The following is a 57,671-nucleotide window of genomic DNA, read 5'->3' as shown; positions in this document are numbered from 1 at the left end:
CCGGCGATCTTGGCGGTGGTGCCGTTGGGGGTGCTGAGGGTCGTGCCCGGCTTGAGATCGGCGGCGTTGACCCAGGCGTTTTCCTTGGGCACCCAGAAGGGGTGCTCTGCTGTGGCAGTTATTTTCTCCTTTCCGTCGGCGGTGGTGATGGTGAGCTCGTTGAGCTCTTTGTCGCCTTCGGACGGGAGCAGTTGGGTGACGGGCTGGGCGCTTGTCTCGCCGGTCGTCGGGTTGGTGGCGAGGACCTCGTCGCCGACTTCGATGTCCTCGATGTTCTTCGAGGTGCCGTCGGCGAGTAGGACCGGGGTGCCGGCCAGGAAGCACCTTGGCCCCTGTTTGGCTCCACCAATTTTGCTGAGGATCTTGGAGCCGACGGCCTTGACACCCTTGGCGGCGACCTTGGCCACGGCCCCGCCGACGACCGAGGCCACCGCTCCTACGGCGGCTCCCTTGCCGGCGGCGGAGGCGTAGCCGCCGAGGCTGTGGTCGGCTTTCGGGTTGAGAGCGTTGCCGACCGCTCCGGCGGCCGCGCCGGCGATGGCTCCGCAGGCCGCTCCGACGGCCACGGCGCCTACTCCCGCAGTGGCCGCGCCTGCCCCAACAGCCACGGCGCCGCAGGTCACACCGACGACGACCTCGGTGACGATGGTGATGACCTCGGAGTGTTTCTGCATCCAGCCCTTGGCTTTGCACCACCAGTCGCAGGGGGCGGGCTTGGTCACCGTGACGGTCTTGGTGATGGTGTAGGTGACCGTGGCCGTAGTGCCTTGGGAGGGTGGCGCAGGCGAGGACGCCCCGCCTCCGCCGTAGTGCTGGGAAGGGTTTGCGGACCCGGTGCCGCAGATTTCCCCCGGGCAGAGCCCCGTCGGGTCGCTCGTGCTGATAGGGCTGTTGCCCGCGTAGGCGTAGCCGTTCATCTGGAGCGGTTGGGTGATGTCGATGATCGGGTCGGCGGAGAGGAACCGGCCGGACGCCTGGTCGTATTCGCGGGCTCCGATATGGGTGAGGCCGGTGGCGGCGTCGTCTATGCCGACGCCGAGATAGCTGCGCTTGTTCGGCCAGGTCGACGGCTTGGGGCCGCGGGCCTCGCCGTACGGCTTGAAGGCGCGTCGAGTGACGGTCTGGGTGCCGCCGAGTTCGACGGTCGTGTTGGCGGTGCCGAGCTGGTCGGTGATGAGGACGTTGAGTTTGTGGCCCGTGCTCGCGCCGTTGGTGGCGGTGCGGACGACGGGCGGGGCACCGTCCTGGGCGTACGCGCGGGAGGCGCGGGTGATCTTGCCGGTGGAGTCGGTGGTCAGTTCGGTCTCGCCCAGGTACAGCGTGGAACCTGTGGGTGAGTTCTCCAGGATGCGATTGCCGTCGGCGTCGTAGATGTAGTGCGTCTTGACGCCGTCGTCGGTGATCGTGTCGAGCTTGTTCTCCGCGCTCCAGTCCAGTTTCTGGGTGGTGTTGGCGAGGTCTCTGACGGTGGTGTTGCCGACCGCGTCGTTCGTGTAGACGCTGCCTTGCCCGGCGGGGGTGGAGCTGATCGCGGAAAGCGTGTGCGGCTGGGTGAGGCCCTTGCCGGCCACCTGGCGGCCATATCCGTACGTGTAGGTGACGTTCTTGGCGGCGTCAGCGGTGTTGTGTTCGGTGAGGGTGGCGCGGTTGCCGATCCAGTCGAAGGTGAAGGACTGGCGGTAGGCGGTGGCGCCGGTGGAGACCGTCCCGGTGCTCGGAGCGGCGGCGGCCAGCGAGGCGGTCAGTCCCGCATCGGGGCTGGTGGTGTCAGCAGCCGCGTCGGTGGCGTCGGCGACCGGGCCGCTGGAGGGCTCGCCGTCGGTGCGGTAGCCCCAGGCGCTGCCGCTCGACGAGCGGCAGCCGGTTCCCGAGTTGTTGGGGGTGATGTTCGAGGTCCAGGCGTGGACCAGTTCGCCCAACGCGTCATAGGTGTAGCACTGGTTGTCCCAGGTGGAGCCGGTGGCGTCGGTGAGCTTGCGGGCGTTGGAGGTGACGGTGCCCGCGGTGTTGTAGGAGTAGTAGCTGTCGGAGATCCGGTGACTGGCCGCTGTCTCACCGTCGGTCACGGTGCGCTGAAGGCTTCCGGAGTGCTGGTCTACGAAGTTGGTCGTCCACACCCGGGAGGGCTGCGATCCGCTGACGGTGCGCAGTGCTTCGCCGTAGGGGGAGTAGGTGACGTCGGAGGTGTACCAGCTGAGGCCGGAGGTGGATTCCGCCAGGCCGTCGGCGTCATAGCGGGTGACGACCTTTTCGCGCGCCAAGCCGCCCTTGGCCGGGAGTGTCACCGACAGCGGCTTCCCCGTGGGGGTGTAGGCATAGGAATAGGCATAGGTACCGGATAGGCCAGCGGTCATCGCGTGGGCGGGGATGACCGATTCACGGCCGGTGGGCCGGTAGTCGCTGTCGTAGCCGGTGATCCGGTTGATGTAGTCGCCCGATGCGTCGTGACGGATCGAGGCGACGGGCAGGCCGACCGCGCCGGGCAGGCTGTCGTAGGTGAATTCCTTGACCGGCGCGGCGGTGGCGGAGCCCTCGCGGACCGCGGCGGGGCGGCTCAGCTGGTCATAGTCGGTGTAGACGGCCTTGCCGAGCGCGTCGGTGGTTCTGATCGCGCGGTCGGCGTCGTCGTAACCGATCGTGGATGTACCGGTGTCGGGGTCGGTCGAATCCGTCAGGCGGCCGCGGACGTCGTACGCGTAGGTCCAGATGTTGCCGGCCGGGTCTGTGACCTTGCTGCGGTTGCCCCGCGCGTCGTAGGCGTAATCCGTCGTCCGCCAGGTCCCGGTGCCTTCGGGGGTGGTGTAGTGCCGGACCGAGGTGACCCGGCCCAGCGCGTCGGTGTAGCTCTTGGTGGCCGGGGCGGTGGAGCCGGGCGGGTCGACGTATACGGAGGTGTCGCTGTAAGAGGTGTACGTGGCGTACTTGTAGTCGCCCCCGTAGTAGACCGATGCGCGGACGGTACGTTCCAGACCGTCGTACCGTGTCCTGGTCTTGTTCGGTACCAGAGAGTCGGATACACGGGCGAACAGCTTGGTTTCCGGATCGCCCTTGGCGAGGTAGCCGCTGGTCTGCTCCCAGACCAGGCCGTGGTCGTCGTACTTGGTGTCGGTAATGATCCGGCCCGCCCCATGGGCTTCGCTCTGGGTCTGCACCTCGCGCATCAGGCCGTCGTAGAGCGTGATCTGGCGGTCGTAGCCGCCGTCGTCCTTGAGGGTTTTCACCGTGATGGCGGCCGGCGTGGTCTCGTCGTCCGTCGCGATGGCCGTCCGGTAGGAGATCTCGGTGTCCGGGGACTTCCCGCCCGATGAGCGGGACGGAGACCAGCCCTTGATCAGGCGGCCGAGCGCGTCGTATTCGGTACGGGTGACCCGGCCGTTGGTGTCGGTGACGGTCAGGGGCAGGGCACGGCCTGGATCGTAGACGGTGAGGGAAGTATGGCCCTTGGGATTGATGGTCTTGACCGAGGTGACCGGTCCGCCGGTGTCATCGGGGGTATAGACCGTTTCGGACGTACCGGTCAGTGGCGCGGTGACCTTCCTGACCCGGCCCAGAGGGTCGTAGGTGGTGGTGGTCACCACGGAGTGGGATGTGCCCTCACCGTTGATGTCCGCCACCGAGGTCTCGAGTCCCTTGGTCGGGGCGGCGCCCCATGCCTGGCCGTCGTAGGAGGTACGCACCGAGCTGAGCAACTGCGTGCGCGCGTCCGCGGTGTCAAAGCCGGCACAGGGCGTAGCGGTGGAGCGGGCTTCCTTGGTCTTCCCGATGATCCAGTCGGCGGTGTTGTGGAGGTACGACGACCGCATGCAGACCTGGTTGCTGAGGGTCTCGCCGGTGCCATTGGGTTTGACGACCGACATCTCCAGCTGGGTGGGCAGCCCGTACGTGTCGTCCACCGTGGTCTCGGTGCGGACCGCCTGCCAGCTGGTGTCGACCGTCTGGATGGCGTCGGAGCGTGCCACCCAGGTGCGGTGGGCGAGCAGAGCGTCGAGATCGGTGCCGTCCTCGGCCTCACGGGCACGGGAGGCAGTCTGCTTGGACTTGGGGAAGGTCAGAGCACGCTTGAGCAGACGGCCCTCGGAGTGCTCGTAGGTGAGTGTCTCCGCGGCCATGCCGGCGAACTGCAACGCGTCATCCGCGACGAGTTCCACCGCCCCTTTGGAGTCCTTCACCGCGCCGCCCGTGCCCTGAAAGAAGCGGGTGACGGAGTAGGACTGGGATTCGGGGTCGCCCTGCTGGGAGCTGGACTTGCTGCCCTTGGTGGTGGCGACCTGCCGGTAACCGCGCCACACGCTGTAGGTGCGCAGCGAGGGGCGGCCGAACTCGTCGTCGGTCTTGTCCCAGGCCGGGGAGGAGTACGTGTACGAGGTCACGACCGGCTTGCTGTGCGTGGTGACCCTGTCCGTCTCGATGACCGAAGCGACGACGTACTTGTTGAACCACGCCTTCGCCGGGGTCTTCTCCTCGCCGTCGGGGGACCAGCGCACCGGGTAGCAGGTGGTGTTGTCCTTGCCCCTGTCTGTGGAGGGCTCGGCGGAGCAGCCGCCGGTGTACTCCACCTCGATGTCGCCCCCGTTCTCGGTGGCGACCGTGCCGATGCGGGGGCGGGTGAAGCCGGGACGCTTGTCGTCGGCGCCGGACGGCACGAGGTTGGGCAGCTGGCGGTCCTTCAGCCTTGCTCTCAGCGGCGAAGAGGAACCGACCGTGTAGTGGGCGAAGCTGACCCCGTCCTTGGACTGGAGGGTTCCTGTCGTGTCGCCGGGGGCGAAGCCCCGACGCGTCAGGGAGTTGAGCCACAGGCCGGGTGATGTGTCGTACCAGTCGGCGGGGAAGGACTGGTGAAGGGTGTAGGTATCAACCTTGCCCAGCCCGGTCTGGCCGGCGCGGGCGGCCTTCGTCGTCACCGTGTCCAGGCGCAGCTGGGTCCAGAACGACGGGAAGGTGGGGCACAGTTTGGAGGTGGACTTGCAGTTGAGGTTGCCGGGGGTGTCCCACCAGGGGCGGTAGGCGCCGGGGTCGTCGGTCTTGGCGAAGTTCGCCGCGTCGCAGGCGGATTCATCCTTCAGGCAGCGCTGCTTGACCCCGAAGTCGACGGTGGCCGACGGCTTGGTCAGATCGGCACGCATGCCGTACTCGATGGAGAGGGGGTAGGCGGCCCGGTCGTAGCTCTCCGGCGACTTGAACTTTTCGTTGACCGAGTAGTAGTTGGTCTCCTGCTTCCAGTTGACGACCATCGCGTTGCCATGGACGTCAACAACTTTGTCCATGCCCCACTGCCACGCCTGCTGCTCACCCGCGCCGCAGCGGGAGCCGGCGAAATCGGCTGTGTGGCAGGGCTCACCGGTGTGGTTGCCGTACACGGGAACGGTGGAGACCGAACCGGTGTTCGCATGGCCGCCGCCGACGGCGTTCAGGCCGTAGAAGTACGTCGTGCCGTCGGCGGTGGTGACTATCCAGTGCTCGCCGTTGTTGTCGTCATTGGAGGCGCCGGTCTTCAGTTCGACGCGGGTGCCGTCGTCATTCTGCGGACGGTATACATCGGTCGTGCCCACCCGGACCAGCTCGGTGGTCCTGCCGTTCAGTGACATCACCGCGTTGTACGAGACCCAGCACAGATCTGACGTCTTGTCCTTCTTGGCGGTGTTGTTCGGCGTCCCTGCCTTGAGGGTCTTGGTGTCGTCCTTGCAGGAGCGGTAGCGCCGCTCGATGTGGCCGGGCTCGTAGTTCCACCCCTCGCCGATCCACGACGCCTGCGGCGACGAGACAGCCGTCCTGCCGTCCACCTCCTGCGAGTCGTACTCGAAAGAAATGTTGGGGGACGGGCCGGCGGGGGCCGGGGGAACAGTCAGTGGGTAGGACCAGGAGAAGGAGCCGGAGGAGCCACCGGCCGCCCATTTTCCGCTGGATGCCAGTGGGGTCGCCTTGAATGAACCACCACTGCCCGCCCCGGAGTCGGTAACGCCGAGGACCGCGGTGTCGCCACCAGCCGCTGCCGCCGCCCGGCTGCCGTATCCGGCCCGCAGGACGGCCGGGCCGCTGCCGTCCTGAGTCGACGGTGCGGAGGCGGGGGTGACCGTGCCGTCCGCGGCCGGATCCACCGTCGCGGTGACCGTCGCGGAGCTGGTGTCGTTGGCTGTCTCCAGCTCCTCGTACGCCTGGCATTCCTCAACATCGGGCGTGGTCAGATAGCACTCGGGAAATTGCACAAAGCGCAGACGCGAGGCCCAGTCCGCGCCGTAGAGATTCTTGAACTTCTCGTAGTCGAACCGCACCGACACCGGCACCGCTCCGGTGGGCGGAGCCTGCACTGTGACCACCGCACCGTCCACGCCCTGTGCCACCGTCTCCGGCCGCCCGGCGACCGTGACCTGCCAGGTACCGGTCGGCGCCGCCTGTCCCTGAGCCTGCCCCAGACTCACCGGCAGGTTCTCGACCGGAGTGGTGGCCGCCTGTACCGCACCGCCCGTACGCGCGGACGCCGGCGTCATGCCCGAATCGAAGTTGATCACGCCGGTCTCGGCGCGCGGGACGGTGGTCGTGCCCGCCGGAGCCTGGCCGAGATCCTCCGGCGTTTCGGTCTTCAGACTGTCGAGGTTCTTGTTGACGGTCCTGCCCGACACGGGCTGGTCCTGGGCGAGTTTCTCCAGGACGAGTTCTTCGCGACCGGCCTTGCCTGGGTCAGGCGGGATGGCCAGCGCCTGCGTGGGCAGCAGCGTCACCAGCAGGGCGAGGCCCAGGGCGGGCACCACGGTGTGGCGGACACGGCGTCGGCGACGGCGAGTTTCAGACAGACGAGACACGCCAGGATCCCCCCGGACCAGTGAGCGCGGAACCAGGGTGGGCCGCACGGGACGTCATACAAGAACGCGCTGATTCTGTGGGGGACTTGTGAGGGAAGGCTAGAGAAATCATGACCAAGTGATCATGGTCACGTCACAGAAAGCACTAATTGATCACTAGAGTTGAGGAAGCGTCGCTTACGCAATGAGATAGGGCCAACGCGGCATGTCGGGAAGCAAAAGGATCTAGCGCCCGCACAGATCCTTTGACCCCCAATTCGCCCCAGCGGATGGGCGAATTCGGCCGTTTACCGCCGCTCCGTCAGAGACTGAAGGGTCGCTGCGAGGGCGTCGGGAGTGAGGAGGTCCCCCCGGACGTCGTCCCACGCCGGAGCTCCTGGGGGCTCTCACAGGGTGACGACCGGCTACTCATGGGTCATGATCTGCTCGCTCGTCCCGTGTGCTGAGGCCCGCGCGGCGGGCTTCGTATCTCCGGTTGGCGATTCGCCGTGTGCCGGGGCCGAAGGGGAGGGGTCTCACTCATGTCACCACGCCGGAACCGCCTGCCGGGCCAGCGCACCATCGCCATGGCCTGCGCGGCTGCCATCGCCGCGACCGGACTGACCTACGCCGGGCTACGGCTCACCGATACCGCGCCGGATGCCAAGTCCTCGGCGCCGTCAGCTGCTTCGGCGGTGAGCGAGGCCGATGCCATTGCCCGGGCGGCGAAGACCGGCAAACCCGTGGAAGCGACCTCCCTGCGTACGCCCGAGTCCACCACCTGGGCACGCCCCGACGGCCTGATGTCCCGCCAGATCCACGTCTCACCGATCCGCGCCAAGGTCGACGGCGCATGGAAACCCATCGACCGGTCGCTGCACCGCACCGACCGGGGCTGGGAGCCCAGAGCGACCAACACCGGCATGGTGTTCTCCGCCGGGTCGACGGACGACGGGCACCGCGGCAAACGCGCGTCGCGCTCCACGCCGCGCCGTGTCTCGCTTCTCAAGGGCGTGGCCGCGGAAGCGGGCGAGGCCGCGAGCGCGCTGGTCACTCTGCACTCCGACGGTCACGACATCCAGCTCACCTGGCCCGGTCCCATCCCGCAGCCGGTCATCGACACCAACCGGGCGCTGTACCCCGAGATCATCCCTGGTGCGGATCTCGTGCTCACCGCGGACGACGACGGCTTCGCCCAGCTCCTCGTGGTGAAGAACCGCGCGGCCGCCGCCGACCCCCGCGTCGCCCAGCTCTCCTACGGTCTGACCTCGCCCACCCTCACGTTCCGGCTCGACCCGGCGTCCGACATCGTCAGCGCCGAGAACGCCTACGGCGACGAAGTAGCGATGTCACCCTCTCCGGTGATGTGGGACAACGCCGGCGCTCCGGCCGTCACGGACGGTGGGGTCGGAGCCAGCTCACAGCCCACCGCACCCGAGGACCTCCCGTCGGAGAGCGCGAGTCCTGACGAGACGCCCTCGACCGCGCCAAGTTCCGACGCCGATGCCGAGTCCGACGAGCAGAGCGACCCGTACGCCGAGGTGCTGCCGTCCGCCAGCGACGAATCCGTCCCGCCTGCTCCCGAATCGCCGCTGCCTTCGGCACCCGCCGAGCCGGCCCCCGCGCCCTCACAGTCAGGTGCGGCCGCCACCCTCTCCCTGCCCGCGCTCGACGGCCCGTCCCCCGACTCCCACGGGGCACTGGTCGACGCCGATCTCTCGGGCACCAACTGGATCATCACCCCGGACGCGGACCTGCTGTCCGACCCCTCAACCGTCTTCCCGGTCTTCATCGACCCCTCGGTCAAGAAGCACATCCAGAACTGGACCACCGTCTACAACCGCTACCCCAAGGCCACTTTCTACAACGGCAAAGGCTTCAACAAGGGCGGAACCCACGAGGCGCGGGTCGGCTTCGAATCCGATACCTGGGGTACCTCACGCTCCTTCTTCAACATCGACTTCGACAAGTCCCTGAAGGGCGCGGTCATCACCAACGCCAAGCTGCACGTGCTGGAGACCTACTCCTGGTCATGCAGCGACCGGGCCATGAGCGTGCACCTTACGGACAGCATCGACTCCAAGACCAACTGGAAGAACGCCCCCCAGCTCCATAACGGCAACAAGATCACCACGAGGAGCTTCGCGCACGGCTACAAATCCGGCTGCCGCGACGCGTACGAGGTGTTCGATGTCAAGAAGGCAGCCCAGAAGGCCGCGGACAAGGGCGTCGACACCATCACCTTCGGCATGCGCGCCGTGAACGAGGATTCCCAGTACTCCTGGAAAAAGTTCACCGCCAACGGCGACAACGCACCCGTCCTCGAACTCGTTTACAACCGCCGCCCCGACGCCCCCACCTCCCTCGACCTCGGGCCCGAGGCCAAATGCACCACCACCGAGCCGTACGTCCGGATGGGCGCGGGAGAAATCACCTTCACGGCCTCGGCCGCCGACAAGGACAAGAACCTCGACTACCTCGACTTCGACCTGTGGCCCACCGGTAAGTGGGACACCATCGGGGATCTGCTCAAAACCACCGGCAAGAAGTCCGTGGGCGGAAACCGCAGCAGTGCCCGCGTCACTACCGACGCCTTCTCCACCAGCAAACTGACCAACAACACGCTGTACTCATGGCGCGTGAGGTCCTTCGACGACGCGGGCTCCAGCTCCGGCTACTCCCCGAAGACAACACCCTGCCGGTTCATCCTGGACACCGCCGCACCCAAGCCCCCCAAGGTCTCCTCCACCGACTTCCCCAACGCCGACGGCAGCGAGAACGGCTTCAGTACCCAGCCCGAGGACGCCATCTGGAGCACCCTCAAATTCGGCACCGCCGGCTCCTTCACCGTCCGCGCCCTGAACACCGACGTCGTGCGCTACGAGTACGGCTTCAACTCCCCCTCCTACTCGTTCTCCCTGCCCCGCACCTCCGGCACCGCGACCACGACCAGCGCCACGATCGCCAACGCCAAACCGCCAACCGGCGGCCCCAACGTGCTGTACGTACGGACCGTCGACGGTGCCGGCAACGCCTCTGACCCGACCAAATACTTCTTCTACGTCACTCCGCGCGACCAGGCCGACGCCCCTGGCGACTTCACCGGTGACGGAATGCCCGATCTTCTGACCGTCACCGAGGGCGGCAACCTCTCGCTCTATCCCTCGCAGGCGACGACCAACGACCTCACCAAGGGCAGTGGTGACCTGGACTTCGCCATGTCCGGCGCCTACCGCGACAACCCCGACAAGGATCCCAACGGAGACGACCTCCCCGCCTACACCGCCGCCCCTTCCGGACACTTCGACGGCGCGCTGATCACCCACAATGGAGACATCTACGGCGGCGACGGGCTTCAGGACCTCGTTGCCCGCGTCGACGGCAAACTGTGGGTCTACCCCGGCGACGGCTACGGCGCCGTGAACATCGACAAGCGCCGCGAGATCCTGCTCCCGGCCGAAGCACCCGACCCCAGCACCTTCAGCCAGATCGTTTCCGCAGGTGACGCGACTGGCGACAGCAAAGCCGACTTCTTCGTCACCGTCGGCGACGCGCTGTGGGTCCTCACCGGCTACAACGGCGCGACCATCGAACAGGCCACGCGACTCTCCTCCAGCTCATGGACCGAACGGGACATCGTCACCGCCCAGGACATCACCGGCGACGGCGTCACCGATCTGCTCTACCGAACCGACGTGACCGGACGGCTGCTGCTCCGAACCGGCATCAAGGCAGCATCCGGCGGTGTCGACTTCAACACACTGGCTGCGGCGGCGAATTCAGCGGGAGGACTCGACACCCCGTACGGAGCTTCCGGATGGTCGAGTACCGCCGTCCCGCACATCCTGGGCACCCCCGACACCAACGGCGACTCCATCCCCGACATCTGGACCGTCCCGTCCAACGGATCCGTACGCCTCTATCTCGGCAGCAGGACCGCGCTCTCCGGCAACGGCAGCGAAATCATCGGAACCTACAGCTGGTGGAAGACTCGGCAGACCATCGGCTGACCTCCACCTCAGCCTGCCGGACGAGAAGAGGAACGGGTGCGGTTCCATCTGGGGGAACCGCACCCCTCGATGAAGGTCGCAGAGCCCCTGCCCTGGCGGAACACCAGGGCAGGGGCTCTTCTCTCGTGAGCGGCAGACGAGTCGGGCTGTACGCCGGGGAGAGTCACCACAACGCTATGACCTGCACAAACGTGCAGGTCGGGCGTTTCCGTGGCTACCTTGATGGCTACGTAAGGAGGCGCTCCGCGCCGGAACGATCCGGACGGGGGCTTAGTCGTTCTCGGAGAGGCCGGTTCTGGTATCCACCGAGGCGGACGACATCACCGCCGACATGGTGATCACCAAACTCAACCGGCGCGATGTGCTGGTGGTCCGGTTCAACCCCGCCAGCATCGGCGAGGACCTCGCGGTCTCGGCTCGGTTCGTTTCGGCACCTGCCCGGCCCCTTGGCCGGCTCCGCTTCCAGCACGGCGGATTGTGCCTCGCTCAGCTGTGGCGGCAAGGCTGAACCCGCCGACCGGATGCTGACCCGTGACTCCTTCACGATCACCGAGCTCGGCTCACCCGGGGCGACCCCTTACCTCCAGGGCCGCCCCGGGCGGGACACTCACCAGAATCCGTACTAGAATCTGTACAGAATCAAGCCTCTGTATGGGTACGGTGACAGCATGGAGATCCCTGAGGTCGTGACCGTCAGCGACGCGCGCGCGAGACTGTCGCGGATCCTGACCGACCTGTCGGAGTCGGGCGCGGATGCCGACCCGGTCCTGATCGGCGCCCACCGCAAGCCCCAGGGCGTCCTCCTGTCCGTCGAGGCCTTCGAGGCGCTGAGCGGCCGAGCGGCACGACGTGCGGCCGTCGCCTCGGCCACCGGCTCCATCGAGGCCGAGGGGCTCCAGGCTTCCAAGGCCTCCGACCGCGACACCGAGGCGTACGTGAAGGGCGACCTCGACGCGGACACCCTTGTCGCCCGCGCGATCGCCCGCCACCGACAGACTTCGGAGCGGCGGGCAGGGTGAACGATCCGTACGCCATGCCCAACGGCGTGCTGCGCAACAAGCTCGGCATCACCGACAATCAGCTGCTCGCGGCAGCAGAGGCGGACATCACCCGGGCTCGCCTCGTCATGCTCGCCGAACGCCCCCTACCCGGCGCATACGACCTCGGCCATCTCCAAGCGTTCCATGCCGCGATTTTCGGTGACATCTATCCGTGGGCAGGCGAGTTACGCACCGTGAACATCGCCAAGCGCACACCGTTCTGCCCGGCGAGAAACCTGGTGGCCTACGCCGGAGAGGTCTTCGGTCGTCTCGCCTCCTCCGGTCATCTGCGGAATCTCCCCCGGCAGGAATTCGTCATCCAACTGGCCACGTTCTACGGCGACCTGAACATCCTCCACCCGTTCCGCGAGGGCAACGGCCGTGCCCAGCGGGCGTTCCTTGCCCAACTCAGCGCCGACGCGGGATACGCCCTGAACTGGTCGGGCATGGACCCTCAACGCAACGAGGACGCCTCGGTGAAGAGCTTCCTCGGTGACAACAATCTGTTGGAGCAGCTGCTCGACGAGCTCGTCACCACGAACTGACGCCCGTCACTCCGGCTGGCAAGGATCCTCGGAACAGGGCATCGCCCCTCGGCAACTGAACCGCCCCGGGTTCGGTAGAGACAGGCCGATCGTCGATTCCATCAGGGCGTTGTCGTAGGCGTCGCCGATCGATCCGATCGATGCGGCAATCCCCGCCCGGTCCAGATGCTCCGGGCCTCGTGTGCCCCTCCGCTTCAGGGACCTCTCAGGGACTTTCAGCCCTGTCCGAGGGACTTCCGAGAGACGTTTCGCCGCCTGACGCGGCAAGCCCCTGAAAGATCGGAAGGGGCCTCCGACACAGGTCAGAGGCCCTTTCCAAGGCAAAGCCGCAGGTGGCGGCAGACGAGTCGGGCTGTACGCCGGGTTCTGTCGCCCGGGCGCCTCGCGGCGGCCGGGGAGACGGCCATCCATCTAGGACCGGCGTTGCCGCCGGTCTCGTGCGGTCTACCCGCGGACTCGGGCGGGCAGCCCTCGGTCGTCCGCGCAGGGCCATCAGCCGATGGCCCCTCTTGACCTTGCTCCGGGTGGGGTTTACCTAGCCGTCCGAGTCACCTCGGACGCTGGTGGTCTCTTACACCACCGTTTCACCCTTACCGGGGACCGAGGTCCCCGGCGGTCTGTTTTCTGTGGCACTGTCCCGCGGGTCACCCCGGGTGGGCGTTACCCACCACCCTGCCCTGTGGAGCCCGGACGTTCCTCGGCAAGATCGAAGATCTTGACGCGGCCGTCCGCCCGGCTCGTCTGCCGTGTCGGTCATTCTACCCGCGCGGGCCGGGTTCCTGGCCACGCCCCAAGATCGGCCGGCGGCTCGGCCGGGGATCGGGGCTTGACCTTGCCGCTGCGTCAGGGTCTGTACTGGGTCCATGCGGATCGGAGAGATCGCCGCGCTCGTCGGGCTCACCTCGCGAGCGGTACGGCACTACCACCACCGGGGCCTGCTGCCCGAGCCCACGCGGCGGGCCAACGGCTATCGCCACTACTCGGTACGGGACGCCGTCCTGCTCGCCAGGATCAGGCGGCTGACCGAGCTGGGGCTCGGTCTCGACGAGGTGCGGGACGTGCTCGCCGACGACGCGGGACGCGAACTCGGCGAGGTGCTCGACGAGCTGGACGCCGATCTGGCCCGGCAGGAGGCGGAGATCGGCGCCCGGCGTCGCAGGCTCGCCGAGCTGAGGGAGAGCCCGCCGTCCGCCGAGGCGCCGGTCTCCCCCGCGCTGGCCCGGCTGCTGGGTTCCCTCCCCGCCACCGACTCGCCGACGGCCGCCAAGGACCGCGAGCTGCTGACCTTGATCGACACCACCGGCGACGGCGACCGGATCTACGCCGCGCTGCGCCCGCTGACGCGGGACATGGACATACTCGCCCTCTACCGGCGGCTGGACGAACTCGCCGACGCGGCACCCGGCGACCCCCGGATCGCACCCCTCGCCCAGGAGCTGGCGGCGGCCGTGCCGGCCGAGGTGCTGGCCGCGTTCCCGACGGAAGGACGGCCGGTGACGGCGGGGCTCGGTGCGGCGCTGCTCGCCGACTTCCCCCCGGCGCAGGCCGAGGTCGTACGACAGATGCTGGAAGCACTGACAGAGCGGGGACCGGCATGAAGCGCGCCGTACGCGGACTGATCGCCCACGAGATGCGGGCCCCCGGCAGCCTCGGGCGGTGGGTGGCCGGCCGCCGGCACGGGGTACGGGAGGGCGATCACGCGGCTCCGTACACCGGCCCGCAGACGGCGATGATGTACGGGCTGCTCTTCGTCGCCGTCATCGAGACGGTGGCGCTGGCCGTGCTGATCCCGTGGCCGCTGGTGCACCGGATCGTGCTGGTGCTGGACGCGTACGCGGTGCTGATGGTGCTGGCCCTGCACGCGGGCTGTGTGACCAGGCCCCATGTGGTGGGCGTGGACGGGTCGTTGAGGATCCGTTACGGCGCGCTCTTCGACCTGCGTATCGCCGGGGCGACGATCGCCGCCGTACGGGTCGAACGCCGCTACCCGGACGGCGGGCTGATCCGGTTCGACCCGGCCGACGACGGGATCCTGGATCTTGTGGTGGGCAGTCAGACGACCGTACGGGTGGAGCTGACCGCGCCCGTCACGTTCGTACGACCCCTGGGGCGGCGCGGGCGGGCCCGGGTGATCCGGTTCCACGCGGACGAGCCGGAGGCGCTGGTGCAGGCGTTCGCGCGGGCGCGCGGTCACCTACCCTGGCGCGGGGACCGCACCCCCGCCCCGCCGCTTCCCTGAGGAGAACCACCGTGCTCGTGCTGTTGCCGCCGTCGGAAGGAAAGGCCGCTTCCGGGCGCGGCACTCCCCTGAAGCCGGAGTCCCTCTCCCTGCCGGGGCTGGCCGAGGCCAGGGCCGCCGTGCTGGACGAGCTCGTCGAGCTGTGCGCGGCCGACGAGGAGAAGGCCCGCGAGGTACTGGGCCTGAGCGAGGGGCTGCGCGGCGAGGTCGCGAAGAACGTGGACCTGCGGACGGCAGGCACGCGTCCGGCCGGGGAGATCTACACCGGTGTGCTGTACGACGCGCTGGACCTGGCCACCCTGGACACCGCCGCGAAGCGCCGCGCCGGAAAGTCGCTGCTGGTCTTCTCCGGGCTGTGGGGCGCGGTACGGGTGGGCGACCGGATCCCCTCGTACCGCTGCTCGATGGGGGTCAGGCTGCCGGGGCTCGGCGCGCTGGGCGCGTACTGGCGTACGCCGATGGAGTCGGCCCTGCCAGAGGCGGCGAGCACGGGGCTTGTGCTGGACCTGCGCTCGTCCGCGTACGCGGCGGCGTGGAAGCCGAAGAGTGAGCTCGCGGGGCGTACGGCGACGGTACGGGTACTGCACGCGCGGATCGACCCCGCGACCGGAGCCGAGAAGCGCTCGGTGGTGAGTCACTTCAACAAGGCGACGAAGGGCCGGCTGGTACGGGATCTGCTGACGGCGGGCGTCAAGCCGAAGAACCCGGCGGAGCTGGTGGAGGCGCTGCGGGCGCTGGGGTACGTGGTGGAGGCGGCGGCGCCGGCCAAGGACAGCCGGCCATGGGCGCTGGATGTGGTGGTCACGGAGATCCACTGAGCGCCGTCGCACGCCCCCTCGCACGCCCCCTCACGCCCGATCGCACGCTTCCGTGCACGCTCTATCACACGCCTCATTGCACCCTGCGCAACGCTCATTGCGCAGAGTGGCGCACGCACGGCAAGATGAGCCCATGACCTCCGTGCTCGACCTCGCTCCCGTCATCCCTGTCGTCGTCCTCGACGATGCCGCCGACGCCGTGCCTCTCGCCCGCGCCCTGGTCGCGGGCGGGCTGCCCGCGATCGAGGTGACGCTGCGGACGGCGGCCGCCCTCCACGCGATCCGCGCCATCGCGGCGGAGGTGCCGGACGCGATGATCGGCGCGGGCACGGTGCTGACGGCCGGTGCGGTCATCGACTCGGTGGAGGCGGGCGCGCGCTTCCTGGTCAGCCCGGGGTGGACGGACGCGCTGCTGCGCGCGATGCAGGTCTCGGGCGTCCCGTTCCTGCCGGGGGTGTCGACTGCGTCGGAGGTCGTGGCGCTGCTGGAGCGCGGGGTGACAGAGATGAAGTTCTTCCCGGCGGAGGCGGCGGGTGGCACGGCCTACCTGAAGTCCCTGGCGGGCCCGCTCCCCCGGGCGCGCTTCTGCCCCACGGGCGGGATCACGGCGGAATCCGCCGCGTCGTACCTGTCCCTGCCGAACGTCGGCTGCGTCGGCGGTACGTGGATGCTGCCGCCGGACGCGCTGGCGGCGAAGGACTGGGACCGGGTGGAGTCCCTGGCCCGCGAGGCGTCGACGCTGAGCCTGTCGCGCCGGTCCTGACCTCCGTACGGGCCTGCTGGTCCTGACCTCCGTACGGACGGCCGGTCCTGACCTCCGTACCGGCCCGGTCCCTCCCCGGCCGCCCGGCTCCCTCACCGACCGCCGAAGTCCAGGGAGTCCAGGAAGTCCAGGAAGTCCAGCGAGACGTACTCCGCCACCGGCCGGTAACCCAGGCGCGGATAGAGCGCGTTGGTCGTCGGGTTCGCCGTGTCCGTGAAGAGCAGCACCTCGTCCGCGCCCGCCTCCCGCGCGGCCCCGCTCACCGCCGCCGTCACCGCCGCCGCGTACCCACGCCCGCGCAGCCGTGGCGGGGTGTAGACCGGCGCGACCCGGATCTGCCCCGCCACCAGCGGTGTACGGCCGGCCATCGACACCGGCACGCCGGGGGCGGACTCCCAGAACAGCAGCCGCCCGTCCTCGATCCTGCGGACCGTCGCGGCCGTGTAGTCCGTCCCGGCCGGCTCCCCGATGTCCGCGGCGAACGCGTCCATCCACTCCACGGCCAGCGCTACGTCCCCGGCGCCCGCGAGCCGCGCCCGGCCAGCGGGCGGGGGCAGTTGAGGAGTCAGGTCGCCCAGGCGGAAGAGCCGCATCCCCTGGGAGTCCCAGCGCCTGTCCACTCCCCCGGTCAGCTCCTGGGCGAAGGCCGTCGCGCTCTCCTTCTCGCCCCGTACACCTGACACCGGAGGCCCGCTCTCCCGCAGCACGCGAGCCAGCTCCCGCGCCGCCCGGGTGTCCATCGGCCCGAGGGACGGCGGCCGCGGCGGGGTCTGGACGAACGCTCCGGTCACCGGGGCGCCCTCACTCTCCCGCCACCAGCCGAACCGCGCGGAAGCGGCCGTACCAGCGACACCGACCGCGCCGTCACGGCGTACCGCCTCGCTGACGGTCAGCAGCACCGTGTTGCGCGCCGGATCCGCCGCCAGATACGGATCCGCCACCCGGCGGAACTCCGCCACGTCCTCGGTCAGTTGCCAGGTCATGCCCGATGGTCCTACGCCACCGCCCCCGCCGCACCCGCTTTTGGACCGGTCCTGTCAGCGCAGATGGGATGTGTCGTTGAGGAGCCGCACCGAGGCGTTGCCGTCCGCGTAGTACGCCACGGCCGACAGCGAGGCCGCCGACAGCTCCATCCGGAACAGGGACTCCGGCGGTGCGCCCAGGGCCAGCCGTACCAGCGTCTTCACCGGGGTGACATGCGTGACCAGGAGGACCGTTCTGCCCTGGTACCGGTCGAGCAGCCGGTCGCGGGCGGCCGCGACCCGGCGGCCGACCGTGTCGAAGCTCTCGCCGCCGCCGGTGGGCGCGACGGCGGGCGAGGCGAGCCAGGCGTTCAGGTCGTCGGGGTACCGCTCCCGTACCTCGGCGAAGGTCAGACCCTCCCACGCGCCGAAGTCCGTCTCGCGCAGGCCGTCTTCGACGGTGACGTCCAGGCCGAGCCGGGCGGCGACGGCTTCCGCGGTCTCGCGGCAGCGCCTGAGCGGTGAGGAGACGATCTCCTGGACGGTGCCGCGCGCGGCCAGCGCCCCGGCGACGGCCTCGGCCTGTCGGCGGCCGGCCGCCGACAGCTCCGGGTCGCTGCCGCCGCTGCCCGAGAATCGCTTCTCGGGGGTGAGGGCGGTCTCGCCGTGCCGCAGCAGTACGAAGGTGGCGGGGGCGCCGAGGTCGGCGGGGGCACCCCAGCCGACGGCCGGGGCGGCCCCGGAGGCCGTATCGGTCGCGAAGGCCGCATCGGTCGCGGCCGAAGAAGCGGTAGGCACCACCGGCGAAGCCGTCTCCGACAGGGACAGCTCGGTCTGAGCCGCGCGCCCGACGGCCTTGCCGGCCCCGGACCCCGCCATCGCCGCTCGCGCCTTGGCCGCACCCGCCACGGCGTCACCCGGCGGGCCGGACTCCACAGCGGCGGCCGCGCGCGCCGCGGACGCGTCCAGCGCGGCCGTGGACGCCGAAGGCTCCCACTGCCTGCCCTTCTTGCCCGCGTCCATCGCCTCGTTGGCGAGCCGGTCCGCGTGCTTGTTCTTCTCGCGCGGGATCCACTCGTACGTGACCTGCCCCGCCGGGAAGATCCGCGCGGCCTCCGCCGCCAGCGGCTTCATGTCGGGGTGCTTGATCTTCCAGCGTCCCGACATCTGCTCGACGACGAGCTTGGAGTCCATCCGGACATGGACCCCGGCGGCCGGGTCGAGGGCCTTCGCGGCCTTCAGCCCGGCGATCAGGCCCTTGTACTCGGCGACATTGTTCGTGGCGACGCCGATGTACTCCGCGGCCTCCGCGAGCGGCTCTCCGCTCCGCGGGTCGAGGACGACCGCGCCGTACCCGGCGGGCCCCGGATTGCCCCGGGAGCCGCCGTCCGCCTCGACCACGAACTTCGGCGTCCGCCGAGGCGGCCGCTCAGACGTCGACGGCGTGGGCGGCGTCGGCGGCGTCACCATCGGCTACAGACCCGAGTCGGCGGTACGGACCAGAATGCGGCGGCAGTTCTCGCACCGCAGCACGGTGTCGGCGGACGCGGCCCTGACGTCGTTGACCTCGGTGATGTTCAGCTCCAGCTGGCAGCCCTCGCAGCGGCGGCGGAACAGGCGGGCCGCGCCCACCCCGCCCTGCTGGACGCGCAGCTTCTCGTACAGCTTGAGCAGATCGGCGGGGACGGACCCGGCGATGACCTCGCGCTCCTTGGTCACGGTCGCGGTCTCGCCGTCGAACTCCTCGAAGGCGGCGTCGCGGCGCGCGACCGCGTCGTCGGTCTTGGACTGGACGGAAAAAACGCGTTCCGTCAGCTCGGTGACCCGCTCCTGCGCGGACTCGCGGCGCTCCATGACTTCGAGGACGACGTCCTCCAGGTCGCCCTGGCGCTTGGCGAGCGAGACGATCTCGCGCTGGAGGTTCTCCAGGTCCTTGGGCGAGGTGACCGCGCCGGAGTCCAGACGCTGCTGGTCACGGACGGCGCGCTGGCGCACCTGGTCGACGTCCTGCTCCGCCTTGATCTGCTCGCGGGCGGTGTCGCTCTCCTCGGTCGTCGCGGCGACGAGCAGGTCCCGCAGCTGGGCGAGGTCCTTGGTGAGCGACTCGATCTCGGAGTGCTCGGGCAGGGACGAGCGCTTGTGGTCGAGCTGCGACAGCCGTACGTCGAGGGCCTGGACGTCGAGAAGTCGGATCTGGTCGGCGGGCGCGGCGTTCAGTTGGGGGCTCCTGGGGGATCGGCAGGGGCGCGCGAAGCGCTCGTTGGAAGGGCGGGGGCGAGATGGGCGGACCAGGGGTCGGTGACCGTCTTCGAGACATGGACCCGCAGGTCCCAGCCATGGCGGTCGGAAATCTCGTCGAGTTGGGCGGCGGCCTGCTCGCACCAGGGCCACTCGGTGGCCCAGTGCGCGGCGTCGATCAGCCCGAGCGCGCTGTGCTGGGTGGCCTCGGAGACGGGGTGGTGGCGCAGGTCGGCGGTGAGGAACACGTCCACGCCCGCGGCTCTGACCTGGTCGAAGAGGCCGTCGCCGGAGCCGCCGCTGACCGCGACCGTACGGACGACGGCGTCCGGGTCGCCGGCGATACGGACGCCCTGCGCGGTGGCGGGCAGCCGGTGCGCGACGCGGGCCGCGAGGTCGCGGAGCGTGGCGGGGTGATCGAGCTCGCAGATCCGGCCAAGACCCCGCCGGCCGGCGGGGTCGGTGGGATCCGGTACGAGGGGCCCCACGATCCGCAGGTCCAGCGCGCCCGCGAGGGCGTCGGAGACGCCGGGGTCGGCGGTGTCGGCGTTGGTGTGGGCCACGTGCAGCGCGATGTCGTGCTTGATGAGGGTGTGCACGACCCGGCCCTTGAAGGTGGAGGCCGCGACCGTCGACGTACCGCGCAGATAGAGCGGGTGGTGGGTGACGATCAGCTCGGCGCCGAGCCGCACGGCTTCCTCGGCGATGTCCTGGACGGGGTCGACGGCGAACAGGACACGGGTCACCGTGGCCTCGGGATCACCGCAGACCGTGCCGACGGCATCCCACTGTTCGGCCCGCTCAGGGGGCCAGAGGGCATCGAGCGCGGCGAGGACTTCGGACAGACGGGGCACGGGGGAAAGGCTACCTGCCCCGCGTACCCCGGCGGCCCTGGCTCCGGCGACCACCGGGGCGGGCGAAGCCCGTACGGCACCCGGCGGCCGGGCGGAGCCCGCAGCCGCGCCCGGCCACCGGGCGCCGTACGGGCCGGGCTCCCCGCTCGACGCGGCAGCCGCTACTTGACGAGGTAGCCGCGGAGGTCGTCGAGGACCAGGTTGGCCGCCGTGACGCCCAGGCCCAGGTACCAGGTCTCGTCCTTGACGTCCTTGGCCTGGCCGGCCTTGACCGCCCTCAGGTTCTTCCACAGCGGGTTGGAACGCGCGGTGTCACGGTCGGTCTTGCCCGGGTCTCCGTACACACCGGTGAAGATCCAGTCGGCGTCCGCGTCGTCGATCTTCTCCGGGCTGATCTCCACGGCGAGATCGTTGATCTGCTGGTTCTCCGGCCGCGGCAGACCGGTGTCATCGAGGATCGTGCCGATGAAGGACGCCTTCGCGTACAGCCGCAGCCGGTCGGGCATGTAGCGGACCATCGAGATGGTCGGCTTGTCGGGGCCGATCGCGGCGCCGAGGTCGGCCGCCTTCTTGCCGTACGCGTCGAGCTCGGCCTTCGCCTCGGCGGTGCGGTCCAGCGCCTGGGCGTTGAGGAGGTAGTTCTCCTTCCAGGTGAAGCCCGGCCGGATGGCGAAGACCGTCGGAGCGATCTTCGAAAGCTCCTGGTACTTGTCCGCCGCGCGCAGCTGGCTGCCGAGAATGAGGTCGGGGCGGAGGGCCGCGACGGCCTCAAGGTTGAGGTTGTTGATCGTCCCGACGCTCTTCGGGGCGCCCGCGCCCTTCTTCAGGTAGCTGGGGATGCCGTCGTCGCCCTCCGTGGGGGCGTATCCGACCGGCTGGACGCCGAGCGACACGACATTGTCGAACTCACCGACGTCCAGTACGACGACCCGCTGGGGGCGGTCCTTCAGCTCCGTCTTGCCCAGGGCGTGCGTGATCGTGCGCGGGAACTGGCCCGGCTGGGCGTCGGTCCCGTACGCGGCCGTCTTCTTGGCCGCGTCGGCGAAGTCCTTGCCGCCCGTGGCGACGGCGGCCTTCTTGCCGCTCCCGCCGTCGGAGGCGGCGGAGCCGCTGTCGGAAGAGTCGCCGCTGCCGCAGGCCGCGAGGGAGAGCGTGGCGGCGAGAGCGACTACGGCGGCTGCGCCACGGCGTCGTATGGACATCTTCAATGCTCCTGGGGGTGGGAAAAAGGGTCGAGCAAGGCGTGCAGAGCGGAGAAGAGCGATGCAGGGGCAGTGCTCACCTGGTTACTTAGGCGTGCCTTACCTTAGCCACCGCCCGCGCGGCCAGCACACCCGCCCCCGCGCTCTCAGGCGAATCCCGCCCCAGCCACCCTTATGTGTGAAGTGAGGGGCCTTGTGCCGTTCGAGAGGAAGTGCGAAAACTAGCTTCGTCGCCGGAGGTGACGAACCGATGACGGTCTGTGCCATCGAGACGACGGCTGCGAAGGACGGGGCGGTACGGAGTACGGGGTTCGCGATCACGGCGGACGGGGCGTACGCCGCACGGCTGACGCTGGGCGCGACGGGGAGCGGGGACGCGTGGTTCCCGGAGCGGTGGACCCTCGACGGGCCGGAGCCGTACGCCGTACCCCTCCCCCTCGATCAGCCCGAGGAGCCCGACACCGAGGTGCTGCCCCTGAGCGACGGACGGGTGCTCATCCGCCGCCGGGTGGCGGACCGCCATGACTTCTCCCTGCTCTATCCGATGGGACCGGGCACGGGACAGCTGCCGGTGGGCGCGGTCGCCCGCGCGGAGCTGACGCTGCTGCCGCCGTCGCCGGACGGCAGGTGCGTGTACGCCCTGACGCCCGGCACCCGCTCCACCACGCTCTGGCTGGTGGCGGGCGGCGCGTTCGGCCCCGAGCGGATCACGGAGGTGCCCGGCCGCTGCTCGGGCGGCGTGTGGCTGGACCGTACGGGGCGGCTGCTGGCCCTGGACCGGGAGACGGACGGCGTGGTGAAGTCCGTCGCCGTCGATCTGGAGCGCGGCGGCGAGGTGACACCGCTGCTGCAGATCACGGAGGAGAGCAACGACCGGCTGCTGCTGGCCGACCCCGACAGCGGGCTGCTGCTGATCCGCTCGGACGCGCCGGGCCATGACCGGCTGGGCTGGGGCGTCCTGGGGAGTCTGCGGCCGGTGCGCTTTCCCGAGTGCCTGCGGCCGGCGGACTGCGCGGTGACGCCGTTCGCCGTACAGCCGGGGCAGGTCCTGATGCCGGAAAGCTGCGCGGTGGCGTTCCGGATCGACGGGGCGGCGGGCAGCCGGGTGGGGATGTGGCGGCCGGCGGGCCGGCGGCTGCGTCAACTGGCCGCGCCCGAGGGGTGGCTGGCGGGGGCCGGGCTGTGGACCCGGGAGGGTGTGCTGCGACTGCCGTACGCGACGGCGGCGGTGCCGTGCGGGGTGGCGCGGATCGAGGCCCCGGCCGACGGACTCCTTCCCTCATCCGGGCCCGGGGCGCAATCCGGGTCGGGGGCAGGCGCGGGGGCCTGCGCGGCCGGAGCCGGGCTGATCACGGATCCGGCACAGATGGAGTCCGCCTGCGCGGAACCATCGGCCGCTCCACGCACTCCTGTGATGTGCAGGCCGGTGCCCTTGCAGCAGGCGCCGCTCACCGGCCGCGAGGCACATGGCTAGGTCCTGTCCGGTGGATCTTCGCGGATCAGCCCGCGGCGTCTGGTGCCGTGCATCGCAAGGCGGAGGATCGCCCATGTACTGGACGTACTTGGGTGACTCCGACAACGCGGCGAGGTGCGGTGCCAGGCGTCGCGGGCCCGCGAAGATCCGCCGGACAGGGCCTAGACTTTCGCGGGGCTACGCAGCCGTACCGGCCGGTCGCCGTCGGTGACTGTGATGTGGACAGTGACCGTGTCGCGGCCCGGGTGGTACGGGGACGGCCGGGGCCCCTGCGCCACACACGAAGCGATCACGACGGGGTGACTTCCCACATGTCAGAAGCCCGAATCGACCCGACCCAGCAGCGTCCGCAGGCAACGGCCCTCAACCGGGACGACGCCGGCGGCTTCGGAAAACACCGAGGGGGTGCGGCACCGACGGAGGATTCGGTGTCTCCCGCCTACGGCCGCCACCGCCGTCCGGCAGAAGGCGGCAACGCGGCCTGACGGGTCGACACGTACGAGGAGAGGCCACCGCGCGGCGATCACGCGGTGGCCTCTCCGTCTCCCCCCGGGTCAACGGGCAGGCCCTCGGAGCATGTTCGGCGCGCTCGCGGTCGCATATCACCGCGGGCGGGCGGTGGGACATTTGTACCGGGCAAGTCCGTACACGCGCCTCTGCCGGGGCAACGGGTGGGCCCCGTAGCGTCAATTGACATGACGCAGACAACAGACACCTCGGCCGCGGTGAGCTTCACCGGCGTGGCCAAGAGCTTCGGGGCGGTCCGGGCCGTGGACGGGATCGGCCTCGACATCCCACGCGGGGAGACCGTCGCGCTGCTCGGACGCAACGGCGCGGGCAAGTCGACCACCATCGGGCTGCTCCTCGGGCTCGACGAGCCGGACGCCGGGACCGTACGGCTCTTCGGCGGACCGCCCTCGCGGGCCGTCGCGGCCGGGCGGGTCGGGGCGATGCTTCAGGACGGCCGGCCGATCCGCCGGGTGACGGTGCGGGAGCTGGTCGCGTTCGTGGCGTCCACCTTCCCGGACCCGCTGCCCGTCGCCGAGGCGCTCGGCCTCGCCGGGCTCACGGAGGTCGCTGGCCGCCGAATCGACAAGCTTTCCGGCGGCCAGCTGCAACGAGTCAGGTTCGCGGTCGCGCTGGCCGGCGGCCCGGAGCTGATCGTCCTCGACGAACCCACCGCCGCGCTCGACGTGGAGGCCCGCCGCTCCTTCTGGGGCTCCATGCGCGCCTACGCCGAGCGCGGCAACACCGTGCTCTTCTCCACGCACTATCTGGAGGAGGCCGACACCAACGCCGACCGGATCATCGTCATCGACCACGGCCGGATCGTCGCCGACGGCACCAGTGAGCTGATCAAGGGCTCGGTCGGTGGCCATCTCGTCTCCTTCGACCTGCCGGACGACCTCGCGGGTGAGCCGGCCGAGCCGGCGGGCCAGGGGGCGGGCCTCGGCACGGAGGAGCGGCTCGGGCTGCTGCCCGGCGTCATCTCCGTCGAGATACGCGGGCGCCGCGCCCGGCTCCGTACGGACGACTCCGACGCCACGGTCGTCGCCCTGGCCGGACTCGACGCGATCCGCCGGCTCGAAGTGGCCCCGGCGACGCTCGAAGACGCCTTTCTGGCCCTCACCAAGGAGGCTGTGTGATGCGGGAGTACATCATGCTCGAAGTGCGCCGGACGCTGCGCGACCCCGGTTTCGTCATCTTCGGCGCCGGGATGCCGGTCCTGATGTATCTGCTGTTCACCAACATCGGCGGGGCCGGCGCCGACGCCGCCGAGTGGAGGACCGCCTCCATGGTCGGCATGGCCGCGTACGGCGCGCTGGGCGCGGCCGTCGGTACCGGTACCGGCATCGCCGAGGACAAGTCGCTCGGCTGGCTCCGCCAGCTGCGGATCACCCCGATGTCACCCCGCCGGGTGGTGCTGGGCCGGGCGATCAGCAGCTCGGTGACGGTTCTGCCCGCGCTGCTTGCCGTTCTCGTCGCGGGCGGTCTGGTCAACGGCGTACGGCTCGCCCTCTGGCAGTGGGCCGCCCTGACCGCGCTGCTGTGGGCGGGCGCGCTCCCCTTCACCCTGCTCGGCATCGGCAACGGCTACCGGCTCTCCGCCCAGACAACCGGCGTGGTGAACGTGGGCTGTCTGATGGGCATGTCCGTGATCGGCGGTCTCTGGTTCCCGGTCGAGGCGTTCCCCGGCTGGCTGGCCGCGCTCGCCCGGTACACCCCGGCCAACCGCTTCGCCGATCTGGGCTGGTCCACCACGGCGGGCACGGCGCCCAGCGCCACCACCGTCGTGGTGCTGGCCGGCTGGCTGCTGGTGTTCGGTTCGTACGCTGTGAGCTCGTACCGCAGGTCAGCGAGGACCCTATGACGTCGACGCGAGAACCGAAGACACCAAAGACACCGCAGGCACTGAAAGCACCGCAGGCACCGCAGGCACCGCAGGCACCGCAAGCGCCTCAGGCACCTCAAGCACCGAAGAAGCGGCGCGGGTGCCGGGGACCGGGGCGGCCGGGGCCGCCCAGCGGATACGCGCTGCTGCCCTGGCTGCTGCTGGGCCTCGGCTCCTTCTCCAATATCGTGCAGGGCAGGACGCCCAACCCCTGGTTCGGCGGCATCGGTCTGCTGGTCTTCAACTCCCTCTATGTCTCCGTGGTGTTCCGGTCCTTCAACCGGGCGGCGCGGGACAGCCGCGCCACCCGGTGGACACTCGTCGCCATGGGCCTGATGACCTTCGGGCTCAGCGGCGTCTACGGCGGCAGCTGGCTGCTGTTCCTGCCGCTCTTCGGACTCGCGTGCGGCAGTGTGCTGCGCGGCCGCGCGCTCGGCTGGGTGGGGCTCCCGCTGAGCGCCGCCGCCGTGACCGTCGCGGCGTACCACGACGGCTGGGGCGCGATCCCGATCGCGTACGGCACCCTGATCTCCATGATGGTGACCGCTGCCCTCCTCACCCTCTCCGAGACGGTCGTGGAACTGCGCGACACCCGCCAGGAGCTGGCTCGTTCCGCCGTGGAGCAGGAACGGCTGCGGTTCTCCCGCGATCTGCACGATCTGCTCGGCCACACCCTGTCCGTGATCGTGGTCAAGGCGGAGGCCGCGCGCAGGCTGGCGCCGCGCGATCCGGACGCGGCCCTGACCCAGGTCTCGGACATCGAGTCCGTCGGCAGGCAGGCCCTGACCGAGATCAGGGAGGCCGTCACCGGATACCGCGAGGGCAGCCTCTCCACGGATCTGGACCGGGCGCGCTCCGCGCTGTCCGCCGCCGGGATCGAACCGGTGGTACGGCAGTCGGGGCCGCCGCTGGAGCCACGGACCGAGGTGCTGCTCGGCTGGGTGGTGCGGGAGGCGGTGACCAATGCCGTACGGCACAGCGCTGCGACGCACTGCACGATCACGGTGGACGGCTCGCCGGAGCGGGTCCGGCTGACGGTGACCGACGACGGCGTAGGCGCAGGCGTCGGCGTACGGTCAGTAGGACCCGAGCAGGCGATATCCACCGGGGGTACCTACGGGGGTACGGGCCTGAAGGGCCTCACCGAGCGGCTCGCGGCGGCGGGCGGCGCCCTCGAAGCGGGCCCGGCGGGCAAGGGCTTCCGGGTGACCGCCGTACTGCCGGTGGATTCCCCGGCGGCCACCGGACACGTGCTTGACGCTCCGCCCGCCGGGTGATGGAATTCCGCCTCAGCGTCGCGGTGCATCCGGCGAAGAGACCGCCGTGGGCATGGAGGCGCCGAATCATGGGACACCCATGGACCTGCCCCCCGGACCGGACGACCGCCTGACGGCGTTCGGCACCCAGCTGATCGAAACCCATATGTGGCTCCGCGAGGAGCTGGCCCAGCTCCGTGAGGATCTCGCCGCCGACGAGCCACCGGACCCACAGGACCCACGCGGCCTACGGGATCCGCGGAAGACGCGCGAGCTACGGGCGCACTGTCTGACCTTCTGCTCGGCCTTGAGCCGGCATCACACCGACGAGGACGACGGGACGTTCCCCGTCCTGGCCGATCGCTATCCCGAACTCCGTCCCGTACTGGAGCAGTTGACCCACGACCACGAGGTGGTGAGCGGGATCCTGCGGAGCGTGGAGGAGTTGCTCGACGGCTTCGAGCCGGGCGGGGCGCGGCGCGTGGCGGCCGAGCTGGACGGTCTGGCCGCCCTGCTGGAGTCGCACTTCGTATACGAGGAGAAGCGCATCGTCACGGCCCTCAACGCGATCAGCGCGGGAAGCGCGCCGAGCCGAAAGCTCCCGGACGACTAGGTCCCCCTACTCTTGGGGCGTGACGGAGATGCCCCAGGACCACCGGCCGGCCCCGTGTGTACGCGTCCTCCTCGCCGAGGACCAGGGCATGATGCGAGGCGCGCTCGCACTGCTGCTCGGTATGGAGGCGGACATCGAGGTGGTCGCGCAGGTGGGCACCGGCGACGCCATCGTGGGCGCCGCGCTCACCTCGCGGCCCGATGTGGCGCTGCTGGACATCGAGCTGCCCGGGATCAGCGGTCTCGACGCCGCCGTACTGCTGCGGGACGAGGTCCCCGACTGCCGGGTCCTGATCCTGACCACCTTCGGCCGGCCCGGTTATCTGCGGCGGGCCATGGAGGCAGGGGCCGCGGGCTTTCTGGTCAAGGACGGTCCGGTGGAAGAGCTGGCGGCCGCCATCCGCCGGGTGCTGACCGGCGAGACCGTCATCGATCCCGCCCTGGCCGCGGCCGCGCTGAGCGCCGGTCCGAGCCCGATCACGGCGAGGGAGCGGGACGCGCTCAACGCGTCCGTGGACGGCGCGACGGTCGCCGACATCGCGGCGAAGCTGCATCTGTCCGAGTCGACCGTACGGAACTACCTCTCCTCGGCCATCGGCAAGACCGGCACCCGCAACCGTATGGAGGCGGTGCGCGCGGCCCGCAGACAAGGCTGGCTGTAACCGCCCGAGCCACCCCCTCCGTATGAATTCCTCATGAACTCCCCATGAACCGCTACGCGTCCGAGGTGTCACGCGGCAGCCACAGCAGCATCAGCAGAACCCCCACCAGCAGCACCCCGCTGCCCGTCCTGAAGGCCAGCGCGTATCCCTCCGTGAGCGCTTCCGGGCTCGCGCCGCCCGCCGTACGGGACGCGGCGACCGTGGAGAGGACCGCGAGTCCCAGCGCGCCGCCCATCGTGCGGGAGGTGTTGACCAGACCCGAGACCAGTCCGGCGTCACCGGGCGCCGCGCCCGCCGTGGCCAGCGCGGTCAGCGGGGTGGAGGCCAGGCCGATACCGGCCATCATCAGGACGCCGGGGCCGAGGATCGACGAGAGATACGTTCCGTCGGCGGTCATCGTGGACTGCCAGCCGAAGCCGGCCGCGGCCACCAGCGCCCCCGTCACCGCCAGATTGCGGGCGCCGACCCAGGGCATCAGCCGGGGCGCCAGCTTGGAGCCGAACACGACGCTCAGGGAGGTGGGGATGAGCGCCAGGCCGGCCTTCAACGGCGTGTAGCCCAGCACATTCTGCGCGTAGACCGTCATGAAGAACCACATGCCGAAGGAGGACGCGCCGCAGACGAACATCGCCGTGTTCGCCGCGGACACGGCCCGTACCCGGAAGAGGCCGAGCGGTATCAGCGGCGCCTTCGCCCGCGCTTCCACCGCCACGAACACACCGAGCAGCAGCAGTCCGGCACACAGCGGCAGCAGCGTCGCCGCCGCGCCCCAGCTCCGCTGTTCCGTCTGCACGACGCCGTACGCGACGGCGGCGAGCCCGGCCGTGACCAGCACCGCGCCTGGCAGGTCGAGGCGCCGGCCCTGGTCCGTACGGCTCTCGGTCAGCCACACCGCGGCGCCGGCCAGGACCAGCGCACCGACCGGCACATTGATCAGCAGCACCCAGCGCCAGGACAGCAGATCGGTGAGGAGCCCGCCGACCAGACCGCCGGCCGCGCCGCCGCCCGCGCCGACCGCCGACCAGGTGCCGATGGCCCGGGTCCTGGCGGCTCCCGCCGGTACGGCCGAGGTCACGATGGCGAGGGACGCGGGGGCCAGCACGGCCGCGCCGAGACCTTGTGCGGCGCGCGCGGCGAGCAACTGCCAGCCCTCCTGGGCGAGTCCGCCCGCGACGGACGCCAGGGTGAACGCCGCGAGCCCGGCCAGGAACATCAGCTTGCGGCCGAAGAGATCCGCGGCCCCGCCGCCGAGCAGCATGAAGCCCGCGAAGGCGATCGAGTAGGCGTTGAGGACCCACTGCAGACCGGTGGTGGAGAGCCCGAGGTCGGCGCGCATCGAGGGCAGCGCGACATTGACCACGGACACGTCGAGCATGACGAGGAACTGACCGGCGCAGGCGGTGAGGATCACCACCCAGGTGCGGGGGGATCCGGACGCCGATATGTGGGCGGCTTCGGTTTCTGACGAGGCTCGGACCATGGCCGTCATGGTCGCAGCCACCGAGCGGTCCGTACATCGGCAGCTGGACATACGACCAACTGCCCACGTCTGACGGCACATCAGGAAAAAAGACCGCGAGCGCCCGGCTCTGTTCGTACCGTGTTCGCCGGAATATCGCGACGACAGGGAAGGTTCACACTGCATCGACTTGGTGGTCACGGTTGTCAGGACGGTGCGCTGACGCCTGCCCAGATATCCCTTTCCACCCCATTCTTCCCGTTATTCTCTTCCTGCCCGGAGGCCGCACGTATGCAACAGGCGACGACCGATCAGCACGCCGGGGCTCTCCCGGATCCGCGAGAACGCAAGGCCGGCGGGGTCGTTCCCGTCCTCGCCTTCGCGGGCATCACCGTCGCGGTGATGCAGACCCTGCTCGTTCCCGTCATCAAGGATCTGCCCACCCTCCTCCACACGGCGCCCGCCAACGCCACCTGGGTCATGACGGCGACGCTGCTCGCCGGCGCCGTCTCCACCCCGATCATGGGGCGGCTCGGCGATCTCTTCGGCAAGCGGCGCATGCTGCTCGCCAGCCTCGCCGTCATGGTGGTCGGCTCACTGATCTGCGGATTCACCGATGACCTCGTCATCATGATCGTCGGCAGGTCGCTCCAGGGCTTCGCCATGGGCGCGATACCCCTCGGCATCGGCATCATGCGCGACGAGCTGCCGCGCGAGCGGCTCGGCTCGGCAATGGCGCTGATGAGCTCCTCCATCGGCGTGGGCGGCGGACTCGCCCTGCCCGCCGCGGCCCTGATCGCGCAGAACGCCGACTGGCACGCGCTCTTCTTCGGCGCGGCCGGGCTCGGCGCGCTGGCGATCCTGCTCACCGTCCTCTTCGTACCCGAGTCGTCGTCACGCGCCGCCGGCACCTTCGACTGGCGCGGCGCGATCGGCCTGTCCGCCGGACTCGTCTCCCTGCTGCTGCCGATCACCAAGGGCAGCGACTGGGGCTGGGGTTCGCCCACCACCCTCGGGCTGTTCGGCGTGGCCGTCACCATCCTCCTGCTGTGGGGCGTCATGGAGCTGAGGAGCTCCGCCCCGCTGGTCGACCTGCGGACCACCGCACGCCGTGAGGTGCTGCTCACCAACCTCGCCTCGATCATGCTCGGGGTCGCCTTCTACGCGATCTCGCTCGTCCTGCCCCAGCTGCTCCAGCTGCCCGCCTCGACCGGGTACGGCCTGGGCCAGTCGATGCTGGTGGCGGGCCTGTGCGTGGCCCCGCTCGGCCTGACGATGATGTTCACGGCGCCCCTCTACGCTCGTATCTCGGCCAGGCGCGGCCCCAAGGTCTCGCTGATGCTCGGCATGCTGATCATCGCGATCGGCTACGGAGCGGGCCTCGGCCTGATGAGCGCGGCATGGCAGACCATCGTCATCTCGGTGGTGGTGGGCGCGGGCATCGGCCTCGCGTACTCCTCGCTCCCCGCCCTGATCATCGGCGCCGTCGACCCGTCGGAGACCGGCGCGGCCAACGGTCTGAACACCCTGATGCGCTCCATCGGTACGTCGGTGTCGAGCGCGGTGATCGGCATGGTGCTGGCCCACACCTCGGTCCAGGCGGGCGGGGTGGCGGTGCCCACCCTGCACGGCTTCCGTATCTCGTTCGTCATCGCCACGGGCGCGGTGGTCGTCGGCCTGGTGCTGGCGGCGTTCCTGCCGTCGCAGCGGACGGCGCTGCGGGCCGCATCACTGACCGGCAACGAGGAGAAGGGCCGGCAGCCGACCCTCATCGCCGGCTCCGGCGGATTCCGGGGACGGGTTCTGGACGCCGACGGTGCGCCGGTCGCGCGGGCGAACATCACGCTGATCGACCCACGGGGCCGGCAGGCGGGCCTGACCACCGCCGACGAGGACGGCCGCTACACGCTGCTGCCGCCGGCCGCCGGGTCCTATGTGCTGGCCGGAACGGCCACGGGATACGCACCGCACGCGAGCCCGGCGGTGTATCCCGGCGGCGGACTGCCGGTCGATGTCGATCTGGTCCTGCCGGAGAACGCACCGGAGCGCCGAGCCGCGGTCCCGTCCTGACCGGCGGTCCTCCGCGTCCCCTCTTTTACTGCCGGTCTCTTACCCCCGGTCCTTTGCGCCTGGTCACGGCGGCCGGGTTTCTTACCCCCGGGTTTTCCCCCGGTCTCTTACCCCCGACACCCGCACTGCCGGGGGCGTACGGCAGCATGGGCGCCCACGCTCCGTACCCGCGGGAGCCGGCACGAGGAGTAGCGCATGCCCACCGGGACCGGGCCCACGGCCGATGTCCTCGCCGCCTTCGAGGCCGCCAAGGGGTTCATGCCCGTCCATGAGGGGCTCGCCCTGTACGCGGCGGCCACCGAAGCGGGCGCGCTCGGACTGCCGCTCCTGGAGGTCGGCACCTACTGCGGGCGCTCCACCGTGCTGCTTGCCGACGCCGCCCGGGAGGCCGGGACGGTCGCCGTCACCGTCGACCACCACCGCGGCAGCGAGGAGCAGCAGCCCGGCTGGGAGTACCACGACCCGACCGTGGTCGACCCGGAGACCGGCCGGATGGACACACTCCCGACCTTCCGCCGTACCCTCCACCGGGCCGGGCTGGAGGACCACGTGATCGCGGTCGTCGGCCGTTCGCCGCAGGTCGCCCGGGTCTGGGGCGGCCGGATCGGGCTGGTCTTCATCGACGGCGGTCACACCGACGAACACGCCAACGGCGACTACGAGGGCTGGGCCCCGCATCTCGCGGAGGGCGGGCTGCTCGTCATCCACGACGTCTTCCCCGACCCGGCGGACGGCGGCCAGGCGCCGTACCGCGTCTACCTCCGGGCTCTCGCGTCCGGCGCCTTCACCGAGATCTCGGTGACCGGCTCGCTGCGAGTGCTGCGCCGTACGGCACCGGGCATCTGACCACTTCTCCCCGGACCGGCACGTGGTCGCACCAGTGCCGCGACCGGGAATGTTTGCCCGTCGAGGAGCGCCCGCCGCGAAGCGGCTGATGTGTCGCCGCGGTGCGTGCGATCGCAAGGCGGCCGGAGGCCCTTGTAGCGGAGCTACTCGGGTCTTTGGCCAACGCGGCGAGCGTGCGTGCTGGGCGTCGCGACGGGGCAAACATTTCCGGGAGGGGCACTAGCATCGCTGAGGTGTCGTACGACGAGAGCCAGCCCCACGCCCGCCGCCGCTTCGGCCGGAACACTGTCACCCTCGCCTTCGCCGCACTGGTGCCGGCCATGCTGGCGGGGTGGCTCGTCTGGCAGGGGATGAGCGGGCCGGGGGACGGCGGGCCGCCCGCCGCGGCGGCGGCCGGCGCCACCTCCGTACCCCCCTCCGCGGCCGCCCCCACCCCCACCGCGCGATCCGCCTCGCCGACACCGGCCCCCGCCCCGGCGGGACCGCTCGCGGGCAAGGTCGTCGTCATCGACCCGGGCCACAACCCGCGCAACCGCGATCACACCGCCGAGATCAACAGGCCCGTGCACATCGGTACGGGCAGCAAGGAATGCGACACCACCGGCACCGCCACCAACGCCGGTTACGCCGAGGCCACGTTCACCCTCGATGTCTCCCACCGCCTGCGCACACTGCTCCAGAAGCAGGGCGCGACGGTCACGCTCACCCACGACGACAACCGCGCGTACGGCCCGTGCGTGGACGAGCGCGCCCGTATCGGCAACAAGGCGAAGGCCGATGCCGTGGTCTCCGTCCACGCGGACGGCTCGGGAGCGGGCAATCGTGGCTTCCATGTCATCCTCCCCGCCCTGGTCAAGGGAGGCGGCGCGGACACCACGGCGATCGTCGGCCCCTCGCGCGAACTCGGCGAACGCATCGCGGGCAATTTCGTACGCGTCACCGGAAGCGCACCCTCCAACTACGTGGGCGGCGGTACGGGGTTGGACGTACGCGAGGATCTCGGCGGGCTGAACCTGTCGACCGTGCCGAAGGTCTTCGTCGAATGCGGGAACATGCGCGACGCGCAGGACGCCGCCCTGCTCACCGACGCCGAATGGCGGCAGCGGGCGGCGCGCGGGCTGGCCGACGGCATCAGCGGTTTTCTGCGCAACTGAGGCCGCGTAACAGCCCGATACCGGGCCTGATACCCGGCAGACGTCCCGATCGGGCAGACGATACATTCATCCTTACGATAGGGAGCCGCCCCCGAGCTTCGCACCGCGCACCGCCGCACAGGCGGCCGCGTCGACCGCCCCGACGAGACGACTGACGAAGGACTTTTCACGTGAACATCCGCTCCCTCACTCGAGGCGACGGCGTGGTGATCGGAGCAGCGGTGTTGCTGTTCATCGCCTCGTTCCTCAATCTCTACGAGTCCAGTGCCTTCGGGTCCGAGAACGCCCCGAACGCCTGGGACTCGCTGGGCACCGTGATGAGCATCCACCTGGCCGGCGTCATCGCCGCGGCACTGATCGTCACCTCCCGCGCGCTGCCGCAGCCGCGGAAGATCGCGGGGCTCGACCTCGGTCAGTTCGGCATCGCGCTGGCGGTCTTCGCGGCGTGGACGGCGCTCTGGTCCCTGATCGGCCTGAACGGTCTCAGCGCGGGCAGCGGCCTGATCCTCGGCTTCATCGCCGCCCTGCTCCTCGCGGCCGGCGCCGTCGCCACGCCGCTCGTCCCGGCCCTGAAGGTCGCGCTCGTCGGCGCCCCGAAGCCGCAGACCCCGCAGCCGTACGGCGGACAGCCGGGCGGCCCCGGCCAGGGTTACGGCTACCCGGGCGGCCAGCAGCCGTACGGTGCGCAGCAGGGCCAGCCGTACGGCGCCCAGGGTGCGCAGGGCGGACAGCCCCAGCCGTACGGTGCCCAGCAGGGTCAGCCCCAGGCGGGCCGGCCGCAGCAGGGACAGCCGTCGCAGGGCGGCGGCGCGCCCGCGGGCGACTTCACGCCGTTCTGGTTCGCGGTGCCGGTGGCCCGTCCGCTGTACGGGGAGGACGGCTCGCCGTCCCCGATCGCCGAGCTGGCGCCCGGCACCTGGTATCTCGCGGTCGAGCAGCGCGGGTCCAGCCTGGTGGCCCAGACGCAGGACGGCCGCCGCGGTGTCCTGCAGGACACCACCGGGATCCAGCGCGGCTGACACCGCGTCTCAATCCGGCGCGGCTGACACCGCGTGGGATCCGGCGCGGCTCACACCGCGTCACCACAGCACGACCGCGGCCCCCGCCCTTCCTGGGCGGGGGCCGCGGTCATACCCGTCCGTCACCCGGCCGTCATCCGAACGACGCCCGCTCCAGCCAGAAGTCCAGCAGCTTCGCGTCCCCCAGCACCTCGACCCGGTCGCTGTCCGCCGGCAGCCGCCGGTAGAAGACCCGCAGCACGTCGGTGAGCGGGCCGCGCAGCGCGACGGTCGCCTTCTCGTGCCCGCGCCGCCAGCTGAAGCCGTCCTCGCCGAACTCGATCAGCCACTCGGCGTCCAGCCCGTCCGGGGCGTCCGTGGCGTGGAGATGGATGCTGCGTCCCCCGCCGCGCAGCTCGGCGGCTTCCGCGTCACCGTGGGCCTGCGCGAAGGCCACGCACTGGAGCCATTCGTCGATCGTGTCCGCGGCGACCTCCGGCTCGGCCTCGTAGGCGATCCCGGCTGCCAGCGCCGCGTCCGCGCGGTGGACGACCGTCTCGTGGGTCATCCGCCGTGCCCAGAAACCGGCGGAGCGGTCCCAGCCCCAGCTCCACACCGGGGCGTCGGGACCGGCTGCCCGCAGGGTCGCGGCGGCCTTCTCCGCACCGTCCGCGAGCCAGGCGTCCAGCGCGGCCGGCTCGGCGTCGCCGGGGCCCTCGGCATCCGGGACCTGGTCGTCGGGGACCGCCTCCTCGGCCCGGGTCCGTACGATCGTCTCGGCCCAGCGGTGCGCGCCGCCCACATGCCGCGCGAGCTGCCCCAGTGTCCAGTCGGGACAGCTCGGCACGGACACCGAGAGGTCGGCGCCGACCAGTACCGCCCTCAACCGGTCGGTCTGCTCAATGATTTCGTCGCAGTAGCGGTCATGCCCCAGAAGCGTCATGCGCTGCACCCTAAGGGCTGGCCCGGCCGTACGGGTTTCACCCGCTCACAAGCGGCAACACGTTCGGCATGTCCTCACGTCATCGCAGTGGAAGTGGCTCCGCGGCGACGATCATCATCGTCATCGCGGACATCATGGCCTTCATACTGGGCCTCTGGATTTTGATGTACCTGCTGGACGCCAACCGCGCCAACGACCTGGTCAACTTCATCCAGGACGCGGCCCGCTGGCTCGCCGGCTGGTCCTATGACCTGTTCACCTTCGACGAGGCTTGGGCCCGTGTGGTCTGCGGCTACGGTCTCGCCGCGGTCGTCTACCTGCTCATCGGCCACGGGCTGGCCAACCGCCTGCGCCGGATCTGACCCGGCCGGCCCCGTGACCGTTCACGCCGACCGGTCACGGGCTCGTCCACAGCTCAGCCGCAGCAGTCGGGCTCCAGCCCGCGCGGCAGACGTTCGCCGCTGAACACGGCGGTGGTCGCCTCATCTCCCCCCAGGGCGGCCACCGCCAGCAGCAGCGAACCCGCCGTCCAGGTGGTGAGTTCCTCCGGCCAGACGGCACGGTTGCCCTCGAAGACGTACCCCGTCCAGTACAAACCGCCGTCGGCCCGCAGATGCTGGATGGACTGAAGGACCTCCAGCGCCCGGTCCGACTCCCCCATCACCCATAGCGCCAGGGCGAGTTCACAGCTCTCGCCGCCCGTCACCCAGGGGTTGGGCAGGACACAGCGCACCCCGAGTCCGGGGACGACGAAGCTGTCCCAGCCCGCCTCGATCCGCTCCTTGGCCTGCGCTCCGGTCACCGCCCCGCCGAGTACGGGGTAGTACCAGTCCATCGAGTAGCGGCTCTTGTCGAGGAACCGCTCCGGATGGCTGCGGATCGCGTGCGCGAGCGCGCCGGCCGCCAGCTCCCAGTCGGGCTGCGGCTCTTCGCGTTCCTCGGCAATCGCCAGGGCACAGCGCAGCGCCTGGTATATCGACGAACACCCGGTCAGCAGCGCGTCGTCGACGGCCGTGCCGTCCGCCTCGCGCTTCCAGCCGATCTGTCCGCCCGGCTGCTGGAGCACGAGGACGAATTCGATCGCCGCGTGGACGACCGGCCACATCCGGTCGAGGAACCCGTCGTCGCCGGTGGCTAGATAGTGGTGCCAGATGCCGACGGCCGCGTAGGCGCAGAAGTTGGTCTCCCGGGCCCGGTCGCTGGGGCGAGCCGCGTCCCCGCTCGTACCCCTGCCCCCGGTCGCGTCCCCCGCCTCGTCCCCGGTCGTGTCATCGGCCGGGTCGTGGGCGGTGTCCTCGTACGCGGCGTACCAGGACCCGTCCTCGTTCTGCTGCCGGGCCAGCCACTCGTACGCCCGCGCCGCCGCGTCGTGTTCGCCCGCGGCGTCCAGCGCCATGGCCGCCTCGACATGGTCCCAGGGGTCGAGATGGTGCCCGCGGAACCACGGAATGGATCCGTCCGGGCGCTGTACGGCGAGCACACTCGCCACTGTCTCGGTGGCCTGCTCGGCGGTGAGCACACCGGGCAGGACGAGATGTTCCATGGCGTCGGGGCCACGGCCGGCCAAGGTCATTTGGCAGCCGCAACGGCGCGGTGCGGCTTGGTCGCGTAGGCGACGAAGCTCTTGCCGACCACGGGGTTCAGGAGCTGCTCGGTGACCCGGGTGACGGCGGGCTTCTTCATGATGTCCCAGACCAGCAGCTTGTGGTACGCGCGGACGGGCAGCACCTTGTCGTTGTCCACCCCGAAGGCGCACTTGAGCCACCAGTACGGTGCGTGCAGGGCGTGCGCGTGATGCGTGCCGTACGGCTTGAGCCCGGCCTCCCGCATCCTGCCGAGCAGTTCGTCGGCCTTGTAGATCCGGATATGGCCGCCCTCGACCTCGTGGTACGCGTCGGAGAGCGCCCAGCACACCTTCTCGGGGCCGTATCGCGGGACGGTGACGGCGATCCGTCCGCCGGGCCTGAGCACGCGGACCATCTCCGCGAGCACACCCTTGTCGTCCGGGATGTGCTCCATGACCTCGGAGATGATCACGACGTCGAACGACTCGTCGGGGAAGGGCAGATTGAGCGCGTCGCCCTCCATGGCGGTGGCGGTGGCGCCCACCGGGGCCTCCCCGGCTTCCCTCATCGCGGCGAACCACTTGGCCACCTCGCGGATCTCCTCGCCGTTCCGGTCGAGGGCCACGACCTGGGCGCCGCGCCGGTAACACTCGAAGGCGTGGCGGCCCGCGCCGCATCCCAGGTCGAGCACGCGGTCGCCCGCGGCGAGCGGGAAGCGGGTGAAGTCCACGGTCAGCACTGGGTCCTGCTTTCGCGGTCGAGGGGGCGGAGGCTGCGGAGGCGTGCGGGGGCGGGAGGCGCCGTACGGAGACGGACGTACGGACACGGGCCGAGCGGCTGCGGGCCCAGCGGGTGCGAGGCGAGCGGGTGCGGCAGGAGTGCGCAGGGCATCAGCCGGTGCCGCCACGGGCCGCCCCCGTGGTACGGCCCCGCTGCCGGGCGCCGGCCGGTCGGGCGCCGGCTCGCGCGACGATCGCGGCGCGGTACAGCTCGGCGGTGCCCTGGGCGGCTCTGGCCCAGGTGAAGCGAGCCAGCACCCGTTCGCGGCCCGCCGCGCCCAGCCGGGCGCGCAGCTCCGCGTCGCCGAGCAGCCGTCCGAGGGCGGCGGCCAGCGCGCCCGCGTCGCCCGGCGGGACGGCCAGACAGGTGGCGCCGTCGGCGCCCGCGACCTCGGGGATCGCACCGCCGGTGGTGGCGACGAGCGGCGTGCCCGTGGCCATCGCCTCGGCGGCGGGCAGCGAGAAGCCCTCGTACAGGGACGGCACACAGGCGACTTGCGCGCCGCGGACCAGATCGACCAGCTCCGCGTCGGAGATGCCCTTGACGAACTCGACGGCGCCTTCGAGTCCGTACCGCTCCAGGGCCTGTGCGACCGGGCCGTCCTCGGCCCGCTTGCCGACGACCACGAGGTGCGCGGCGGGGTGTTCGGTACGGAGCTTGGCGAGGGCCTCGACCAGATGGACCAGGCCCTTGAGGGGCACGTCCGCGCTGGAGGTCGTGACGATCCGGCCCGGGATCTCGGGCACGGCCGGGTCCGGCGAGAACAGCTCCGTGTCGGCGCCGATGTGCACGACGTCGATACGTTCGGCCGGTACGCCGAGATGGTCGGTGATCTCCCGCTTCGAGGTGCCGGAGACGGTGAGCACGGACGGCAGCCGGCGCGCGACGCGCTTCTGCATCCGGGTGAAGCCGTACCAGCGGCGGACGGAGGCACGTTTGCGCCAGTGCTCGGCGGCGTCCAGTTCCAGCCGCCGGTCGACGGTGATGGGGTGGTGGATGGTGGTGACCAGGGGCGCGCCGAGGTCGCCGAGGAGTCCGTACCCGAGCGTCTGATTGTCGTGGATGACGTCGAACTCGCCCGCGCGGGAGGCCAGATGACGGTGGGCGCGCAGCGAGAAGGTCAGCGGCTCGGGGAAGCCGCCCGTCCACATGGTCGCGACCTCGAGAGCGTCGATCCAGTCGCGGAACTCGTCGCGCTTCGGCGTGCGGAAGGGGTCGGGGTGCCGGTAGAGATCGAGGCTGGGCAGCTCGGTGAGCGGGACGCCCGCGTCGAGTACGGGATAGGGCTGGGCGCCGATGACCTCGACGCTGTGCCCGAGGCGGGCGAGTTCGCGGGAGAGGTGCCGGACATAGACGCCCTGGCCGCCGCAGAACGGGTTGCCCTTGTAGCTGAGGAGTGCGATACGCAGCGGGCGGTCATTCTCGCCCCGGGGCCCCGCTCCCGTGCCCGCCTCTATGGCCTCAGCGGTCACTCTCGGCCCCCTTCTCACTGCGCTCTTCCGCTTTTTCGCCGGAGCGTAACCGCTGGCGCCAATCTAGAACAAGTTCTTGTCGGCCGGGGGCCCGGCCGCCGCTCCCGGGGGGAGCCGGCCGTGACCGACCGCCGGTTGACGCGCCTTGATCGCCCGATCGGCCGCTCACAGCCTCCGAATCTACCGGCAGGTAGCGTCGCTGTACGGGCCGGATCAGGTGATTCGCGCCACGGCAGGTCTGCCATGCTGTGCGGTCCGGAGGCGCCACCCTCGATCCCGGAGGGTCCGGAGCCCTCCTGGGGCAACGCGCTGAGCGAAGGGCATGGAGTGGGACATATGGCCGCGAGAGTCAACCCGGTGTCAGCGCCGCCCCCGCTGACGGAACGCCAGGAGGCACGGCGCCGCCGCATCCTGTACGCCACCGCCCGGCTGGCGGGCCGGGGCGGTTTCGACGCCGTACAGATGCGCGAGGTCGCCGAGGAGGCCGGCGTCGCCCTCGGCACGCTCTACCGCTACTTCCCCTCGAAGATCCATCTGCTGGTCGCCACGATGCAGGACCAGCTGGAACACCTCCACACCACCCTGCGCAAGCGGCCCCCCGCCAGCGACAGCCCGGCCGAACGGGTCGCCGAAACCCTGCTGCGCGCCTTCCGCTCCCTCCAGCGCGACCCGCACCTCGCGGACGCGATGGTCCGGGCGCTGACCTTCGCGGACCGCGGCGTGAGCCGGGAGGTCGACACGGTCTCCCGCCAGACGACGGCGATCATCCTCGACGCGATGGGCCGGGCCATCGCCCAGGAGGGCCCCACACCCGAACAGCTCTCCGCGGTCCGCGTCATCGAACACACCTGGCACGCGGCGCTGATCACCTGGCTCTCGGGCCGCGCCTCGATCGCCCAGGTAAAGGCCGACATCGAAACGGCCTGCCGCCTGATCGACCTGACAACCCCCACCGACAACCCACTCCCCCCACCCGACTGACGCCACTCACGCGGCACGAGAGAGCCCGGCCGAAGCCGCGAGCCGGGGAGCCCGCCTCAGGTGGATGGACTACTCCCATGGCGTGATATCCCTCGTATCCGGTTGTCAGCATTCGATATGCGCGATTCACTTGCACACAAGGACAGGCTCACCCTCGAAGGGAGGGAACAGAGATGTTGCTCAACTTCAGGGTCGCGAACCATCGCTCGATCCGGGAAGAACAGGGGCTCCAGCTTCATCCGGTCTATGAGGCGGACCGTCCGACCGGCACCGGCTGGGAGGCGGTCCCCGTCGCCGGCGTCTTCGGCGCCAACGCGGCGGGCAAGTCCAACCTGATCGACGCACTCGAGTACATGGCCCGGATGGTCGTGGACTCACATCGCGACGCGGAGCCGGATGGCGGCGTTCTCCGCCAGCCCTTCCGGCTCGATGACGCCGCACGCGACGAACCCTCGTGGTTCGTGGCGGATCTTCTGCTGCACGGAGTCCGCTACACGTACGGCTTCAGCGTCGATGACGAGCAAGTGATCGACGAGTGGCTCTACACCTACCCACGAGGGAAGAAGCGGAAAATCTTCGAACGGTCCACCGTCGACGTGGAGCCGGGCGACTCACAGCACAGGCGTGAGCTGAAGCTGGTCGAGAGCATCACAGAACCCAACGTCCTGTTCATGTCCATGGCGGCACGTTCCAAGCAGGCGGACTTCCGCCCGGTCTACGACTGGTTCGCGAGGAAGCTGCAGTTTCGTCGGCTGCGCGGGCCGAACCCGGTTGGACTCGGTACGACGCGCATGCTGGAAACGCCCGAGCGTAATCCCGAGCTCATGCAGCTGCTGCGCGCAGCGGACCTGGGGATCGAGGAATGCGGCGCAGAGCGGGTGCTCCTGGACGAGGAGGAGCTGCGGAAGCAGTACGGGCGGCGCATCCCGCCACGCCTGCTCGCCGAGCTGGAGCAAGAGGGGCCGCGGGAGGTCGTGCGCCCTTGGATCGGACACCGCGGGCGCGCCGGTGTGGTGCAGATGGAGTTGCGGGAGCAGTCAGCGGGTACGCGCGCTCTCCTCGAACAGGCGCCCCGGTTCATGTCCGTTCTTCGTCGCGGGGGCACATTCGTCGTGGACGAGATCGACGCCAGCCTCCACCCTCTGCTCACCGCAAGGCTCATTGGGCTCTTCCAGAGCCACACCACCAACCCGCTCGGCGCCCAGCTGATTTTCACCACGCACGACGCCAGCCTGCTTGGTCGCATCGGGGGGGAGGACATCCTGAAGCGGGATCAGGTGTGGTTCGTAGAGAAGAACCAGTACGGCGAAACAGAGCTGTTCGCTCTCTCCGAGTTCAAGCCCCGCCAAGAGGAGAACCGCGAACGTCGCTACCTGGGCGGCAGTTACGGCGGAGTACCTTTCATCGACGACAGCTTCGCCAAGGCTCTGGCGACGCGGGGGGATCAGGATGGCGAGAACACCGAAGCCGAGCGGGCGCAAACGCCCCTCTTTTGAGTCCCGGCTCGACAGGACAGTGGGGCGGCGCGTCTCCCGGCAGAGGCTGTTGGTCGTCTGCGGCGCCAAAGTCACCGAGCGGGACTACGTACAAGGCCTCAAGTCCTCCGCCAGAAATCCCGCCGTTTCGGTCAGGGTCATCGAGCATCCCAAGGCTCCTTCCCAGGTCGTCTCCTACGCCGCGAAGGTGCTCGAAACAGCAGGTGAGGAATACGACGAAACGTGGTGCGTGCTTGACGTCGACGACTTCACGGACATCGATCAGGCGGTGGCGATCGCGGCCCGAAGGCAGATCGAGATCGCCTTGTCGAACCCCTGCTTCGAGCTGTGGCTGCTCCTGCACTTCACCGACCACCACCGTCATGCGCCGTCCTACAAACAGCTCGTGCCCTATCTGGACAAGTACGTGCCGGACGGCTACAGCAAGACGGGCCTCGACTTCCGTCGCTACGAGGACGGTTGGCCTGACGCCGTCCGCCGGGCGAAGGAGCTGGCTCTTGAAGGCAAAGAACCGGAGGTGAACCCGTCCACCGGGATGTGGCGGCTCGCTCTCGCGATCGGGGCGCCGGCGTAAGCGAACGCACGCGCTCACGCGCTTACGCGGGGGTGCGGGCGGTGCCTCTGAAGACTTGGGTGGAGTGCCAGGCGATGTGGTCCGGCGCCACGTCGGGGGAGCCCGGTTGGGGGGCGAGGAGGGGGCGGCCCACGAGGTCGGTGACGAACTGGCGGGCGGCGTCGCTGCGGCCGACGAAGCTGCGGGAGACAGTGATGTCGCGGTCGGCGGTGAGGCCCAGTACGCCCTTGTCGAAGAGTTTGTGGTGCAGGGAGCAGAGACAGAGGGCGTTGCTCAGGGTGTCCGGGCCCTCAAAGGCCCACCACCGCACGTGCGCTGCCTCGAGTCCGACCGGGACTCGGCTCAGCAGGCCGTCGTAGCCGCAGAAGGCGCACCGGTACTCGTACGCGGTCAGCACCTGCTCGCGCAGAGCCGGATCGCGTCGGCGGGGCGCCGGGATGAGAACGCGCGGCGCGTGACCGCTGTCGGGATCGGCTCCGTCGATGTCGAGGCCCGTGTCCGCGCGGATGTCGGCGTGCAGCGAGGGCGCGAAGTTGGTGTCCAGGAGCAGCCGGGCCATGCGGGCGAGAAGTCCCGGGTCCGCGTCCAGGTCGGCGCGTAGTTCGGGGCTGAGAGAGCCCGTCGCGCCGGTGGCCCTCAGCCGTCCGAGGCCGGGTCCGGGGCTGGCGCCGCCGTCCTCCGTGCTGACGTGCCAGAAGCCGTCGCTCGTGAGGTGGTGGAACGGGTAGCCGGGGCTGGTGGTGCGGGGTGGGCCGTACTCGGCCAGCAGACGGGCGAGATCCGCCTCGGTGTCGGTGAAGCGCAGCCCGACGGTCCGGTCCCGTTGGTAGCGGCCGAGGGCGTAGAGGAGCAGCAGCGGCTTGTGCGGGGCGCGTTCACCTTGACGCGCCCAACGACGCATACGGGAGATCCGCTCGACCCAGTCCATGGAGGGTGATCCTAGGCCCTGTCCGGTCGATCTTCGCGGGCCCGCGACGCCCGGCACGGCACCTCGCCGTGGCTCAGGCGTGGCCCCATGCGGCGGTGTGCGCGCCCCCGGGGTGGGGGCGCGCACACCGTACGCGTGCGAGGGGTCAGCGGATGGTGACCACCTGGGGGTCGTGGTCGCTCGTCTGGTCGGAGAACTCCGAGTTGATGTGGACGACGTCGTACCCGGGCTTCTTGATGGCCGGGCTGACCAGGATGTGGTCCAGGGTCTGCGAGTTGCCGTCGTAGACGTAGCTGTAGCGCTCGTTCTCCGGCAGCGTGTTGATCAGGTCGGTGAGGACCTTGCCCTTGGTGAGGGCGGTCAGCGGCTTGGAGAACTGGTAGTCGTTCATGTCACCGAGAACGACGACCTTGGCCTTCATGTCCTTGAGGAGCAGCCCGGCGACGAAGCTGTGGACCTCCTTGGACTGGGCCACGCGCTGGGTCTCGGAGCTCAGCGTCGGGGGCTGGAACCGGCCGTGGACCGGCTGGTCACCGCCCTTGGAGTTGAAGTGGTTGCCGATGACGAAGACCTGCTCGCCACGGAAGGTGAACTCACCGACCAGCGGCTTGCGGCTGCTCTTCCAGGCGTCCGAGGTGGGGTTGATGCGGCCCGGGGAGGCGGACAGGGAGATGTCCTTGCCGTGCTTGCCGCTGGTGACGACCTTGACGCCGGTGGTGGCGTCGCCACCCGGGCGGTCCACGAAGCTGACCCGCTTCGGGTTGAAGAGGAGGACGTTACGGATGTTGCCGCCCGGCTCGCCGCCGTCGGCCTTGTCCGTCGGGTCGACGGAGCGCCAGTCGTACGTCGGGCCGCCGGCCTTCTTGATGGCCTCGATGAACTGGGCGAGGGTCTGGTCGGCCGCGACCGTACCGTCGTCCTTGGCGCCGTTGTTGTCCTGGATCTCCTCCAGGCTCAGGATGTCCGGCGTGGCGAGGTTGGTGACGACGCCCTCGGCCAGCCGGTCGAACTTGGCCTGCGGGTCGGTCGGGTCGAGGTTCTCGACGTTGTACGTGGCCACCGAGAGCTCGTCGGACTTGGCCTTCTTGGCCACCTCCGGCTTGAGCCCGCCCGACGTGACCTTGCCCATGACGGTCGCCTGGATGTTGTAGCCACCGTAGTTGGCGAAGTCCAGCGGGCCGGCGGTCAGGCCGGCGAGGGTGTCACCCACGTTGGCCGCGAGGCTGTCGCCGGTCAGCGAGGCGACCAGGAGACGGCCCGAGTTCACGTCGTTGTACGAGGTGTAGATCGTGCCGCCGCGGGGCGTCGGGTTCTGCTTGGGCTTGGTGGTGATCCAGGTCTCGCCGTACGAGTTCGAGGCACCGACCACGCGGCTGTCGCCGATCCGCACCAGCGTGCCCTCGCGGGACTCCAGCCAGTCCATGGCGAACTTGGCGGGCTTCAGCGTGAGCGGCTCGATGTTGAGCCCCTGCACCTTCGGCGCGTACGACTCGGCGAGCGTCTTGGAGTCGATCAGCTCGGCCGCGGGCACCGCGTTGCTGGAGGACAGCACGGTGGTCGTCGGGCCGGTCAGCTCGGTGACGGACTGCCCGCCGGCGCTCGCGCCGCCCGGGTAGTACTCGGTGACCTTCGCGGAGACCAGGACCGAGTCGCCGACCCGCACCAGCGGGGTGGCCGAGCCGGTGAAGACGAAGACGCCCTCGCTGGTGGCCGGGTCCTTGTCCGGGGTGGTGTCCTGGAACCAGAAGCCGCGCGAGGAGCCGGTGGAGCGTACGGCGGTCACCACGCCGGGGACGTTGGTGACGGTGTTGCCCGCCTGCGGGGAGATCCGGGTGGCGCCCTGGATGTCGTGGATGCGCAGCTCACCGGGGGTGGTGTCGGTGGGCGAAGGGGTGGGAGACGGTTCGCCGCCGCCGCCCGTGCCTCCGCTGTTACGGGGGCTCGGGGTGCCGCCGACGAAGTCGGTGGAGTTGTTGTCCGTGTCGGCGAGGGCGCCGTTCCTGGCGACCGAGGTGGTGTTGCCCGCGCCGGTGGCGGGCGAGGTCTCCCGTACCAGGGCGGTGCCGAAGCCGACCAGGTCCTTGATGCTGCCGTCCGCCGCGCAGTCGGCGGCGGTGACGCAGGTCAGGGGGGCGGTCGAGTGGACGAGCGCGATGGTGCCGCTGCTCGCCGACATCGCGATGGCGCCGGTCGCGTCCGGGGTGGGCAGGGCGGTGTCGCCGCCGGTGCCCTTGGCCTCCTCGACGAGGTAGCTGCCGCCCGCCGGGATGGCACCGGTGATCTCGGTGACCTGCCACTTGGAGCTCTGGGTGGGCGCGCCGCTGAGGTACTGCACGGACCAGCCGGTGAGGTCGAAGGGACCGTCACCGGAGTTGCCCAGCTCGATGAAGTCGCTGGTGAGGGTGGCACCTGAGTTGCCACCGCCGCCGTAGACCTCGGCGATCACCGCGTCCGGGGACGGGGCCGCCTGTGCGGTGAAGGGGAGCACGACGAACGATCCGGCCAGGCCGACGGGGAGCGCCAGCGCGATGAATCTGCCGCGCCGACCGCGCAGGGCCGGGGGTATGGAAGGGGGCACGGTGAGCTCTTTCTCTTACGGGACGTGTTGCGGACCTGCGTGCGGACCAGCTTGCGGAACTTCTTCCGGTCCTTCTTCTGGTCCTTCTTGTGCGTTCTGTCGCGTGTTGCGTGTTGCTGTTGCTGTTGCGTCGCGTGATCTGTCGCGTTTTCTCTCACGCGCTCCCCGTGCGTTCCCGCACGTGATTCATGTGGACGCGGCGTGGAGGAGAGGTGCGCGAAGCCTGAAAGTCGGCTCAAGATACGCGCGTAGACCGGGCTCCAACAAGAGGCGGTACGACCCAAAGCACAAGTGTTTACCAACCGTTCGCCGGATTTAACCAGGTTGCCGGGTGGCGGGGCCATGGACCCACTGATCGTTATCTCCTTCGCCGGCCCACAACCTCCCGGTTCAGTAGGCGAGTTAAGCACCCGCCCGTACCCCCGTCCGCCTCGGGCCGTCCGCCCGGGGAGCGGTCTGGTACGGGCCGGTAGAGTGAGCGCGTCGTCATCATGTCCGTACGGGGGGAAGTCGGTGCGAATCCGGCGCTGACCCGCAGCCGTGAGCCCGCCCTCGCAGGCGGGGAGCCGGAATGCCCCGTACGCGGTCGTGACCGGCTCGTGCCATCGGAAACCGCCGGTGGCCGGCATCGTCGAGGTATACGAGGCCGGAGTCTGGTGCCTGAGTGTGCCTGCGCCCGGCTCCCGCAGGAGAGGCCCACCCCGCCATGACCACCGTTCGCCGCAGCGCGGCCGTGTTCGCCGCATCCGCCGTGCTCTGCGTGGCCGTCGCTCCGGCCGCTGTCGCGGGGGGCGATGTGAATCCCGCCGGCTCGCCGTCCTCCTCCGCCTCCCCCTCGCCGGCCGCGTCCGACGCTCCTTCGGCCTCGCCCTCCGCCTCACCCTCCGTCTCTCCCTCCTCGCCCCCGCCGGTCGTGATCCCGCCGGGGCTGTATGGCGACAAGGACCCCACGTACGACGGTGTGTGGCGGCAGTCGCTGGCGATGCTGGGACAGTTCGCGGCGGGCGTCCGGCCCGCGAACCAGGCCGTTGCCTGGCTGAAGGGGCAGCAGTGCGCCAACGGCGCCTTCCCCGCGTACCGCGCCGACCCCACCACGCCGTGCGACGCCACGACCATGGTCGACTCCAACGCCACCGCGGCCGCCGTCCAGGCGCTCTCCACGCTCGGCGGCCAACGGGCTCCCATGGACAAGGCGATGAACTGGCTGAGGTCCGTACAGAACAAGGACGGCGGCTGGAGCTACAGCCCCGGTACGCCGAGCGACGCGAACTCCACCTCCCTCGTGATAGGCGCACTGACCGTCGCCGGCATACGCCCCAGCTCGATACGGTCGCCGGAGGGCAGGAACGCCTATGACGCGCTGGTGAGCTTCTCGATCCCCTGCGATCCGGGAGCGGACGCCGGAGCCTTCGCGTACCAGCCGGACGCCGCCGGGAAGCTGAGCGCCAATGACGACGCCACCGCGGCGGCCGTGCTCGGCGGGGTCGGCAAGCGGATGGTGACCGCGCCGGTGGAGGCGGGCCCGGCGCCGTCCTGCGAGAAGACCGCGGACCTCGCACCCGAGCGGGCGGCCCGCAACGGCGCCGCCTATCTGGCGTCCGCGCTCGGTGCGACCGGGCATCTGGATCTGCCGCCGATGCCCGGCGCCGACGACAGCGCACCGCTGCCCGACGTCGGGAACACGGCGGACGCCGTCGTCGCCCTGATGGCCTCCGGATACGGGGACCAGGCGACCGGCGCCCTGGAGTGGCTGAAGGAGAACTCCGGTGCCTGGGCACAGGAGAACGGGCCGGCCGCCTACGCCCAGCTGATCTTCGCCGCCCATGCGACGGACACCGACCCGCACAACTTCGGCGGCATCGACCTCGTACAGCGGCTGAACGCGACCGGTCCCGCGCCGAAGGCCGTGGTGGCCGCGACGGCACCGGCCACCGCCGAGAGCGGGACCAGTGCGGGGGACGGACGCGGCACGCTGTGGGGCATCGGGATCGGTCTGGTCGTCTGCTGCGTCGCGATCGGCTTTGTGATCAACAGCCGCAGGAAGACCCAGCAGCCGTGATCCGCACCCGGATCCGGCCTCCGTTCGCTCCGTCCGCTCCGTCCGCTTTCGTCTGTGCCCTTTGTGTCCTTGTCCTTTCTTTCGCCGCCGTCCTCGCGTTCGGCGCCGGGAACGCGCAGGCGGCCGGTTACCGCTACTGGTCGTTCTGGGAGAGCGACGGCGGGAAGTGGACCTACGCCACCCAGGGGCCCGCGACGGCGCGGCCCGCCGACGGCGCTGTCCGCGGCTTCCGCTTCTCGGTGAGCGAGGACAGCGGGGACGCGGCCAAGCCGCGCAGAACCCCCGACTTCGCGACGCTCTGCGGTGACACCCCGGCCGAGGACGGCCGCAAGCGGATCGCGGTCGTCATCGACTCCGGTACGCCGGCCGACGCCCCGGACGGGGAGACTCCGCCCGCTCTCCGGACCGGGTGCGCCCGGGTTGGCGAGGACGCGACCGCCGCGGAGGCCCTGGCGGCGGTGGCGAAGCCGCTGCGCTACAACAGCGCCGCGCTGCTCTGCGCGATCTCCGGCTACCCGGCCTCGGGCTGTGGGGATCAGGTGACGGTGCCGGGTGGAGACGGGGGCTCGGAGCCCGCTTCGAAGGCCACGCCGACGACCGCGGATTCGGCCGTGTCCGAGCCCTCCGGCTCCACTCGTGCGGACGGTGGCGGAAACGACGGCGGAAGTAACGGTGTCGGCCCCTCCGTCGGCGTCTTCGGCGGCATCGCCGCCGTGATCGTCCTCGCCGCCGCCGGGTTCTGGCAGGCCCGCCGCCGGCGCGGCTGAGCCGGACGCGATGAGCAGGACCGTAAGCCGCCGCTCCGTAAGCCGCCGCACCGCGAACCCCCGTACCGCGAAACCCCGTACCCTGGACCGCTCTTCCGCGCTCCGCGCGCCCGAGGCGAACCGCTCCAACGCCCTGCACGCCGGGGCCTGGTGGCTGTGGGCGCTCGGGCTGGCCGCCGCCGCGTCCCGTACGAGCAACCCGCTGCTGCTCGGGCTGCTGGTCGGCGTCGCGGGCTATGTGGTGGCGGCCCGCCGTACCGACGCGCCCTGGGCCCGTTCGTACGGCGCGTTCGTCAAGCTCGGCCTGGCCGTCATCGTCATCCGGCTGCTGTTCTCGGCCTTCCTCGGCTCGCCGATCCCCGGCTCGCACGTACTGGTCACCCTTCCCGAACTGCCGCTGCCCGACTGGGCGCGGGGCGTACGGATCGGCGGCCGGGTGACGGCCGAGCAGCTGGTCTTCGCGCTGTACGACGGCGCGAAACTCGCCACACTGCTGATCTGCGTGGGCGCGGCGAACGCGCTCGCCAACCCGGCCCGGCTGCTCAAGTCGCTGCCGGGCGCGCTGTACGAGGCCGGGGTCGCCGTCGTCGTGGCGATGACCTTCGCGCCGAACATGGTCGCCGATGTGCTGCGGCTGCGCACCGCCCGCCGACTGCGCGGCCGCCCCACCGGCGGGGTGCGGGCGATCCTGCAGATCGGACTGCCGGTCCTGGAAGGCGCGTTGGAACGGTCGGTCGCCGTCGCCGCCTCGATGGACGCCCGCGGATACGGACGTACGGCCCAGGTCCCGCCCGCCGTACGGCACACCACCACCGCACTCACGCTCGGCGGGCTGCTGGGGGTGTGCGCCGGATCGTACGGACTGCTCGCCGCGCAGGGCGCCGGATACGGGCTGCCGCTGCTGGCCGCCGGGCTCGCCGCGGCGCTGGCCGGGCTGCGGCTCGGCGGCCGGCGCTCCGTCCGTACCCGCTACCGTCCCGACCGCTGGGGCGTCCGCGCCTGGCTGGTGGCCGGTTCGGGCGCGGCCGTCGCGGCGCTGATGATCCGGGCGGGCGCCGTGGATCCGGAGGCGCTGCACCCCGGTGTCGTACCTCTGGTGGCGCCGACGCTGCCGCTGTGGCCGGCGGCGGGGACGCTGATCGGTCTGCTGCCCGCGTTCATCGCGCCCGTGCCGAGCGCGCCGACGAAGCCCGCAGCGCCCACGGCGCCGTCGACGCCCCCGGTGCCCACGGCGCTCCCGCAGGCTTCCGCGTCGAAGGAGACGACCCCGTGATCCGGTTCGAGCAGGTGTCGGTGACGTACGGCGATGCCCCGGCGCCCGCGATCAGCGGGGTCGACCTCACCGTGCCCGAAGGCGAACTCGTACTGCTCGTCGGGCCGTCCGGGGTCGGCAAGTCGACGCTGCTAGGTACGGTCTCCGGCCTCGTCCCGCACTTCACCGGCGGCAGCCTGCGCGGCCGCGTCACCGTCGACGGTCGCGACACCCGTGCCCACAAGCCGCGCGAACTCGCCGACCTCGTGGGCACGGTGGGGCAGGACCCGCTCGCTCACTTCGTCACCGATGTCGTCGAGGACGAGTTGGCGTACGGCATGGAGTCGCTGGGCCTCGCCCCCGATGTGATGCGGCGCAGGGTCGAGGAGACGCTCGATCTGCTGGGGCTGGCCGAGCTGCGCGACCGGCCGATCGCCACGCTCTCGGGCGGTCAGCGGCAGCGGGTCGCGATCGGTTCCGTACTGACTCCGCACCCCAAAGTGCTGGTGCTGGACGAGCCGACCTCGGCGCTCGACCCGGCGGCGGCCGAGGAGGTGCTTGCGGTGCTGCAACGGCTGGTGCACGACCTCGGCACGACCGTCCTGCTGGCCGAGCACCGGCTTGAACGGGTGGTGCAGTACGCGGACCAGGTCATCCTGCTCCCCGGCCCCGGGCAGCCGCCGGTGGTCGGGGATCCGGAACGGATCATGGCGGTGTCACCGGTGTATCCGCCGGTGGTGGCGCTGGGCCGGCTGGCCGGCTGGCAGCCGCTGCCGCTGTCCGTACGGGATGCCAGGCGCGGGGCGGCGGAGCTGCGGGAGCGGCTGGCGGGGACGGAACCACCGCCGGTGGCCGCCGGTGGTGCGGGCGCTCGTAGCAGCATCAGTACGGGCGCTGGGGGGTCGTCACCCCGGGGCGCGCTCGCCAGGCTGCTGCGCCACCGCGAGGCCGTCCCGGTATCCGGCGACCCCGAGTTTCTCGCCGTCGTCAAGGACCTCGGCGTACGGCGCGACCGGATCGAGGCGCTGCGCCGGGTCTCGCTCACCGTCACGCCGGGCGAGACGATCGCGTTGATGGGCCGTAACGGCGCGGGCAAGTCCACCCTGCTGAGCACCCTGGTGGGGATGGTCGAGCCCGCCTCCGGCGCGGTGGTCGTCGGCGGCCGCACCCCGCACCGTACGCAGCCGCGCGAGCTGATCCGTCAGGTCGGTCTCGTACCGCAGGAGCCGCGCGATCTGCTGTACGCCGACACGGTCGCCGCCGAGTGCGCGGCGGCGGACGGCGACGCGGGCGCGGCGCCCGGCAGTTGCCTGGCGCTGGTGGGCGAGCTGCTGCCGGATGTGCGGGACACGACGCATCCGCGCGATCTGTCCGAGGGGCAGCGGCTGGCGCTGGCGCTCGCTGTCGTCCTGACCGGACGGCCTCCGCTGCTGCTCCTCGACGAGCCGACGCGCGGCCTGGACTACGCGGCGAAGGGCCGTCTCGTCGGGGTGCTGCGGGCGCTGGCGGCCGAGGGGCACGCGATCGTCCTGGCGACGCATGACGTCGAACTGGCCGCGGAGCTGGCACACCGGGTGGTGATCCTGGCCGACGGCGAGATCGTGGCGGACGGCCCGACGCACCGGGTGGTGGTGTCGTCCCCGGCCTTCGCGCCGCAGGTCGCGAAAATCATGGCCCCGCAGGAGTGGCTGACGGTGACCCAGGTCCGTACGGCGCTCGGCGTGGCGGAGGAGTCGCGATGAGGACGGACGGCGCGGGCGACGCGGGTGACATGGGCGCCGCGGGCGGCGCGGGCGACGTGGGCGACGTGGGCGACGTGGGCGGCGCTGCCGACGTGGGCGTACCGCAGGCTCGCGCCGTACGGCTCGGGCCGCGCTCCATCGCCGCCCTCACCCTGGTCAGCGCGATCGGGATCATCGCCTTCGGCTGGCCGCTGCTCGCCGACTCCCCGTCCGGTCTCGCGCACTCCCAGGACGCGCCCTGGCTCTTCGCCGCGCTGCTCCCCCTGCTGGTGGCCGTCGTGGTCGCGACCATCGCCGATTCCGGGCTGGACGCCAAGGCGGTCGCGATGCTGGGGGTACTGGCCGCCGTCGGGGCGGTGCTGCGACCGCTGGGGGCGGGCACGGCGGGACTGGAACCGATGTTCTTCCTGATGGTGCTGAGCGGCCGGGTCCTGGGGCCGGGGTTCGGCTTCGTCCTCGGCTCGGTCACGATGTTCGCGTCGGCGCTGCTGACCGGCGGGGTCGGGCCATGGATGCCGTTCCAGATGCTGTCCATGGGCTGGTTCACGATGGGCGCCGGGCTGCTGCCGGGGCCGGACCGGCTGCGTGGCCGCGGCGAGCTGCTGATGCTCGCGCTGTACGGGGCGTGCGCGGCGTTCGCGTACGGCACGATCATGAATCTGCAGGGGTGGACGTATATCGGCGGGCTCTCGACCGGCATCTCCTTCCATCCCGGGGATCCGGTCCACGACAACGTGGTCCGCTTCCTGGCGTACTGCGCGGCGACCTCGTTCGGTTGGGACCTGGGACGGGCCGTGCTCACGGTCGTACTGACTCTCACCATCGGCGCCACGGTGCTCAAGGCACTGCGCCGGGCCACCCGACGGGCCGCGTTCGACGCAGAGGCCACCTTCGAGGACCCGGCCCTCAACGGCGGGGAGTTGTCGTCTGCGGATCAGGACCGAGGGGTATTCGGGGCGGGCCGGGTCGTTTGATGACGGGTGGGGCCGCCCCTTTCTGTTTGAGTGTCGCGGTTGCGGGTCGGGCGTCAAGGGCGCTCCTGCGTCGCGTCGGCTGCGCCGATTGCGCTTCGCTCCACCCTTGACTCCCGTCCCTCCACCGCAAGTGAAGGCAGTGGGGGGCGGCCGGGGGGAGGGTTCCCCGGGGAGCTCAGTCCTGGGCCCGGGCCCTTTGCCGTCCTGGGGTCTGGGGGTGGATTGCGCGGCAGTGGAATGGGGCGGTCCGGCACCGGCTCAGCGACTGACGGCGGCGGGGGCTGGGGCGCAAGCTGGTGTCTGAGCCGGGTGGGTGGTGGGGTGGGTGTGACATGTGGGACGAAAGTGGGCCGGTGAGGGCTCGTTTGTGCCCGAGGATCCGTTTAACGCACCCCCTGACGCACGACCGATCGCTGGGGGATCCAATCGGCCGGGCAAATAGGTACATATAAGGGCGTCACGTGTCGCAACGTTCGCTCTGTCGACGACCCTGCGCAGACGTTCATCGACGGCGTATTTGTACCGCCGGATGATGTATTGACGGATCATGCTGCGCTGTTCGTGAAAGGAGACGCCCTCCTCGCGGAGCAGGATGCGCAGGCCCTCCGTGGGCAAGTCATCGCGTCAGCGCCGGACACGGCGACCTGGTCCACTGCCCGCGTCCGCGTCGGTTTCAGGGACCGACAGAGACAGCAGCACGGTTCCGCAACCACGCCACCTCTGTGATGGTGAGATTCGGGTCGGCCAGCTTGGCGTTGACCGCCTCCTGAACCCGCGGGGTGGGATCAGTTCCGCAGCCGCCCTGGACAGCTCGCAGAAGCAGACCCCGTCCCAGACGTGCGGCAAGCCCGGGGACATCGGCGCTGCCGACGGTCACCATGGTCATCGCCACATCGGCAGCGGGATCACCAGCGCCCGCGTTGCTCCAGTCGATCACCACGGGGCCGCGCCCGGTCAGAATGACGTTGCCCGGATGCAAGTCCAAGTGCAGCACCCGGTCATCACCCGCAGTGCCGAACCGCTTGGGCAGCCATGCCGGTGCCGACAGCCCATGAAGTCGATCGTGGAGGCCGCCCAGCATTCGACCGAGGTCACGCACCCGCCACGGGCGCCGGGCCAACGCTTCCTGCAGCGTCGGTCCGGTCAGCCGCTCAAGAACCATGTCGGTATCGGTGACCTCGTACACCTTCGGCACCGGATACCCACACGCAGTCAGGTGAGTCATTAAGCGCGACTCCAGATCGGTCGGCCACCCCTCGTGCCGATACCGTCGCAGCACCCTGGACTCATCCAGGGCAAACACATCAGCGTCCCGCCCCCGTGCGATCAACTCCATGCCGGGCAGTCTGTCTTGGCCACCTATCGCCTGCCAACAGGGCGAACGTTGCCTAGTGCGGCACTAGATGGCTTGATCGGCTTCATGCACGGCAGGCTGATAGCGGTATTGACGCCATCTCCGCCGTTCAGCGAAGCTCATACACCGATCGGGATCACTGCCCAACGGTGTGGGCGAACGCGGAAGTACAGGAGATCTTGTCGTGCCTGTCACGGTAGCTCTCGGGCTGGGCGCGGCGCTTGGTGTCATTGGCCCGCTCGCAGGCAAATTCGATAACCCGATTTGCCATGCTGTGGCCCTTGTCTTTTCCGGGGGATGGTCGTGGGCGTGTTTCGCCTTTCTGGTGGGTTATTCCCGCCGGTCCAAGATTGAGTCGGCACTGCTGCCTTCTTCGGCGTTGGCCATCGGCGTGGCCGTGTACTACCTCTTCAAGTTTCTGAGCCCCGCTGCTCCGATCGGACGCGTTATCTCTGGCGGGTCCGGGGAGGGCCTCGCTTCCAGCATCCTGGTCTGGGGAATAGCAGCTTTCGCCTTCGGTGCGCCTGTGGGGCTGGTGGGAAACCTGGCGCGAACGCCCGGTATCGCCGGCCTTCCATTCCGCCTGCTTGTGCCGTTGATCGCTTTCATTGAGACCTCTGAGCGGTTGAGCACGGAGACGGACTCGCAAGGGCTGATTGTCGCTATAACCTGGAACGCGATTCGCGTCGTTGCAGCCGTTGTCGCCGTGGCTCTCGTGGGGCACACGGTGTGGAGCTGGCGTGCTCGGCGCAGCCGACCCGAGGGGCGGGCGGAAGTTGGCGCGTCAGCGAGGCGCCTCTGACGCATCGCAATGCGGCTACCAGTCGAGCGTGATCGGTACGAAGGGAGCGTCCTCCGGTGCTGCTTTGCGGGCCTCCAGGGCGGTCCTGGCGGGCGTGCCCACCGGGACGCGGAGCGGAGGATCGGGCTGTTCGATCGTGTCGGCGACCGCGGCGGCCACTTCCTCGGGGGTGATGGTCTCGAAGATGGACGTGCCGCGCAGAGGGCCGAATTGTTTGAACAGGGGGGTGTAGGGGTCGTTCTCCGTGAAGAAGGACTTGGCGCGCTCGACTGCGCCGGAGGAGACGGAGCCCGGCTGGAGGATGCTCACCTTGACGCCGAAGTGGCCTGCCTCGACGGCCAGCGTCTCGGCGAACGCCTCCAATGCCCACTTGCTGGCGGCGTAGGGGCCGATGATCGGCACCACGAGTCGGCCCTGGATGCTGGAGACGAAAACCAGTCGGCCCGCGCCTCGTTCGCGCATGGCGGGCAGCACACCCTGCACCACCCGCAGGGGGCCGAAGGTGTTGAGCTGGAAGAGGGCTTCGACCTCGGAGATGGGCACGTTCTCCAGGGACGCGCGGACCGTCGCGCCGGCGTTGCTGACGAGCACGTCGATCTCTCCGGCGGCCCGGAGGGCCTCATCCACACTCTTCTGATCGGTGACATCGAGGCGCAGACGCTGGTCGACGGGGAGATCGTCCAGGTCTTCGGGCTGGCGGGCGGTGGCGACGACCCTGTGGCCGCGGGCGGCGAGTTCGATCGCGATGGCTCGGCCGATGCCCCTGGAGGCCCCGGTGATGAGCACGGACGTCATGTCGGTCTCCTGTCCCGCCGGCCAAGTTGGTTCGATTTTCGAATCTGCTGACACGCATTACAGCAGCAGAGTGAGTCAGAAACGCGAATCGACAGGCGGCGGATCATGACGACTCCCCTGCGGGACGTGCTAGGCCGTGCGAGGACGGGGCAACCGCCTGATTACCATGCATACGGCGACGGGAGAGGAAATATGAGCGAGAGAACCGATGGCGTCAGAGGGCGAAGCGTCAGGGCTTCACATTCCGCACTGCGGCACCTCGGCGCTATGCATCTGAGCGGAGCCATACTCCTGCTCACGTTCCTGGTGCCGCCGTTGTGGATGCTGGACGCCGCCTACGCAACCCCGCCAGGAGATCCCACCGCGGACTCTCCCTTGGTCCTCCTCTTCGTTGTGCCGATGGCATGCGCAAGCTTCCATGTGATGGTGCAGATCCCGGCTGGGCTTTTGGGAGCCTGGCTGGGCAGACGCCGCACGACACTGGTCAAGTACGGGAGCGCGGTCGTAGTAGCAAGCGCACTGAGTCTGCTCCTCTTCTGGAGCCTGGGATGGAACGCCTGGGGCAGCATCTTGCCGGCGTGGGCTGACGCCATGGTGCGCGGATCGATTGGTCTGGCCGGCTACATGTGGGTCATGCGGGCCCAGCCTGGATCCGTACGGCACGGACAAAGCTGATCGCCAGACGCCCCATCCATGATCTGCCAGACGGGCCCCAACGGGCTCTCCCGCAATTGGTCGTGAGGCGTGTTGGCCTGGCTCCTGAGGCAAGGGCCCGCCCGCTACGCGGAGCCGCGCTAGTAATAGCCCTTAGTACTCCAGCTGTAGTTCGTGATGATCAGTGGGGCAAAGTGGGGGCATGACTACGTACGAGACGATGCCGTTCCACCTTGAGACCGAGCGGCTGATACTGCGGCCATGGGCCGAGTCGGACGCCGCTGAGTTCTGCGCCCTCCTCTCCGAACGCGGCAAGGGAACCCCCACGGTTGAGCGCATCCAGACGTCCATCGCGGAGCTGCTCACTGCGACGGCGACTACGGGGATCGCCCTGTTGCCCATCCAGCGCCGTGACGAAGGCGACTTCATCGGCTACTGCGGGCTGATCATCGGCCGCTCCACCGTAGAGGAGCCTGAAATCGCGTATGAGCTGTTCCGGCGCGCGCATGGGCGTGGCTACGCCACCGAGGCGGCCAGCGCGGTGCTCGATGCCGCTATCGCGACCGGGCGGAAGCGGCTCTGGTCGACCGTCGGTGCGTGGAACACACCGTCGCTCCGCGTCCTTGAGAAGCTCGGGTTCGAGCGGGATCACGTTTCCACGGAAGACAACGGTGAAGTCGTCTGGCTCACACGCTCGTTGCCGTGACGTGAGAGCACGCTCCCGGGGCTTCATGTTCCACATGATCGAGTGCGCTCCGGCGGAGCGCCATGCATGCCGAGATCGGTTAGTGCTCCGGGTGTAGATCGTGATCTTTATGTCTGGGCTGCGGCTTGTCGACGGTAATGGCTGGCCTGTGATCGTGCCTGATGGCGGCGTCGCCAGTCGGACCAGCCGATCCGGTGAGCGAGGTCGTTCAGTGGCCGGACGACGATGGTGAGGAACAGGTGCTGGATCTCGTTGCAAGTCAGCGGGGCCGGGTCGTCCGAACCAGTGCGCCGTGCATGCTCGTCTGCGCGGACGACGGCGAGGAAGGCGTGAGCGAGCATGGCGAGGGTGACCCAGCGGCTCCAGGACGGGTAGCGGCGGACCTGGTGTTCATCGAGTCCGGCCAGCCCCTTCCCGGACTGGAAGGTTTCCTCCACCCGCCATCTGGATCTCGCCGTCCTGACCAGGGTGCGCAACGGAGCCGGCCCGGTGGAATGGCAGCGGTAGTAGGCGAGGTGGCTACTTCGGCCGAGCAGGCAACCGCGAGGACATAGCCCAGACCGCGTTCCTCCAGGGCCGCCCGCAGTTTCGGGTTGCCGCCCTAAACTTCATCGCCCGTCACCCAGTCGATACGATGCCCGGCGTCCAGGAACCGTTCGATCATAGTGCGGGCCAGCTCCGACTTGGTCGCGAAGACGGTGTCCTCGGCCAGCCCGGCCGCCCGACAGCGGTCCGGGTCCGAGGTCCATGAGCGTGGGACGTACAGCTCCCGGTCCACGGCCGCGTGTCCCCGTGCCCCGGCGTAGACGAGATAGACGGCGACCCGGGAGTTCTCAATCCGGCCGGCGGTTCCGGTGTACTGGCGCTGGACCCCTACGG

General features: G+C 70.2%; 44 protein-coding genes, 1 other RNA gene, 1 pseudogene and 1 riboswitch (2 of these 47 only partly in view). Of the genes and pseudogenes, 29 read left to right on the top strand and 17 right to left on the bottom strand.

The window, feature by feature from the left end; genetic code table 11:
- Positions 1–6,797: the 5' portion of a polymorphic toxin-type HINT domain-containing protein gene (locus ACZ6MZ_RS30725; protein ID WP_469355680.1), read on the bottom strand. It extends 508 nt beyond the left edge of the window; the window shows 6,797 of its 7,305 coding nt (coding positions 1–6,797); its start codon is at positions 6,795–6,797; its stop codon lies beyond the left edge, outside the window.
- A 521-nt stretch (positions 6,798–7,318) separates the two neighbouring features.
- Between ACZ6MZ_RS30725 and ACZ6MZ_RS30720 the strand changes: the two genes are divergently transcribed.
- From ACZ6MZ_RS30720 to ACZ6MZ_RS30705, 4 genes are all read left to right on the top strand, one after another.
- On the top strand, positions 7,319–10,786 hold the full coding sequence (locus tag ACZ6MZ_RS30720; RefSeq protein ID WP_469355678.1) for a DNRLRE domain-containing protein: 3,468 nt from the start codon (positions 7,319–7,321) through the stop codon (positions 10,784–10,786).
- A gap of 331 nt (positions 10,787–11,117) precedes the next feature.
- On the top strand, positions 11,118–11,294 hold the full coding sequence (locus tag ACZ6MZ_RS30715) for a hypothetical protein (protein WP_469355676.1): 177 nt from the start codon (positions 11,118–11,120) through the stop codon (positions 11,292–11,294).
- A gap of 160 nt (positions 11,295–11,454) precedes the next feature.
- Positions 11,455–11,805 carry an antitoxin VbhA family protein gene (locus ACZ6MZ_RS30710; RefSeq protein WP_266679700.1) on the top strand — a complete coding sequence of 117 codons (351 nt, stop codon included), beginning with the start codon at positions 11,455–11,457 and terminating at the stop codon, positions 11,803–11,805.
- A complete protein-coding gene (locus ACZ6MZ_RS30705; protein ID WP_384190132.1) occupies positions 11,802–12,371 on the top strand; it encodes a Fic/DOC family protein in 570 nt (189 codons plus the stop codon). The genes ACZ6MZ_RS30710 and ACZ6MZ_RS30705 overlap by 4 nt, the downstream gene beginning before the upstream one ends.
- Positions 12,372–12,710: 339 nt before the next feature.
- Here ACZ6MZ_RS30705 and rnpB read toward each other — a convergent pair.
- Positions 12,711–13,111, bottom strand: an RNA gene (rnpB, locus tag ACZ6MZ_RS30700) — RNase P RNA component class A.
- 123 nt (positions 13,112–13,234) lie between these two features.
- On the opposite strand from rnpB, the gene ACZ6MZ_RS30695 reads away from it, so the two are divergent.
- From ACZ6MZ_RS30695 to ACZ6MZ_RS30680, 4 genes are all read left to right on the top strand, one after another.
- Positions 13,235–13,969 (top strand): MerR family transcriptional regulator, encoded by a 735-nt coding sequence (locus ACZ6MZ_RS30695; protein WP_469355673.1) that lies wholly within the window; start codon positions 13,235–13,237, stop codon positions 13,967–13,969.
- Positions 13,966–14,610: a hypothetical protein gene (locus ACZ6MZ_RS30690; RefSeq protein WP_469355672.1), complete on the top strand. Its 645-nt coding sequence runs from the start codon at positions 13,966–13,968 to the stop codon at positions 14,608–14,610. Before ACZ6MZ_RS30695 ends, ACZ6MZ_RS30690 begins: the two co-directional genes overlap by 4 nt.
- Positions 14,611–14,621: 11 nt before the next feature.
- The gene (gene yaaA / locus ACZ6MZ_RS30685; RefSeq protein WP_469355671.1) at positions 14,622–15,428 is read left to right on the top strand and encodes a peroxide stress protein YaaA; all 807 of its coding nucleotides are present in this window, start codon (positions 14,622–14,624) and stop codon (positions 15,426–15,428) included.
- Positions 15,429–15,561: 133 nt separating this feature from the next.
- Positions 15,562–16,191 carry a bifunctional 4-hydroxy-2-oxoglutarate aldolase/2-dehydro-3-deoxy-phosphogluconate aldolase gene (locus ACZ6MZ_RS30680; RefSeq protein WP_469355669.1) on the top strand — a complete coding sequence of 210 codons (630 nt, stop codon included), beginning with the start codon at positions 15,562–15,564 and terminating at the stop codon, positions 16,189–16,191.
- Between the two features lie 92 nt (positions 16,192–16,283).
- Here the strand turns inward: ACZ6MZ_RS30680 and ACZ6MZ_RS30675 are convergent, their stop codons facing one another.
- The 5 genes from ACZ6MZ_RS30675 to ACZ6MZ_RS30655 form a co-directional block, all read right to left on the bottom strand.
- Positions 16,284–17,174 (bottom strand): GNAT family N-acetyltransferase, encoded by an 891-nt coding sequence (locus tag ACZ6MZ_RS30675; RefSeq protein ID WP_469355667.1) that lies wholly within the window; start codon positions 17,172–17,174, stop codon positions 16,284–16,286.
- 54 nt (positions 17,175–17,228) lie between these two features.
- Positions 17,229–18,554 carry a bifunctional RNase H/acid phosphatase gene (locus ACZ6MZ_RS30670; protein WP_469355665.1) on the bottom strand — a complete coding sequence of 442 codons (1,326 nt, stop codon included), beginning with the start codon at positions 18,552–18,554 and terminating at the stop codon, positions 17,229–17,231.
- A gap of 72 nt (positions 18,555–18,626) precedes the next feature.
- Complete coding sequence (locus tag ACZ6MZ_RS30665) at positions 18,627–19,370, bottom strand: zinc ribbon domain-containing protein (protein WP_469355714.1); 744 nt, start codon at positions 19,368–19,370, stop codon at positions 18,627–18,629.
- Positions 19,367–20,245, bottom strand: coding sequence for a Nif3-like dinuclear metal center hexameric protein (locus ACZ6MZ_RS30660; RefSeq protein WP_469355663.1), 879 nt, complete (start codon positions 20,243–20,245; stop codon positions 19,367–19,369). The genes ACZ6MZ_RS30665 and ACZ6MZ_RS30660 overlap by 4 nt, the downstream gene beginning before the upstream one ends.
- Before the next feature lie 161 nt (positions 20,246–20,406).
- On the bottom strand, positions 20,407–21,447 hold the full coding sequence (locus tag ACZ6MZ_RS30655; protein WP_469355661.1) for an ABC transporter substrate-binding protein: 1,041 nt from the start codon (positions 21,445–21,447) through the stop codon (positions 20,407–20,409).
- 250 nt (positions 21,448–21,697) lie between these two features.
- Here ACZ6MZ_RS30655 and ACZ6MZ_RS30650 point away from each other — a divergent pair, with 250 nt between their 5' ends.
- The 6 genes from ACZ6MZ_RS30650 to ACZ6MZ_RS30625 all read left to right on the top strand — a co-directional run bounded on the left by ACZ6MZ_RS30650 (position 21,698) and on the right by ACZ6MZ_RS30625 (position 27,843).
- Positions 21,698–22,921 carry a hypothetical protein gene (locus tag ACZ6MZ_RS30650; protein WP_469355659.1) on the top strand — a complete coding sequence of 408 codons (1,224 nt, stop codon included), beginning with the start codon at positions 21,698–21,700 and terminating at the stop codon, positions 22,919–22,921.
- Positions 22,922–23,616: 695 nt separating this feature from the next.
- Entirely contained in the window at positions 23,617–24,567 is a 951-nt protein-coding gene (locus ACZ6MZ_RS30645) for an ABC transporter ATP-binding protein (RefSeq protein WP_469355657.1), read from the top strand.
- Positions 24,567–25,292: an ABC transporter permease gene (locus ACZ6MZ_RS30640; RefSeq protein ID WP_469355656.1), complete on the top strand. Its 726-nt coding sequence runs from the start codon at positions 24,567–24,569 to the stop codon at positions 25,290–25,292. Before ACZ6MZ_RS30645 ends, ACZ6MZ_RS30640 begins: the two co-directional genes overlap by 1 nt.
- Positions 25,289–26,590: a sensor histidine kinase gene (locus ACZ6MZ_RS30635; RefSeq protein ID WP_469355655.1), complete on the top strand. Its 1,302-nt coding sequence runs from the start codon at positions 25,289–25,291 to the stop codon at positions 26,588–26,590. The genes ACZ6MZ_RS30640 and ACZ6MZ_RS30635 overlap by 4 nt, the downstream gene beginning before the upstream one ends.
- Positions 26,591–26,669: 79 nt before the next feature.
- Positions 26,670–27,182, top strand: a complete 513-nt coding sequence (locus tag ACZ6MZ_RS30630) for a hemerythrin domain-containing protein (protein ID WP_469355653.1) — start codon at positions 26,670–26,672, stop codon at positions 27,180–27,182.
- Positions 27,183–27,210: 28 nt separating this feature from the next.
- Positions 27,211–27,843 carry a response regulator transcription factor gene (locus ACZ6MZ_RS30625; protein WP_384190199.1) on the top strand — a complete coding sequence of 211 codons (633 nt, stop codon included), beginning with the start codon at positions 27,211–27,213 and terminating at the stop codon, positions 27,841–27,843.
- Between the two features lie 52 nt (positions 27,844–27,895).
- On the opposite strand, the gene ACZ6MZ_RS30620 is transcribed toward ACZ6MZ_RS30625, so the two are convergent.
- Positions 27,896–29,323: an MFS transporter gene (locus ACZ6MZ_RS30620; RefSeq protein WP_469355712.1), complete on the bottom strand. Its 1,428-nt coding sequence runs from the start codon at positions 29,321–29,323 to the stop codon at positions 27,896–27,898.
- Positions 29,324–29,593: 270 nt separating this feature from the next.
- Between ACZ6MZ_RS30620 and ACZ6MZ_RS30615 the strand changes: the two genes are divergently transcribed.
- The 4 genes from ACZ6MZ_RS30615 (at position 29,594) to ACZ6MZ_RS30600 (ending at position 34,391) form a co-directional block, all read left to right on the top strand.
- A complete protein-coding gene (locus ACZ6MZ_RS30615; protein ID WP_469355651.1) occupies positions 29,594–31,372 on the top strand; it encodes an MFS transporter in 1,779 nt (592 codons plus the stop codon).
- Between the two features lie 195 nt (positions 31,373–31,567).
- Entirely contained in the window at positions 31,568–32,218 is a 651-nt protein-coding gene (locus ACZ6MZ_RS30610; protein WP_469355649.1) for a class I SAM-dependent methyltransferase, read from the top strand.
- A 233-nt stretch (positions 32,219–32,451) separates the two neighbouring features.
- Positions 32,452–33,372 carry an N-acetylmuramoyl-L-alanine amidase gene (locus ACZ6MZ_RS30605; RefSeq protein ID WP_469355647.1) on the top strand — a complete coding sequence of 307 codons (921 nt, stop codon included), beginning with the start codon at positions 32,452–32,454 and terminating at the stop codon, positions 33,370–33,372.
- A gap of 170 nt (positions 33,373–33,542) precedes the next feature.
- Positions 33,543–34,391: a hypothetical protein gene (locus tag ACZ6MZ_RS30600; RefSeq protein ID WP_469355645.1), complete on the top strand. Its 849-nt coding sequence runs from the start codon at positions 33,543–33,545 to the stop codon at positions 34,389–34,391.
- A 133-nt stretch (positions 34,392–34,524) separates the two neighbouring features.
- Here the strand turns inward: ACZ6MZ_RS30600 and ACZ6MZ_RS30595 are convergent, their stop codons facing one another.
- Positions 34,525–35,313, bottom strand: coding sequence for a maleylpyruvate isomerase N-terminal domain-containing protein (locus ACZ6MZ_RS30595; RefSeq protein WP_469355644.1), 789 nt, complete (start codon positions 35,311–35,313; stop codon positions 34,525–34,527).
- Between the two features lie 68 nt (positions 35,314–35,381).
- Between ACZ6MZ_RS30595 and ACZ6MZ_RS30590 the strand changes: the two genes are divergently transcribed.
- Entirely contained in the window at positions 35,382–35,675 is a 294-nt protein-coding gene (locus tag ACZ6MZ_RS30590; RefSeq protein ID WP_384193919.1) for a hypothetical protein, read from the top strand.
- Between the two features lie 53 nt (positions 35,676–35,728).
- On the opposite strand, the gene ACZ6MZ_RS30585 is transcribed toward ACZ6MZ_RS30590, so the two are convergent.
- From ACZ6MZ_RS30585 to ACZ6MZ_RS30575, 3 genes are all read right to left on the bottom strand, one after another.
- A complete protein-coding gene (locus ACZ6MZ_RS30585; RefSeq protein ID WP_469355641.1) occupies positions 35,729–36,886 on the bottom strand; it encodes a prenyltransferase/squalene oxidase repeat-containing protein in 1,158 nt (385 codons plus the stop codon).
- The gene (locus ACZ6MZ_RS30580; protein ID WP_469355640.1) at positions 36,883–37,617 is read right to left on the bottom strand and encodes a class I SAM-dependent methyltransferase; all 735 of its coding nucleotides are present in this window, start codon (positions 37,615–37,617) and stop codon (positions 36,883–36,885) included. The genes ACZ6MZ_RS30585 and ACZ6MZ_RS30580 overlap by 4 nt, the downstream gene beginning before the upstream one ends.
- 151 nt (positions 37,618–37,768) lie before the next feature.
- Positions 37,769–39,130, bottom strand: coding sequence for a glycosyltransferase family 4 protein (locus ACZ6MZ_RS30575; RefSeq protein ID WP_469355638.1), 1,362 nt, complete (start codon positions 39,128–39,130; stop codon positions 37,769–37,771).
- Between the two features lie 336 nt (positions 39,131–39,466).
- On the opposite strand from ACZ6MZ_RS30575, the gene ACZ6MZ_RS30570 reads away from it, so the two are divergent.
- The 3 genes from ACZ6MZ_RS30570 (at position 39,467) to ACZ6MZ_RS30560 (ending at position 42,181) form a co-directional block, all read left to right on the top strand.
- Complete coding sequence (locus ACZ6MZ_RS30570) at positions 39,467–40,111, top strand: TetR family transcriptional regulator (RefSeq protein WP_384331790.1); 645 nt, start codon at positions 39,467–39,469, stop codon at positions 40,109–40,111.
- Positions 40,112–40,284: 173 nt separating this feature from the next.
- Complete coding sequence (locus ACZ6MZ_RS30565) at positions 40,285–41,607, top strand: AAA family ATPase (protein ID WP_389784421.1); 1,323 nt, start codon at positions 40,285–40,287, stop codon at positions 41,605–41,607.
- Complete coding sequence (locus ACZ6MZ_RS30560) at positions 41,561–42,181, top strand: RloB family protein (protein ID WP_469355634.1); 621 nt, start codon at positions 41,561–41,563, stop codon at positions 42,179–42,181. Before ACZ6MZ_RS30565 ends, ACZ6MZ_RS30560 begins: the two co-directional genes overlap by 47 nt.
- Before the next feature lie 22 nt (positions 42,182–42,203).
- On the opposite strand, the gene ACZ6MZ_RS30555 is transcribed toward ACZ6MZ_RS30560, so the two are convergent.
- Both ACZ6MZ_RS30555 and ACZ6MZ_RS30550 read right to left on the bottom strand, forming a co-directional pair.
- The gene (locus tag ACZ6MZ_RS30555) at positions 42,204–43,109 is read right to left on the bottom strand and encodes a phosphorothioated DNA-binding restriction endonuclease (protein WP_469355632.1); all 906 of its coding nucleotides are present in this window, start codon (positions 43,107–43,109) and stop codon (positions 42,204–42,206) included.
- Positions 43,110–43,254: 145 nt separating this feature from the next.
- Positions 43,255–45,687 carry an endonuclease/exonuclease/phosphatase family protein gene (locus tag ACZ6MZ_RS30550; protein ID WP_469355630.1) on the bottom strand — a complete coding sequence of 811 codons (2,433 nt, stop codon included), beginning with the start codon at positions 45,685–45,687 and terminating at the stop codon, positions 43,255–43,257.
- A 503-nt stretch (positions 45,688–46,190) separates the two neighbouring features.
- A riboswitch (cobalamin riboswitch) is annotated at positions 46,191–46,264 on the top strand.
- A 129-nt stretch (positions 46,265–46,393) separates the two neighbouring features.
- Between ACZ6MZ_RS30550 and ACZ6MZ_RS30545 the strand changes: the two genes are divergently transcribed.
- The 5 genes from ACZ6MZ_RS30545 to ACZ6MZ_RS30525 are packed head-to-tail and all read left to right on the top strand — an operon-like array spanning position 46,394 to position 52,481.
- Positions 46,394–47,746, top strand: coding sequence for a prenyltransferase/squalene oxidase repeat-containing protein (locus ACZ6MZ_RS30545; RefSeq protein WP_469355628.1), 1,353 nt, complete (start codon positions 46,394–46,396; stop codon positions 47,744–47,746).
- Complete coding sequence (locus ACZ6MZ_RS30540; protein WP_469355626.1) at positions 47,743–48,513, top strand: SCO2322 family protein; 771 nt, start codon at positions 47,743–47,745, stop codon at positions 48,511–48,513. The genes ACZ6MZ_RS30545 and ACZ6MZ_RS30540 overlap by 4 nt, the downstream gene beginning before the upstream one ends.
- Positions 48,514–48,523: 10 nt before the next feature.
- Positions 48,524–49,786, top strand: coding sequence for an energy-coupling factor transporter transmembrane protein EcfT (locus ACZ6MZ_RS30535; protein ID WP_469355624.1), 1,263 nt, complete (start codon positions 48,524–48,526; stop codon positions 49,784–49,786).
- Positions 49,783–51,507: an ABC transporter ATP-binding protein gene (locus ACZ6MZ_RS30530; protein ID WP_469355622.1), complete on the top strand. Its 1,725-nt coding sequence runs from the start codon at positions 49,783–49,785 to the stop codon at positions 51,505–51,507. The genes ACZ6MZ_RS30535 and ACZ6MZ_RS30530 overlap by 4 nt, the downstream gene beginning before the upstream one ends.
- Complete coding sequence (locus tag ACZ6MZ_RS30525; protein ID WP_469355620.1) at positions 51,504–52,481, top strand: ECF transporter S component; 978 nt, start codon at positions 51,504–51,506, stop codon at positions 52,479–52,481. Before ACZ6MZ_RS30530 ends, ACZ6MZ_RS30525 begins: the two co-directional genes overlap by 4 nt.
- Positions 52,482–53,154: 673 nt before the next feature.
- On the opposite strand, the gene ACZ6MZ_RS30520 is transcribed toward ACZ6MZ_RS30525, so the two are convergent.
- Positions 53,155–53,817: a phosphotransferase gene (locus ACZ6MZ_RS30520; protein WP_469355618.1), complete on the bottom strand. Its 663-nt coding sequence runs from the start codon at positions 53,815–53,817 to the stop codon at positions 53,155–53,157.
- A gap of 202 nt (positions 53,818–54,019) precedes the next feature.
- Between ACZ6MZ_RS30520 and ACZ6MZ_RS30515 the strand changes: the two genes are divergently transcribed.
- On the top strand, positions 54,020–54,637 hold the full coding sequence (locus ACZ6MZ_RS30515; RefSeq protein WP_469355616.1) for a hypothetical protein: 618 nt from the start codon (positions 54,020–54,022) through the stop codon (positions 54,635–54,637).
- 15 nt (positions 54,638–54,652) lie between these two features.
- On the opposite strand, the gene ACZ6MZ_RS30510 is transcribed toward ACZ6MZ_RS30515, so the two are convergent.
- Entirely contained in the window at positions 54,653–55,432 is a 780-nt protein-coding gene (locus tag ACZ6MZ_RS30510; protein ID WP_389784398.1) for an SDR family oxidoreductase, read from the bottom strand.
- 856 nt (positions 55,433–56,288) lie between these two features.
- Between ACZ6MZ_RS30510 and ACZ6MZ_RS30505 the strand changes: the two genes are divergently transcribed.
- Complete coding sequence (locus ACZ6MZ_RS30505; RefSeq protein ID WP_389784395.1) at positions 56,289–56,792, top strand: GNAT family N-acetyltransferase; 504 nt, start codon at positions 56,289–56,291, stop codon at positions 56,790–56,792.
- Between the two features lie 302 nt (positions 56,793–57,094).
- Here the strand turns inward: ACZ6MZ_RS30505 and ACZ6MZ_RS30500 are convergent.
- Positions 57,095–57,671, bottom strand: a pseudogene (locus ACZ6MZ_RS30500) (IS701 family transposase) (its annotated part continues 283 nt past the right edge of the window); the annotation flags it as partial.

Source organism: Streptomyces sp. NPDC042201 (genome assembly GCF_055582185.1).
The sequence above is the reverse complement of the archived record's forward strand: the minus strand, read 5'-3'. Positions and strand labels throughout refer to the sequence as shown.

Bases quoted from the DNA above. Each gene is read 5' to 3' on its own strand.
- ACZ6MZ_RS30720 (WP_469355678.1), top strand. From the start codon at position 7,319: ATGTCACCACGCCGGAACCGCCTGCCGGGCCAGCGCACCATCGCCATG.
- ACZ6MZ_RS30715 (WP_469355676.1), top strand. From the start codon at position 11,118: ATGGTGATCACCAAACTCAACCGGCGCGATGTGCTGGTGGTCCGGTTC.
- ACZ6MZ_RS30710 (WP_266679700.1), top strand. From the start codon at position 11,455: ATGGAGATCCCTGAGGTCGTGACCGTCAGCGACGCGCGCGCGAGACTG.
- ACZ6MZ_RS30695 (WP_469355673.1), top strand. From the start codon at position 13,235: ATGCGGATCGGAGAGATCGCCGCGCTCGTCGGGCTCACCTCGCGAGCG.
- ACZ6MZ_RS30690 (WP_469355672.1), top strand. From the start codon at position 13,966: ATGAAGCGCGCCGTACGCGGACTGATCGCCCACGAGATGCGGGCCCCC.
- ACZ6MZ_RS30680 (WP_469355669.1), top strand. From the start codon at position 15,562: ATGACCTCCGTGCTCGACCTCGCTCCCGTCATCCCTGTCGTCGTCCTC.
- ACZ6MZ_RS30675 (WP_469355667.1), bottom strand. From the start codon at position 17,174: ATGACCTGGCAACTGACCGAGGACGTGGCGGAGTTCCGCCGGGTGGCG.
- ACZ6MZ_RS30655 (WP_469355661.1), bottom strand. From the start codon at position 21,447: ATGTCCATACGACGCCGTGGCGCAGCCGCCGTAGTCGCTCTCGCCGCC.
- ACZ6MZ_RS30650 (WP_469355659.1), top strand. From the start codon at position 21,698: ATGACGGTCTGTGCCATCGAGACGACGGCTGCGAAGGACGGGGCGGTA.
- ACZ6MZ_RS30645 (WP_469355657.1), top strand. From the start codon at position 23,617: ATGACGCAGACAACAGACACCTCGGCCGCGGTGAGCTTCACCGGCGTG.
- ACZ6MZ_RS30640 (WP_469355656.1), top strand. From the start codon at position 24,567: ATGCGGGAGTACATCATGCTCGAAGTGCGCCGGACGCTGCGCGACCCC.
- ACZ6MZ_RS30635 (WP_469355655.1), top strand. From the start codon at position 25,289: ATGACGTCGACGCGAGAACCGAAGACACCAAAGACACCGCAGGCACTG.
- ACZ6MZ_RS30630 (WP_469355653.1), top strand. From the start codon at position 26,670: ATGGACCTGCCCCCCGGACCGGACGACCGCCTGACGGCGTTCGGCACC.
- ACZ6MZ_RS30625 (WP_384190199.1), top strand. From the start codon at position 27,211: ATGCCCCAGGACCACCGGCCGGCCCCGTGTGTACGCGTCCTCCTCGCC.
- ACZ6MZ_RS30620 (WP_469355712.1), bottom strand. From the start codon at position 29,323: ATGGTCCGAGCCTCGTCAGAAACCGAAGCCGCCCACATATCGGCGTCC.
- ACZ6MZ_RS30615 (WP_469355651.1), top strand. From the start codon at position 29,594: ATGCAACAGGCGACGACCGATCAGCACGCCGGGGCTCTCCCGGATCCG.
- ACZ6MZ_RS30610 (WP_469355649.1), top strand. From the start codon at position 31,568: ATGCCCACCGGGACCGGGCCCACGGCCGATGTCCTCGCCGCCTTCGAG.
- ACZ6MZ_RS30595 (WP_469355644.1), bottom strand. From the start codon at position 35,313: ATGACGCTTCTGGGGCATGACCGCTACTGCGACGAAATCATTGAGCAG.
- ACZ6MZ_RS30590 (WP_384193919.1), top strand. From the start codon at position 35,382: ATGTCCTCACGTCATCGCAGTGGAAGTGGCTCCGCGGCGACGATCATC.
- ACZ6MZ_RS30585 (WP_469355641.1), bottom strand. From the start codon at position 36,886: ATGACCTTGGCCGGCCGTGGCCCCGACGCCATGGAACATCTCGTCCTG.
- ACZ6MZ_RS30570 (WP_384331790.1), top strand. From the start codon at position 39,467: ATGGCCGCGAGAGTCAACCCGGTGTCAGCGCCGCCCCCGCTGACGGAA.
- ACZ6MZ_RS30565 (WP_389784421.1), top strand. From the start codon at position 40,285: ATGTTGCTCAACTTCAGGGTCGCGAACCATCGCTCGATCCGGGAAGAA.
- ACZ6MZ_RS30560 (WP_469355634.1), top strand. From the start codon at position 41,561: ATGGCGAGAACACCGAAGCCGAGCGGGCGCAAACGCCCCTCTTTTGAG.
- ACZ6MZ_RS30555 (WP_469355632.1), bottom strand. From the start codon at position 43,109: ATGGACTGGGTCGAGCGGATCTCCCGTATGCGTCGTTGGGCGCGTCAA.
- ACZ6MZ_RS30545 (WP_469355628.1), top strand. From the start codon at position 46,394: ATGACCACCGTTCGCCGCAGCGCGGCCGTGTTCGCCGCATCCGCCGTG.
- ACZ6MZ_RS30535 (WP_469355624.1), top strand. From the start codon at position 48,524: ATGAGCAGGACCGTAAGCCGCCGCTCCGTAAGCCGCCGCACCGCGAAC.
- ACZ6MZ_RS30525 (WP_469355620.1), top strand. From the start codon at position 51,504: ATGAGGACGGACGGCGCGGGCGACGCGGGTGACATGGGCGCCGCGGGC.
- ACZ6MZ_RS30520 (WP_469355618.1), bottom strand. From the start codon at position 53,817: ATGGAGTTGATCGCACGGGGGCGGGACGCTGATGTGTTTGCCCTGGAT.
- ACZ6MZ_RS30510 (WP_389784398.1), bottom strand. From the start codon at position 55,432: ATGACGTCCGTGCTCATCACCGGGGCCTCCAGGGGCATCGGCCGAGCC.
- ACZ6MZ_RS30505 (WP_389784395.1), top strand. From the start codon at position 56,289: ATGACTACGTACGAGACGATGCCGTTCCACCTTGAGACCGAGCGGCTG.